General features: G+C 50.7%; 50 protein-coding genes and 1 riboswitch (1 of these 51 only partly in view). Of the genes, 20 read left to right on the top strand and 30 right to left on the bottom strand.

What is annotated here, in order from left to right; genetic code table 11:
- Positions 1-24 precede the first annotated feature (24 nt).
- Positions 25-840 (bottom strand): (Fe-S)-binding protein, encoded by an 816-nt coding sequence (locus tag PsAD26_RS07015; protein WP_063309826.1) that lies wholly within the window; start codon positions 838-840, stop codon positions 25-27.
- Between the two features lie 223 nt (positions 841-1063).
- Between PsAD26_RS07015 and nfsB the strand changes: the two genes are divergently transcribed.
- Both nfsB and PsAD26_RS07025 read left to right on the top strand, forming a co-directional pair.
- Positions 1064-1720 (top strand): oxygen-insensitive NAD(P)H nitroreductase, encoded by a 657-nt coding sequence (nfsB, locus tag PsAD26_RS07020; protein ID WP_063310071.1) that lies wholly within the window; start codon positions 1064-1066, stop codon positions 1718-1720.
- A gap of 186 nt (positions 1721-1906) precedes the next feature.
- The gene (locus tag PsAD26_RS07025) at positions 1907-2353 is read left to right on the top strand and encodes a GNAT family N-acetyltransferase (RefSeq protein ID WP_063309827.1); all 447 of its coding nucleotides are present in this window, start codon (positions 1907-1909) and stop codon (positions 2351-2353) included.
- 66 nt (positions 2354-2419) lie between these two features.
- On the opposite strand, the gene PsAD26_RS07030 is transcribed toward PsAD26_RS07025, so the two are convergent.
- On the bottom strand, positions 2420-2818 hold the full coding sequence (locus tag PsAD26_RS07030) for a cytochrome c family protein (protein ID WP_063309828.1): 399 nt from the start codon (positions 2816-2818) through the stop codon (positions 2420-2422).
- Between the two features lie 340 nt (positions 2819-3158).
- Here PsAD26_RS07030 and PsAD26_RS07035 point away from each other — a divergent pair, with 340 nt between their 5' ends.
- The 3 genes from PsAD26_RS07035 to glcF are packed head-to-tail and all read left to right on the top strand — an operon-like array spanning position 3159 to position 7204.
- Positions 3159-4655 carry an FAD-linked oxidase C-terminal domain-containing protein gene (locus tag PsAD26_RS07035; RefSeq protein WP_063309829.1) on the top strand — a complete coding sequence of 499 codons (1497 nt, stop codon included), beginning with the start codon at positions 3159-3161 and terminating at the stop codon, positions 4653-4655.
- Between the two features lie 35 nt (positions 4656-4690).
- Complete coding sequence (locus tag PsAD26_RS07040) at positions 4691-5890, top strand: FAD-binding protein (RefSeq protein ID WP_063309830.1); 1200 nt, start codon at positions 4691-4693, stop codon at positions 5888-5890.
- A 3-nt stretch (positions 5891-5893) separates the two neighbouring features.
- Positions 5894-7204, top strand: a complete 1311-nt coding sequence (gene glcF, locus PsAD26_RS07045; protein WP_063309831.1) for a glycolate oxidase subunit GlcF — start codon at positions 5894-5896, stop codon at positions 7202-7204.
- Between the two features lie 28 nt (positions 7205-7232).
- On the opposite strand, the gene PsAD26_RS07050 is transcribed toward glcF, so the two are convergent.
- Both PsAD26_RS07050 and PsAD26_RS07055 read right to left on the bottom strand, forming a co-directional pair.
- Complete coding sequence (locus PsAD26_RS07050) at positions 7233-8003, bottom strand: hypothetical protein (RefSeq protein ID WP_063309832.1); 771 nt, start codon at positions 8001-8003, stop codon at positions 7233-7235.
- A gap of 208 nt (positions 8004-8211) precedes the next feature.
- Positions 8212-8922, bottom strand: a complete 711-nt coding sequence (locus tag PsAD26_RS07055) for a L,D-transpeptidase (RefSeq protein WP_063309833.1) — start codon at positions 8920-8922, stop codon at positions 8212-8214.
- Between the two features lie 447 nt (positions 8923-9369).
- Here PsAD26_RS07055 and PsAD26_RS07060 point away from each other — a divergent pair, with 447 nt between their 5' ends.
- Positions 9370-10119, top strand: coding sequence for a protein phosphatase CheZ (locus PsAD26_RS07060; RefSeq protein ID WP_063309834.1), 750 nt, complete (start codon positions 9370-9372; stop codon positions 10117-10119).
- Between the two features lie 155 nt (positions 10120-10274).
- Positions 10275-10931 (top strand): DNA-3-methyladenine glycosylase I, encoded by a 657-nt coding sequence (locus PsAD26_RS07065; protein WP_084403616.1) that lies wholly within the window; start codon positions 10275-10277, stop codon positions 10929-10931.
- A gap of 82 nt (positions 10932-11013) precedes the next feature.
- Here PsAD26_RS07065 and PsAD26_RS07070 read toward each other — a convergent pair whose 3' ends face one another.
- The 6 genes from PsAD26_RS07070 to hisS all read right to left on the bottom strand — a co-directional run bounded on the left by PsAD26_RS07070 (position 11014) and on the right by hisS (position 22836).
- The gene (locus PsAD26_RS07070) at positions 11014-11847 is read right to left on the bottom strand and encodes a GNAT family N-acetyltransferase (protein ID WP_208985553.1); all 834 of its coding nucleotides are present in this window, start codon (positions 11845-11847) and stop codon (positions 11014-11016) included.
- Positions 11848-12056: 209 nt separating this feature from the next.
- Positions 12057-13403 (bottom strand): calcium-binding protein, encoded by a 1347-nt coding sequence (locus tag PsAD26_RS07080; protein ID WP_063309836.1) that lies wholly within the window; start codon positions 13401-13403, stop codon positions 12057-12059.
- A 311-nt stretch (positions 13404-13714) separates the two neighbouring features.
- Positions 13715-18982 (bottom strand): calcium-binding protein, encoded by a 5268-nt coding sequence (locus PsAD26_RS07085; protein ID WP_153041466.1) that lies wholly within the window; start codon positions 18980-18982, stop codon positions 13715-13717.
- Positions 18983-19239: 257 nt separating this feature from the next.
- The gene (hisG, locus tag PsAD26_RS07090) at positions 19240-20205 is read right to left on the bottom strand and encodes an ATP phosphoribosyltransferase (protein WP_063309837.1); all 966 of its coding nucleotides are present in this window, start codon (positions 20203-20205) and stop codon (positions 19240-19242) included.
- Positions 20205-21302 carry an ATP phosphoribosyltransferase regulatory subunit gene (locus tag PsAD26_RS07095; RefSeq protein WP_063310074.1) on the bottom strand — a complete coding sequence of 366 codons (1098 nt, stop codon included), beginning with the start codon at positions 21300-21302 and terminating at the stop codon, positions 20205-20207. Before PsAD26_RS07095 ends, hisG begins: the two co-directional genes overlap by 1 nt.
- A gap of 25 nt (positions 21303-21327) precedes the next feature.
- Positions 21328-22836 (bottom strand): histidine--tRNA ligase, encoded by a 1509-nt coding sequence (gene hisS / locus PsAD26_RS07100; protein ID WP_063309838.1) that lies wholly within the window; start codon positions 22834-22836, stop codon positions 21328-21330.
- 260 nt (positions 22837-23096) lie between these two features.
- Here hisS and PsAD26_RS07105 point away from each other — a divergent pair, with 260 nt between their 5' ends.
- The 7 genes from PsAD26_RS07105 (at position 23097) to PsAD26_RS07135 (ending at position 29088) form a co-directional block, all read left to right on the top strand.
- A complete protein-coding gene (locus tag PsAD26_RS07105) occupies positions 23097-24245 on the top strand; it encodes a glycosyltransferase family 2 protein (protein ID WP_063309839.1) in 1149 nt (382 codons plus the stop codon).
- 85 nt (positions 24246-24330) lie between these two features.
- Positions 24331-25836 (top strand): glycosyltransferase family 39 protein, encoded by a 1506-nt coding sequence (locus tag PsAD26_RS07110; protein ID WP_063309840.1) that lies wholly within the window; start codon positions 24331-24333, stop codon positions 25834-25836.
- A gap of 81 nt (positions 25837-25917) precedes the next feature.
- The gene (locus PsAD26_RS07115; protein WP_208981724.1) at positions 25918-26715 is read left to right on the top strand and encodes a ChbG/HpnK family deacetylase; all 798 of its coding nucleotides are present in this window, start codon (positions 25918-25920) and stop codon (positions 26713-26715) included.
- A gap of 219 nt (positions 26716-26934) precedes the next feature.
- Complete coding sequence (locus PsAD26_RS07120) at positions 26935-27624, top strand: Crp/Fnr family transcriptional regulator (RefSeq protein WP_063295455.1); 690 nt, start codon at positions 26935-26937, stop codon at positions 27622-27624.
- 80 nt (positions 27625-27704) lie between these two features.
- Positions 27705-28118 carry a group III truncated hemoglobin gene (locus PsAD26_RS07125; RefSeq protein WP_063309841.1) on the top strand — a complete coding sequence of 138 codons (414 nt, stop codon included), beginning with the start codon at positions 27705-27707 and terminating at the stop codon, positions 28116-28118.
- Between the two features lie 59 nt (positions 28119-28177).
- The gene (locus PsAD26_RS07130) at positions 28178-28606 is read left to right on the top strand and encodes an acyl-CoA thioesterase (protein WP_063299644.1); all 429 of its coding nucleotides are present in this window, start codon (positions 28178-28180) and stop codon (positions 28604-28606) included.
- A gap of 32 nt (positions 28607-28638) precedes the next feature.
- Positions 28639-29088 (top strand): group III truncated hemoglobin, encoded by a 450-nt coding sequence (locus PsAD26_RS07135; RefSeq protein WP_244278177.1) that lies wholly within the window; start codon positions 28639-28641, stop codon positions 29086-29088.
- Positions 29089-29117: 29 nt separating this feature from the next.
- Here the strand turns inward: PsAD26_RS07135 and PsAD26_RS07140 are convergent, their stop codons facing one another.
- The gene (locus PsAD26_RS07140; RefSeq protein WP_208985554.1) at positions 29118-29498 is read right to left on the bottom strand and encodes a hypothetical protein; all 381 of its coding nucleotides are present in this window, start codon (positions 29496-29498) and stop codon (positions 29118-29120) included.
- 47 nt (positions 29499-29545) lie between these two features.
- Positions 29546-29676, bottom strand: a riboswitch (SAM-I-IV-variant riboswitch).
- A 287-nt stretch (positions 29677-29963) separates the two neighbouring features.
- Here PsAD26_RS07140 and PsAD26_RS07145 point away from each other — a divergent pair.
- The gene (locus PsAD26_RS07145) at positions 29964-31205 is read left to right on the top strand and encodes a PQQ-dependent sugar dehydrogenase (RefSeq protein ID WP_063309843.1); all 1242 of its coding nucleotides are present in this window, start codon (positions 29964-29966) and stop codon (positions 31203-31205) included.
- Between the two features lie 84 nt (positions 31206-31289).
- Here the strand turns inward: PsAD26_RS07145 and msrA are convergent, their stop codons facing one another.
- Positions 31290-31919, bottom strand: coding sequence for a peptide-methionine (S)-S-oxide reductase MsrA (gene msrA, locus PsAD26_RS07150; RefSeq protein WP_063309844.1), 630 nt, complete (start codon positions 31917-31919; stop codon positions 31290-31292).
- 191 nt (positions 31920-32110) lie between these two features.
- On the opposite strand from msrA, the gene PsAD26_RS07155 reads away from it, so the two are divergent.
- Entirely contained in the window at positions 32111-33142 is a 1032-nt protein-coding gene (locus tag PsAD26_RS07155; protein ID WP_063309845.1) for a hypothetical protein, read from the top strand.
- Between the two features lie 44 nt (positions 33143-33186).
- On the opposite strand, the gene PsAD26_RS07160 is transcribed toward PsAD26_RS07155, so the two are convergent.
- Positions 33187-33654: a GNAT family N-acetyltransferase gene (locus PsAD26_RS07160; protein ID WP_063309846.1), complete on the bottom strand. Its 468-nt coding sequence runs from the start codon at positions 33652-33654 to the stop codon at positions 33187-33189.
- On the opposite strand from PsAD26_RS07160, the gene PsAD26_RS07165 reads away from it, so the two are divergent.
- Entirely contained in the window at positions 33653-35338 is a 1686-nt protein-coding gene (locus PsAD26_RS07165) for a sugar porter family MFS transporter (protein WP_208985555.1), read from the top strand. The two genes, PsAD26_RS07160 and PsAD26_RS07165, sit on opposite strands and share 2 nt — an antisense overlap.
- Positions 35339-35874: 536 nt before the next feature.
- Here the strand turns inward: PsAD26_RS07165 and PsAD26_RS07170 are convergent.
- The 7 genes from PsAD26_RS07170 to PsAD26_RS07200 all read right to left on the bottom strand — a co-directional run bounded on the left by PsAD26_RS07170 (position 35875) and on the right by PsAD26_RS07200 (position 42647).
- A complete protein-coding gene (locus PsAD26_RS07170) occupies positions 35875-36468 on the bottom strand; it encodes a hypothetical protein (RefSeq protein ID WP_063309847.1) in 594 nt (197 codons plus the stop codon).
- Positions 36469-36676: 208 nt separating this feature from the next.
- Positions 36677-37339 (bottom strand): NAD(P)H-binding protein, encoded by a 663-nt coding sequence (locus PsAD26_RS07175; protein ID WP_063309848.1) that lies wholly within the window; start codon positions 37337-37339, stop codon positions 36677-36679.
- 124 nt (positions 37340-37463) lie between these two features.
- Positions 37464-37910 carry a DUF4268 domain-containing protein gene (locus PsAD26_RS07180; RefSeq protein WP_063309849.1) on the bottom strand — a complete coding sequence of 149 codons (447 nt, stop codon included), beginning with the start codon at positions 37908-37910 and terminating at the stop codon, positions 37464-37466.
- Positions 37911-38004: 94 nt separating this feature from the next.
- Positions 38005-39657 (bottom strand): chaperonin GroEL, encoded by a 1653-nt coding sequence (gene groL / locus PsAD26_RS07185; protein WP_063309850.1) that lies wholly within the window; start codon positions 39655-39657, stop codon positions 38005-38007.
- 65 nt (positions 39658-39722) lie between these two features.
- Complete coding sequence (groES, locus tag PsAD26_RS07190; RefSeq protein ID WP_057464068.1) at positions 39723-40010, bottom strand: co-chaperone GroES; 288 nt, start codon at positions 40008-40010, stop codon at positions 39723-39725.
- A 480-nt stretch (positions 40011-40490) separates the two neighbouring features.
- A complete protein-coding gene (locus tag PsAD26_RS07195) occupies positions 40491-41066 on the bottom strand; it encodes a hypothetical protein (protein WP_063309851.1) in 576 nt (191 codons plus the stop codon).
- 174 nt (positions 41067-41240) lie between these two features.
- Positions 41241-42647: a sigma-54 dependent transcriptional regulator gene (locus tag PsAD26_RS07200; RefSeq protein WP_063310077.1), complete on the bottom strand. Its 1407-nt coding sequence runs from the start codon at positions 42645-42647 to the stop codon at positions 41241-41243.
- A 425-nt stretch (positions 42648-43072) separates the two neighbouring features.
- Between PsAD26_RS07200 and PsAD26_RS07205 the strand changes: the two genes are divergently transcribed.
- The gene (locus PsAD26_RS07205) at positions 43073-44515 is read left to right on the top strand and encodes an EAL domain-containing protein (RefSeq protein WP_063309852.1); all 1443 of its coding nucleotides are present in this window, start codon (positions 43073-43075) and stop codon (positions 44513-44515) included.
- 44 nt (positions 44516-44559) lie between these two features.
- On the opposite strand, the gene PsAD26_RS07210 is transcribed toward PsAD26_RS07205, so the two are convergent.
- From PsAD26_RS07210 to PsAD26_RS07250, 9 genes are all read right to left on the bottom strand, one after another.
- Positions 44560-45915, bottom strand: a complete 1356-nt coding sequence (locus PsAD26_RS07210; RefSeq protein WP_063309853.1) for a pitrilysin family protein — start codon at positions 45913-45915, stop codon at positions 44560-44562.
- Positions 45916-45928: 13 nt separating this feature from the next.
- Positions 45929-47338 carry a pitrilysin family protein gene (locus tag PsAD26_RS07215; protein WP_063309854.1) on the bottom strand — a complete coding sequence of 470 codons (1410 nt, stop codon included), beginning with the start codon at positions 47336-47338 and terminating at the stop codon, positions 45929-45931.
- Positions 47339-47526: 188 nt separating this feature from the next.
- Positions 47527-48264, bottom strand: coding sequence for a hypothetical protein (locus tag PsAD26_RS07220; protein ID WP_208985557.1), 738 nt, complete (start codon positions 48262-48264; stop codon positions 47527-47529).
- Between the two features lie 198 nt (positions 48265-48462).
- The gene (lspA, locus tag PsAD26_RS07225; protein ID WP_063309855.1) at positions 48463-48969 is read right to left on the bottom strand and encodes a signal peptidase II; all 507 of its coding nucleotides are present in this window, start codon (positions 48967-48969) and stop codon (positions 48463-48465) included.
- Between the two features lie 27 nt (positions 48970-48996).
- Positions 48997-51930: an isoleucine--tRNA ligase gene (gene ileS, locus PsAD26_RS07230; protein WP_063309856.1), complete on the bottom strand. Its 2934-nt coding sequence runs from the start codon at positions 51928-51930 to the stop codon at positions 48997-48999.
- 339 nt (positions 51931-52269) lie between these two features.
- On the bottom strand, positions 52270-53244 hold the full coding sequence (locus PsAD26_RS07235) for a DMT family transporter (protein ID WP_063309857.1): 975 nt from the start codon (positions 53242-53244) through the stop codon (positions 52270-52272).
- Between the two features lie 162 nt (positions 53245-53406).
- Entirely contained in the window at positions 53407-54345 is a 939-nt protein-coding gene (locus PsAD26_RS07240) for a DMT family transporter (protein ID WP_063309858.1), read from the bottom strand.
- A 24-nt stretch (positions 54346-54369) separates the two neighbouring features.
- Positions 54370-55371 carry a bifunctional riboflavin kinase/FAD synthetase gene (locus PsAD26_RS07245; RefSeq protein ID WP_063309859.1) on the bottom strand — a complete coding sequence of 334 codons (1002 nt, stop codon included), beginning with the start codon at positions 55369-55371 and terminating at the stop codon, positions 54370-54372.
- A gap of 233 nt (positions 55372-55604) precedes the next feature.
- Positions 55605-56051 carry a MaoC family dehydratase gene (locus tag PsAD26_RS07250; RefSeq protein WP_063309860.1) on the bottom strand — a complete coding sequence of 149 codons (447 nt, stop codon included), beginning with the start codon at positions 56049-56051 and terminating at the stop codon, positions 55605-55607.
- 280 nt (positions 56052-56331) lie between these two features.
- Here PsAD26_RS07250 and PsAD26_RS07255 point away from each other — a divergent pair, with 280 nt between their 5' ends.
- Complete coding sequence (locus tag PsAD26_RS07255; RefSeq protein WP_057464072.1) at positions 56332-56715, top strand: response regulator; 384 nt, start codon at positions 56332-56334, stop codon at positions 56713-56715.
- A 175-nt stretch (positions 56716-56890) separates the two neighbouring features.
- A complete protein-coding gene (locus tag PsAD26_RS07260; protein WP_063309861.1) occupies positions 56891-57565 on the top strand; it encodes a protein phosphatase CheZ in 675 nt (224 codons plus the stop codon).
- Between the two features lie 94 nt (positions 57566-57659).
- Here PsAD26_RS07260 and PsAD26_RS07265 read toward each other — a convergent pair whose 3' ends face one another.
- On the bottom strand, positions 57660-57671 hold the 3' portion of the coding sequence (locus PsAD26_RS07265; protein WP_063309862.1) for a TIGR01459 family HAD-type hydrolase. It continues 843 nt past the right edge of the window; 12 of the gene's 855 nt are visible here — the last part of the coding sequence; its start codon lies off the right edge, out of view — the gene reads right to left on this strand; its stop codon occupies positions 57660-57662.

A 57671-nucleotide genomic window follows, 5' to 3' on the forward strand; every position in this document is an offset into this window, starting at 1 on the left:
AGTTTCGGAGTCGACCTAGGGGAATCAGAGGACGGACTGACCAGCCATCACACGGGCACTCAAGCCAATCGGCATTGACTGGATATCGCCCGCCAGAACCTCTAGAACAGGTCTGAGCTCAATGGCAGACCCATAGCGGCGCAGATGGGTAGAAAGCTCCATCAGAAGCGCCAGGTCTGTCGAGACAAGCGTGCCAGCTCCGCATGAGCGCACAGCGTGCAGCAAACCACTCAGATCACCGGCCCCCAGTTCGGGAGAGATCGTTCCCTCTGGAGCGCCTTTCACTTGAGAAGCGCAAATCTGCGGCAGGTCAACAACGCTGACTTGCTCCATCTGACCCAGCAAAGTGCGGGAAGCCACCTGACTGCCAAACAGATTTGGTGCATCTGACACATCCAGAAACGCAACCTTACCTGCAAAACCCTGCAGGCTCTGCCCAAACTCAGGTGCAGCCAGCAGCAAATCAGACACCTCAAAGCATTTGCGTGTAAACTTGGTCGTGATCTTCGCCAGTTCCTCGGACTGCTCTGAGAGGAGAGGCGCATAGGCCCGCTCAAATACCTTGGCACAAAACGGCGAAAGCACCGCCACATAGTCGTAGTGGCCAAACTGCGAAATCACCTCCTTTGCCATATCCCGCGCATCTTCCAGCTCATTGGAGCGCAGCGACACAAGCCCGCAACAACTCTGAATGCTCGGTGCTTCAACCTCATAACCAGCGACGCCCAGCAGATGAACTGCAGCTTTTATCAGGGAAGGGCGAAAGAGATTGGTAGTGCAGGAAACAAACAAACCGACCCGAGCATCTTTCTTATATTTGGGGCGTCTTTGTCGGGCCATGAAAAGAAAAGTCCTGCAGATTCTGAGCAATGCATAAATGAATTCGCTCAAACCTGCCTGCCACAATTCGAAGGGGACTTCAATGATTTATAAGGCATCGGATACAGAGCCTATAGTATACATTTTGTGCCTATATGCATTTTATGTGCGTACTTGCTAAGAAAAAACTATTGATTATCTTCCGGTCAGAATATCACTTAAAACAAGAAATCGGAAAATGAACATGAACCTGAAAAACGTTGCGCTGAGCCGCTATTCCACCAAGGAATTTGATCCTGCAAAGCAGATCTCTGCAGAGCAATTTGACCATATTAAATCTCTACTTCGCTTTAGCCCATCCAGCGTCAACTCACAGCCATGGCACTTTATCATCGCAGATACACCGGCAGGGCGCGAGCGCGTTTCAAAGGGAACACAGGGCATGTTCTCCTTCAACAACGGCAAGGTGCTCAACTCCTCCCACGTCATCGTCTTCTGCGTAAGAACAGACATCTCTGATGAGTATCTGGACCGTCTACTGGAAGTGGAAGAACAAGACAAACGCTTCGCTGACCCAGCTGTAAAAGAAACAGTAAAAGCAGGCCGAGCCACCTTTGTTGGCATTCATCGTGACCAGTTGAAAGACGCTGACCATTGGATGGAAAAACAGGTCTATCTAAATATGGGAACCATCCTGCTGGGTGCAGGCGCGCTGGGCATTGATGCAGTGCCGATTGAAGGCGTAGATGCACAAGTACTGGACGAAGAGTTCGGCCTCACCGAAAAAGGCTACCGCGCAGTTGCTTTGATTGCCCTCGGCCACCGTCACGAAAGCGACTTCAACGCCGCCCTCCCAAAATCCCGCCTCCCAGAAGGTGAAATCTTCACAGAACTGGCGTAATCAGCTCTGTACTTAACGCCAAAAAAGGGGTGCTTCATGCATCCCTTTTTACATGAAATGACCGAGTTTTATTCTGCAATTGGACTGTACTACACTACAATCAAAAGCAGGCGCACAAAGTTACCTCAATTGCCTGCCATCAAAATATGAGGGAATCGAAAAACATATATACTTAGAAAGAGTTGAATGATGATCAGACCGTATCAGGAAGCGGACCTTCCAGCTGTGCTAGATATTTACGCAAAGTCCAAACTTGATGAGTTTGCCTATGAAGATAAGCAGTTTGAGTTACTCCCGCTTGAACAGGACCCCAAGCGGTACACGAGTCTAATCACGTCACAAATCTCAGTTTATGAAGAAGAGAAAATGTTGGCCTATGCAGCCCAGGATGGAGCTGATCTGAGATCATTGTTCGTCCACCCGAAAGGCAGAGGCAAGGGCATTGGCAGAACGCTCATGCAACACATGCTGGATAGGGCTGAGGGGCAGGCCACACTTTACGTCGCCAAATCCAACTACCCTGCAAAGCGGCTCTATGAGCAATTTGGTTTTGTCATTACCAGCGAGTTCATGACCGACTATAACGGCATCCCAATCCTCGCAAACAAGATGGTGCGTAAGGCAGAAGGATGAGGGCAGGCCAAATAAAAAAGGGCCGCAGAACTGCGACCCCCGATCTTTAGAATCTCTGGAATCCAATTATTTCTTGGAGCCGTCTTTATTGAACTGAGCGAGGTACGCGATAACGTCCTGACGCTGCTTTTCTTTCTTAAGACCAGCGAAAGCCATCTTACCTTTCGGGATAACTTTCTTCGGTTTTGTAAGGTATGCGTCCAGGGTAGCTGCGTCCCAAGCTTTACCTTCTTCTTTACCTGCCAGAAGAGGTTTGGAATACTTGTAGCCTTCAACTTCACCCCAACCAGCATCGATGATGCCGTTGAGTTTAGGTCCTACCTTGTTCTTGGCTTTTTCACCAACAGCATGACAAGCCTTACATTTTTTGAAAACTTTTGCGCCCTTAGCAACATCGCCTTCAGCGAATGCCGCACCGGAACTCAACAGCAATGCAAGCGCTGCAATGACGCCAAACTGCTTCATATTTTATCCTTCCCACTATATCCTAAGAGATAACCGCGAATAGAGAACAACATAGTCTAACTCATGGGGCAGTTCCCATAGATTCGACGTTACCTTCGTATATATTGTTACGGCATATTGTCGCGGACGGAATTGATCATAAGCATAAACGACTGAAAATAACTTGCTTTGAGTCAAACTCACCAAAAACTGAAGCCGTTGTTTTGTGGGCGACAATAGACTTAATGCGGCTTTTATCTTTGCATAAATTGTGAGAGTCTCAGCCATTGTATTCAGTAAGTACGGTTGGGTTGGCGGCTTGGAAATATAGTTTCAAATCACAACTCAGGAGGGAGGCCTGATGGCAGCAATCGCGATGCCAAAACCGTCACAGGAAACACTAAAAAAACGCTCTAAAATCGTCGCTGATTTGCAAAAAATCGTGCGTGGAGAAGGTGTTATCTGCGATGAAATCGAGATGCGTCCCTATGAGACGGATGCCTTGACGGCATACCGCCAACTGCCGCTTGTGGTGGTTCTGCCTGAGACAGTGGATCAGGTCTCGCGAGTGCTCAAGTACTGCTATGACAACGATGTAAAGGTGGTGCCTCGTGGCGCCGGTACCTCCCTGTCTGGCGGCGCATTGCCGTTGGAAGACGGCGTTTTGCTGTCTATGATGAAATTTAATCGGATTTTGGAAATAGATCTGGAAAACCGGGCAGTTGTGACCCAACCGGGTGTAACCAACCTGGGGATTACGACGGCTGTTCAGCAGGATGGCTTCTATTATGCTCCTGATCCATCCTCCCAAATCGCCTGTTCCATTGGCGGTAACATCGCAGAAAACTCCGGCGGTGTGCACTCCCTCAAATACGGATTGACCACCAACAACCTGTTGGGACTGGAAATCGTCCTTATCACCGGAGAGGTGATCCGCCTCGGCGGCAAACATCTGGATTCTGAGGCCTACGACTTGATGGCCCTGCTCACGGGCTCCGAAGGATTGCTCGCAGTTGTCACTGAAGTCACTGTCCGCGTTCTACAAAAACCGGAAACAGCCCGTGCAGCACTCATCGGCTTCCCAACTTCAGAGGAAGCTGGCAAGTGCGTGGCTGAAATCATCGGAGCGGGCATCATCCCCGGCGGCATGGAGCTAATGGACAAGCTCGCAATTGATGCTGCCGAGGACTTCGTACATGCCGGGTATCCGTTGGATGTTGATGCCCTCATGATCGTGGAACTGGACGGCCCTGAAGCTGAAGTCGATGATTTGCTCAAGCGCGTCAGCGCAATCGCGGAAAAGAATGGCTCATCTTACTTGCGCGTCTCTCAGTCAGAAGAAGAGCGCAATACATTTTGGGCAGGGCGCAAGGCTGCCTTCCCTGCAGTTGGTCGCATCTCGCCGGATTATTTGTGCATGGATGGCACCATCCCGCGCGCAGCTCTGCCACAAGTCCTGCAGGAAATGCAGGAGCTGAGCGAAAAACACGGGTTACGCGTCGCTAACGTGTTCCATGCAGGCGATGGAAACTTGCATCCACTCATCCTTTATGACGCCAACAAGCCGGGCGAACTGGCCGCAGCAGAAGCCTTTGGCGCAGACATCCTGCGCCTTTGTGTAAAAGTAGGCGGCGTCCTCACAGGGGAACATGGTGTCGGCATTGAGAAACGCGATCTCATGCCAGAAATGTACTCTGAGGATGACCTGAAACAGCAGCAACGCGTGAAGTGTGCGTTTGATGAAAAGCAGCTTCTCAATCCGGGCAAGGTGTTCCCGGTCCTGCACCGTTGTGCAGAACTCGGCTTCATGCACGTTCATCAGGGCCAACTGCCATTCCCGGATATTCCACGCTTTTAGAGCGTGATCCTAAGACAAGAGAACAGGACGAAACCATGGGAGAGGGTTTCCACCCAACAACAGCTGATGAGCTGGAGGCGGTCGTCAAATGGGCCGCCGCCGAGCGAACTCCGCTGGAAGTAATCGGCAGCGGCTCCAAGCGCAACTGGGGCAGGGCGGTGCAGTCCGCGCATACTTTGCGCGTTGACGGCATCACCGGCGTGATCGACTATGAGCCGGCAGAACTTGTGCTCACCGTGAAGGCAGGCACGCCACTGACGGACGTTCAGACCCTCTTGAAGGAGTACAATCAGGAACTTCCCTTTGAACCAGCAGACCTAAGTGCAGTTCTGGGTGGCCCAAATCAGGCAGGCTCCATTGGCGGTGTGCTGGCAACAAACCTGTCTGGTCCGCGCCGTCTCAAAGCGGGTGCAGCACGCGATCATGTACTTGGTCTGGAAGCTGTTTCTGGCCGTGGTGAGATCTTCAAGGCAGGCGGACGCGTGGTGAAAAACGTGACGGGTTATGATCTGTCACGTGGCTTCTGCTCCTCATGGGGCACTCTTGCCGTTGCCACAAGTTTCTCCATCAAAGTTCTCCCACGAGCAGCCAAAGAATGTACCTTTGTATTGCTGGGCCTGACCCCGCAAGAAGCATCCAGTGCCATGTCAGAAGCTATGGGGTCTTCCGCAGAGGTTTCCTCTGCAGCTCATCTGCCCAAAGGCTTCTGCCCGCTTTCACAAGAACATTCCATCACCTTACTCAGATTGGAAGGCATTCCCGTTTCCATCGACTATCGTTTGGATAAGCTTCGTAGCATCCTGAAACGCTTTCCATCGCAGGAGCTCATTGAAGGGCAGGCCTCCCGCAAAACATGGGGTGATCTGCGCGACCTCATTCCGTTTGCCGGAAGTGACAAGCCGCTATGGAAACTCTCGGTTTCCCCGACTGCAGGGCAACAAGTGATTGCTGAGTTGGAAAAACGATTTGCAATCAGATGGATGATGGATTGGGCTGGCGGTCTTGTCTGGGTAGAAATGGAAGGTGAAGGGCCTCATGATGTTCCTCTGCGCCGGATCATCACCGAGAATGGAGGTGGACACGCGACGCTCCTGCGAGGGAGTGCTGAACTCCGTGCCAGTGTTGATGTCTTCCAGCCGCAGACAGAGACGTTAATGGGTCTTTCAAAACGTCTAAAAGCGCAGTTTGATCCACATGGCATCCTTAACCCGGGCCGTATGTACGCGGGGATCTAGCTCATGCAAACCAACTTTACGCCAGAACAACTCAAAGACAGCGCCACAGCAGTATCCGAACAGATCCTGCGCAAATGCGTGCACTGCGGGTTTTGTACCGCAACCTGCCCAACATTCGCACTACTGGGCGATGAACTGGACAGCCCACGTGGTCGCATCTACCTCATCAAAGAGATGCTGGAAAACGACCGGCCCGCAGATGCCAAGACCGTCAAACATATCGACCGCTGTCTGTCATGTTTGTCTTGCATGACCACCTGTCCATCAGGTGTAAATTACATGCATCTGGTAGATCATGCCCGCATCCATATTGAGCGCACCTACAAGCGCCCATTGCAAGACCGGATACTCAGAGCTGTGCTACAGGCCGTTTTGCCAGAGCCAGGTCGCTTCCGCCTTGCCATCGCCGCTGCTTTCTATGGTCGCCCGCTCGCAGGCCTTATGAAGAGGTGTGGCGGAACACTTGCAAAACTGGGTGCTATGTTGGCATTAGCACCAACCAAATCATCAACGCCTTCTCAGTTTATCGGGCAGGAGAGCGTTGCTCCAGAAACGCAGAAAAAAGGCCGCGTCGCCATTTTGAAAGGCTGCGCCCAAAGCGTGCTTGCCCCGTCCATCAATGATGCAGCAACTCGCTTGCTTACTCGCATCGGTTACGAAGTTGTCTTCCCAAAAGGGGAAGGCTGCTGCGGCGCACTCGTGCATCACATGGGCAAGGAGGAAGCCTCCAACGAACAAGCCAAAGCCAACATTGATGCGTGGATGAGGGAGATGGAAGGTGAAGGGTTGGATGCCGTCATTATCACTGCATCTGGCTGCGGAACCACCATTAAGGACTACGGCTTCATGCTGCGAGAGGATCCGCAATACGCAGCAAAAGCTCAGAAGATCTCCGAAATGTCCAAGGACATCGTTGAGTTTCTGATTGAGCAGGATCTAGGTGAGACGCAACTGCATGAAGACCTGACCGTCGCCTATCATTCTGCATGTTCCATGCAGCACGGCCAAAAGATCACATGGCAACCCAAAAAGCTGCTGCAAAATGCTGGCTTTGTTGTCAGAGAACCTCAGGAAAGTCATCTCTGCTGCGGTTCAGCTGGCACCTATAATATCATGCAGCCCAAAATCGCCACTGCCCTGAGAGACCGCAAAGTCGGCAATCTGGAAGCCACCCATCCGGACCTTGTCGCCACTGGCAACATTGGCTGCATCACCCAAATCTCCAGCGGCACCCAGATCCCGGTCATCCATAGCATCGAGCTTCTGGACTGGGCCTATGGTGGCCCAAAGCCGCAACAACTTGCAGGCAACTAATGAATGGTTGAGGAGGAGGTAAACTCCTCTACTCAGCGTGAGTGTGTCCATCGGAGCGAATTTTGCAGCTAACTTTCCCGCCAAGTTCGCCTTCGATATGTCTTAGTTCCTCTGCAATTTCGGGTGGGAGCTGACCCTCGTCAATTGTCGTAGGTGTTGCCGCGGCGACTTGGGTATGCCAGTCTCCCGCAAAAACCAAACCAGTCTCGTGCGCAAGCAGCAAGAGGCTCAGGATACTGGCGAAACAGCCGAGCAGGATGGCTGCAAGCGTATACCGATTGAGTGATGGTCCCTGGTCTTTCAGGCAATCCTCCAAAACCTCGCGGATCTGGGTGATGTCATCAGAGTTCAATGGCTCATCCAGCAACTCAATGGGCGAGCGTTCCTCGCTTATAGGCTGTGAGGGCTCCGCACCACTCATCTCATCAGCAGCCTCAAGAGTTGGCTGTAAACTTACAAAAGTTGGTACATAACCCATATCCGGCAATCGGATCTGCATATGATGGGCATCATGATGTTCGTCGTTATATCCGCGCAGAAGAGACCGCAAACGCGAGATGTTGACCCGTACAATTGGGTTTTCACGCGGATTAAAACCTGCAGGTAAGTTGAAGACCTTCTGCCCAATAATTTGCTCTTTGAGGTCGTCTTCCTGTTTGGAGAGTTTTCGCTCGACGAGAAACGTCAGCAGAGCAGTCAGTTTCGGGCTTCGCCTGAAGTTGGGGCTGGACAAAATACTGGAAAGAGTTGCAACCACTTCGTCTTTGCTGATGACTAGTCCATTCTTCTTGGCACACATACGCGGCACTCCCAAAACACACAGATGTGGTCTGGGGGAAAAAGCCCCTCAATCAGATGGTCTGCAACGGCACATTCTCATAATAAGTCTGTTTAAAGACAGACCTTTATTTTTTGTTGCTTTGCCTTGAGCTGGGGTACGGCAAGCAACTTGAAGTTGTTGTCTTATCATAGTTTCCTGTACCCAAGATTGCAACAAACCTGCATGCCTAGCGCACATAGACCTTTGCGCCAACTGGAACCATATTATACAGCTCCGCCACATCTTCGTTTCTCATACGAATGCAACCGGAAGAAACAGCTTGGCCAATCGTCCATGGCTCATTTGATCCATGAATGCGATAGAGTGTGGAGCCAAGGTAAAGTGCCCGCGCGCCCAATGGGTTACGCGGTCCACCCGGCATGTAACGGGGTAGGCTTGGTTGTCTTTTCAGCATCTCTGCAGGTGGCCGCCAGTCTGGCCACTCCCGCTTAAGGGTAACTTTGTGGACGCCAGCCCATTCAAAACCAGGACGGCCAACACCCACGCCATAGCGGCGGGCTTTGCCGTTGCTTTGCACCAGGTAAAGATATCGTGATGTCGTATCGATCACGACAGATCCCGGTGAATAAGAGGTGTTGTAGCTGACTGTTGTCGGCAAGAACTGTTTCGGAATACGGCGATCGTACCGCTTTGATGTTGTCCGTGATCGCCTCGCTTGTTTTTTAGAGCCGCGGAGGTTCTGAACCGCCTTGGCTTGAGACCGTGGGATTTGCACAACCCACGGATTTGCAAGATCAGGGCTGAGGACAAGCGGAGGGGCAGAGGCTCGCGGCTTGTATTCTGCCTGAGCAGCAGAACCAAACGCACAGACCAAGCCACCCACGCTGAATAAAGTAACAAGCCAGTTTGATTTGCTCTTTGCCGATGCCCCAAACATTCCACACTCCTCTGGACCTTGCCAATGACCCGATGTCCCCGGAAAACTAGAAGTTGCAGCTCTAGTAACTGTTAAAATTAGCAATGTAATTTATGCTAGTTCAAACTAAGGTTAACCAATTGTTACTGAACTATGCGGCCAATTGCCGGAATTATCTTTAAAAATCAATGCTGATAAATCTAAGGTAATAATTAACACTCTAAGAAGTAAGTGAGTAGTGACCGGCGTGCAGGAGTGCGAATCGTGCCCATCTTACTTATGGGTGCATGGGCGCGTCTTGTGACCGGGATTGCTATTTAAAACCTGTAATTGAGAGCCTGTCTTCGTAAGCCTGTGCCAGTTTGCGAAGAAAGGGCGGAAAACAAAAGAGGGCGCATCGCCGGACAGGAGTAGCGACGGTGTGGTCCTCATTAGGAAGCGTATTGGCTTCATGAGTTCGGGGTTGGGATGTCAGTTGTAAGAAAAACCTTTCGTGCAGAGGCTCAGTTCGGAGTGCGTAGCACACGCACCGAAGTAAGCACTCCGATTCAGGACAATGGTGAAGAGTTGCGTCACCAGCAGATTATGGAAGAAATTGCCAGCTTGAAAGAGTTGGTAGGATCTCCGGCAACTGACCCACAAGAACTGTCCCGACGCGTCGCAGAAGAACTGCGTGAGGAAATCGGCGAGGCTGCAAAGCTCAAGGGTGAGCTGGATGCGATTTATCAAGCAATCGCTGAAACCAAGAATGAAATTGCTGCTCTTCACAACAAGGCAAGCGTTGATAATGACGAGCGTGGCCGTGTGACATTGGAGCTTGGCGCGATTGTGTCAGGAACCGAAGGCGCGACCGAGCAAATCCTGACCGCAGCTGAAGTCATCGACCAGAGTGCGGCAACCGTTATGCCAATGGTTCCAAGTGAGCACGAAGGCCTTGTAACCGACATTCATGAGCAGGTGGTGTCGATCTTTGAAGCCTGCAACTTCCAGGATCTGACCGGCCAGCGCATCAGCAAGGTGGTGAACACCTTGTCATTCGTTGAAGAGCGCATCATCCGTATGATTGAGATTTGGGGCGGTATTGAAAGCTTCAAGGAGATCAGTGATCGCATTTCCTCTGAGAAAGAAGGCGACGATTCTGCACTGCTTCATGGTCCGGCTTTGGATGTGGAAGCTGGTACCGTGACACAGGATGACATTGACGCATTGTTCGACTGATCTTTTCTAAAAGAGACGTGCAGATGGCTTGCTATTTTGGCAAGCCAATGCTTTATAGGAGAACATAACATAAACATTTTGAGTGGGTTATTGAGGGTGACTGATGGTTGCCCAACAAGAACCCGCAGAGACAATTGACCATGAAGGGCAAGGCAATGGACCAGAATTCAACACCGATTGCTGAAGGACTGATCCGCGGAGAAGACGGCAAGGACCGTTGCTGGTGGCATGGTGGAGACCCGTTCTATCAGGCCTATCATGATAACGAGTGGGGGCATCCGGTCACCAACGATATCCGCCTCTTTGAAAAGATCTGCCTCGAAGGTTTTCAGTCCGGCCTGTCTTGGATCACTATTCTGCGTAAACGCGAGAACTTCCGCGCCGGTTTTGCAGGTTTCGACTTTGAGAAGGTCGCAAAGTTTACACAAAATGACATTGAACGCCTTGTTCAGGATGCCGGCATCATCCGCCACCGCGGCAAAATTACTTCCACCATCAACAACGCCAATCGTGCACTGGAAATGCGCGAGGAATTTGGTTCACTCGCAGCTTATTTCTGGAAGTGGGAACCAACCGAGGACCAACGCCCCGAGGTCTGTGACTACGCCAACCTCAAGACGCTCGGTAAAACCGAAATCTCCACGGCCATCTCCAAAGATCTCAAAAAACGCGGCTGGTCTTTCGTAGGTCCAACCACCGTCTACGCCTTCATGCAAGCCATGGGCATGGTCAACGACCACCTGGAAGGCTGTTGCTGCCGGGACATTGTTGAAGCCAAACGTGAGGCTATCGTGCGTCCTGTGACAGCCTAGCAAGAGTATTGGTGATGAGGTCTATGAGGTGAGGGGACCACTCACCTCAAACTACTGTTGAAGCTATTCCGTTAAGTCTCAATCATGCAGTGTCAGCGGGGCGCTCAAAGGTGCCTTGAGGCGGAAGGATCGCAAGAACGAGAGTTTCGCGATGCTCGAAGCCGCAACGCCGATAGATCCGCCCTGCAGGACCGTCACTGTGAGCTTGTAAAACAGGTATTGTTTCAGGTGCCTGCGCCTTAGCCCAATCTACCCCAACTGTGACGAGTGCCGCGCATATGCCGTGCTTACGATGGCTGGGGCGTGTCTCAACTTCCTGAAAGCGCGAAACAGCTGCGTCGGCATAGATACCCAGATCAGCAACCAAGAGATCCCCATCAAAGGCGCCAAACCAGTTCGCCAGTCCTGCCTTAATCTGTCTGCGACGGCTCTCAAAACGTTTAGACACGTAAACCCCGAAGCTATCGCGGTCATAACCTTGCTCAACAGCAGTATCGATCTGAAGCGCGATGACTTGCTTCCAGTCCTCTTCGGCCTCAATCGGGCGTATGTTGATCCCATCGGGCGTAGGAGCACGGTTGAGAGGTTGGGTCAGGCTCAGGACATCGATCTGTTCCAGCTCGTATCCAAGCTTGGAGAAGGGAGCGTGCTCTGGCCCGATCTTCATGTCAGGCGTATCCCACCCAAACATCGTATGCGCCGCCTCTGGAAGGTCCTTACGAAACTGCGCGATCTGCTGTTCAGGATCGACCTTATCGCCGCGAAAGAACACCATATTGCCAGCCCAGTAATGAGGCTCATCCGGGATGCGCAGAACAATCCGGTCTGGATGCACTACAACTTCGCTAACGCTCCGTTCCACAAGGAGATCACTGCGTACCCCCAGCGTTTGCGCCAAATCCTGTCCGTTTCCCACGTCGCGGTCCTTAAAATAACTTTTCTATCAATCAGCGCATTGCTATTGAAGAAACCCACCGCACGCAAGGGAAAGCCAACCTACGTTAAGTGTGCGGTAGCACCTGTCACCCATTCGCCACTTATCAAAATGAGCTCTGTGATTTGCGCTATAAAAGAAGCCCCGGCAAGCAATTGCCGGGGCTTCATAGTTGTCTAATTTCCTATCACTTAGACAAATGCAAAGTCATCTGCATGAAGGTCAGCTACAGAAACATTCTGAAGGGTGATTGAAGTGTCATCATCGAATTGGATGATGGTGTCGGCCCCGGCAGCTGTTGCTGCGGCAATGACATCCTCAAAGCTCTCAAAACTGCCATCTGTGAAACGAATAGTGTCTTCGGAATTGGCACCCGCAGTGAAGTCTATGATGGTGTCATGTTCAAAATTCTTTTCAAACAAGAAAGTATCGTCGCCGTCTCCTCCTGTGAGGGTGTCATCGCCACCATAGCCCCAGAGATTATTGTTGCCAGCGTCACCAACAATAATGTCGCCGAACTCATCGCTTCCCATGACGTTTTCAATGGAGACGTAGGTATCTCCAGCTGCATCACCTGCATTGTTAGCCTGGTCAGTAAGATCTACCGTGACAGCTGACTCTGACCAGCGATATCGCACGGTATCATTGCCGGTGCCGCCATCAAGGTAATCAGAACCAGAGCCATAGGCATTTAGCCAGTCATCACCGCCACCACCTTCCAAGTGGTCATCTCCATCAAGGCCAAAAAGACCGTTGTTGTTGTCATCTCCAATGATCACATCGTCATAACTTGAGCCGAAAACCTGACTTATGTTCGTGAGCTGATCACCTTCAGCATCGCCACCGGATATCTCACCGGTCGCCAGATTGACTGATACCGCTTCAGCAGAGTTGTTGTATCTGATGGCATTGCGACCACCACCACCATCAATGATATCGATGCCAGCGCTTCCGTAAATCTCTTCGTCTGCATCAGACCCGACGAAAGTGTCGTCTTCATCAGTACCAAAGTATCTGAGACTTCCATCTTCATGGACTTCGAATTTTGGCAATGTCGAACCATCAGCAAACACAAACTGGTCTGCCAAGATTTGATCGCCCACACCGTTTTCGATTGTCAGAACATCTGTAATCTCATCGAGAGGCTGCTCTGGGTTTGCTTGATCAATAAGGTAAATCTTCAGATCTTTGTTGTCAGGTCCGCCGGCAGTAATCCTGATGCTATCCATCGTTATGCCGGCACCAAACTTCACGACATCACTGCCCAAAGCATCCTTAATAACGTCTTTGTCATAGCCTCTGTCGAAGAAGTAAGTATTGTGCCCAGCACCACCAGATAAAATGTCATTCCCAGTGCCACCATCCAGGTAATCATCACCTTCTCCACCACTTAGGCTGTCATTCCCAACTTCCCCGTAGAGCCGATCATCGCCTGCGGCAGTTCTGATCGTGTCATTGCCTGCACCGGCTAAAACAAGGTGGTCTTCAGAACTAGAAGTAGAATAGTTCTCATTGCCACTTCCGAGTTGGATTTTCATGGCTACGATCCTCGATTTTCATAAATTTTTATAAATGTGCAGATTGCACGTAATATTTATGCAGCTAATGGTTGCGTATGGCTGACCCAGAGTGAATTGAAAATACAAATTCTCGATCTTATATGCTTAAAAATGTTAAAAATAACAATAGTTTATAGATATTTTCCTTTTACAAGCCGCATCGGAACCTAGGATGTAAAGTGTATTCCAAACGGCTAAAGAAGTTTTCGTCATAACTTCCAAGATGTGGTTACGACAAAGCCTCGGCACGGTAGTGCCGAGGCTTCGAAGTTGAGTGCTATATGTAAAAGTTAAGAGACAAATGCAAAGTCATCAGCATGTAAATGCGAAACATCGACATGCTGGAGAGTGATTGAGTTGTCTTCATCAAGTTGAATGACTGTATTAAAGCCTTCCTGACGAGCAGCAGACATCACATCCTCAAAGCTTTCAAACACACCATCTGTGAACTGTATGGTGTCACGAGAGCCTTCGCCGAAATGAAAATCGATGAGTGTGTCATTTCCGAAGTTCTCTCCGAATATGATTGTGTCATCTCCAAAACCGCTGGTGATAATGTCGTTTCCAGTTCCACCATTAATCTGGTTATCACCTTCTACACTATCAATTACATCATCTCCGCCAAGACCGTTAATGACGTCATCACCATTCGTACCCCAAAGGATTTCACCTTCATCACTTGCGGTTTCCAGAAGCTTCCGATGGATGTCTTCCCAGTTCCAGACAGTGCCGTCTGCAAACTGAATCTCACCAAACTGCAGTTCGCCTGGAGTGTCGGTGAATGCAGTCGTGATGACTATGCTACCACCATCCTTGAAGGTGTATTGGAGGCCAGACCAGCTGCTTTCGATATTACCCTGTCGCTCAATCATGACTTCATCCGGTGAAACACCTTCACCAAAGACAATCTTGCTGTGTGGGTTCAGCACGCTAGCTGTACGGATAGTGTCATTTCCATCTCCAAGGTCATAATGGAATGAAACTTCGCCGCCGATATACTCAAGGATGTCATCCCCGGTTCCACCTTCAACTTTTACAAAGTTAGACAGCGTTGGTGATGGAAGCGTGTAGAACTTATCGTTTCCAGCTCCGCCGATAAGCGAGCTATTCCCGTCATGGTAGGCTGAAATGACATCATCACCATCACCTCCATCAAGGGTGTCATTACCAATGCCGCCGCTGAGCTGGTCGTTCCCGGCGCCACCTTTGACGATATCATCTCCCTCTCCACCGGAGAGGTGGTCGTTGCCTTCGCCACCGAAGATTTGATCATCTCCTGCACCACCGTTGATGTTATCATCATCAGCGCCACCAGAAATGTGATCGTCTCCATCGCCACCACTAAGTATATCCTTGTCATCTCCTCCTTTGACGGTGTCGTTGCCGTCTCCTGCAAAAATGAAGTCTCTTCCTGCACCGCCATCAATTACATCATCGCCTGCAAGGCTTTTGATAATATCACCGTCAACTGTACCGTTGATGGTGTCATCACCTCCGGTCACTCCGTGATCTGCAGCGTGGGCTGCTGCACTGTCGATGAGCTTTTGGTTGACGTCGTCCCAGGTCCAGACTGTTCCATCAAGAAACTGAATTTCGCTGAACAGCAGTTTTTCAGATGATTGGAAATAGCCGTTTTCAAGAAGCAATGTACCACCATCGCTGAAAGTAAACTCAATTGAGTCGCTTCCCGCATACCTCAAAAGGACTTCATTCGGCTTTGCTCCCACAAGCATGAGCTTGTTGTTGGGGCCCGCAAGCCCACCTGCGCGAATGATGTCATCACCATCGCCGACTCCATACTGAACTGTGATATCACCCCCAAAATAATGGATGGTGTCATCACCATTTCCGCCATTTAAGATTGATGAGCCCTGTATGTGATAGAGGGTATCATCGCCATTACCGCCATGAAGTTGGGCAGTTCCTATACCGTTGGCTGCGAGGACATCGTCACCATCACCACCGTCAAGGTAGTCATCTCCCTTGCCGGAGCTGAGTTGATCATTCCCTGCGCCACCTTTTAGGTCGTCGTTTCCATCTCCTCCTGAGAGGACATCATCACCTGCTTCACCGTAAATGGTGTCATCTCCGCCCATGCCATCAATGATGTCATTACCGGAGGTTCCTCCAACAACGTCGTTCCCGTCGCTGATGTGCTCTTGAAGTTTCTGGTTGATGTTCTCCCAGTTCCAGACAGTACCATCAGCAAACTCGATCTCACCGAAATCAGAGCGCAAAGTATACCGATCCATGACCTGACCTAGAAGCAAAGTTCCGCCATCTTTAAAGGTCAGTAGAAGACTGGTTGAAGTGGCTGATGTCCGCGTGACCACAACCTCATCTGGCAATATACCTTCGCCAAGAACCAACTTATGATTTTCATTCTTCAGTTTGTCTGGGTACCAAAAATCAACGACGTCACTCCCATCCCCAAGGTTGTAGTGAAGAGTGACATCTGCCAACGAGATTTTAAGTGTATCATCGCCCGCACCAGCAGTTACAACCGCAGACCCATACCTGACAAAGATTGTATCATCACCACTTCCTCCGAAGATCTGGTCTACCCCATCAGTGGTACTGAAAATTGTATCGTCTCCATCTCCTCCATCAAGGATTGAGTTGCCTAACCAACCCTCTAGTTTATCGTCGCCAGCACCGCCCTCTAGATGATCGTTCCCTTCTGCGCCGAAGAGATCGTCATTTCCTTCACCGCCGATGAGGTGGTCATCCCCAGAAAGGCCAATAATTACATCATCTCCGCCGAGGCCGTAGATTGTGTCATCACCTAAAGTTCCTAAGAAGCGTTCGTCCGCGTCACTTGCATTTTCGTAGAGCATCTTGTTGAAGTCTTCCCAGTTCCAAACTGTGCCGTCCGAAAACTGGAACTCGCTAAAGTTGAGATGACTTGCCCCAAAATAGAAAGCGTTCTTGATAAGTAGGGTACCACCGTCTTTAAAGGTCAGCAGAAGGTCAAGATCATCACGGCTCTTCCCAAATGCATCCGTGCCTTCTCCAACTCGCGTTACGGTAATTTCATCTGGTGAGATACCTGAACCAAAAACTACCTTTTGATTTTTATGAATTGGTTTTTCTGGGTACCATAAGTCAACGATGTCGTTGCCATCACCGAGATCATAATGGACAGTAACTTCAGCAGAGGAGACATTGATTGTATCATCACCTGTTCCTCCGGTGATAACGGAAGTACCAGTTACCGCATATATGGTATCATCTCCGCTTCCGCCAATGATCTGATCTTCACCATAAGAGATGCTGAAGAAGGTGTCGTTGCCGTCTCCCCCATCAAGGATGTTGTTGCCAGCGGAACTGCTCAGCTTATCGTTGCCGGCCCCACCTTCAAGATGATCGTCCCCGTCGTGTCCTTGGAGAGTATCGTTTCCAGCACCGCCAATGAGGTGGTCGTCGCCAGTGTAACCGTCGATTTTATCGTCACCGCCTCGGCCATCAATCACGTCATCGCCTAGGGTGCCAGCGAGCTCTTCACCTTCATCCCCTGCGTTCTCAAAACGCATTTTGTTGAAGGTCTCCCAGTTCCAGACAGTGCCATCTGCAAAGTGGAGCTCACCTAAGATAAAACCGTTAGGTCCGTAAAAGAAAGCGTTCTTGATGAGTAACGTTCCGCCGTCCTTAAAGGTCAATAGAAGGTCAAGATCATCACGGTTCTTCCCATACGCATCCGTGCCTTCTCCGACACGCCTGACAGTAACTTCATCGGGTGAGATGCTAGAGCCAAAAATTACCTCATGATTTTTATGAATTGGTTTTTCTGGATACCATAAGTCAACGATGTCGTTGCCATCACCGAGATCATAATGGACGGTAACTTCTGCAGAGGAGACATTTATTATATCATCACCTGTTCCTCCGGTGATAACGGAAGTGCCAGTTACTGCATAAATGGTGTCGTCTCCGCTTCCGCCAAGGATCTGATCTTCACCATAAGTGATGCTGAAGAAGGTGTCGTTGCCGTCTCCCCCATCAAGGATGTTGTTACCAGCGGAACTGCTCAGCTTATCGTTGCCGGCCCCACCTTCAAGATGATCGTCCCCGTCGTGTCCTTGGAGAGTATCGTTTCCAGCACCGCCAATGAGGTGGTCGTCGCCAGTGTAACCGTCGATTTTATCGTCACCGCCTCGGCCATCAATCACGTCATCGCCTAGGGTGCCAGCGAGCTCTTCACCTTCGTCACCAGCGTTTTCAAAGCGCATCTTGTTGAAGCTTTCCCAGTTCCAGACAGTACCATCTGCGAACTGAAGTTCTCCGAAGGCAAAGCCATTCGGTCCATAATAAAAAGCTTCTTTGACGAGCAAGGTGCTGCCATCCTTGAATGTCAGCAGGAGGTCAAGATCATCTCGTTCGGTGCCATATTTATCTGTGCCTTCTCCCTGGCGAGTTACTGTGATCTCGTCAGGTGAGATGCCTGGACCAAAGACGATTTTGTCATTGTAGGAAGAATCTACGTCGTGATTGACATGAATGGTGTCGTCGCCATCACCAAGGTCATAGCGGAAGGTGGTGACGCCTTCACCATAATGGAACTCATCGTCTCCGGCTCCACCGTCGAGATAATCATCACCATTACCGGCTTTCAGGATGTCGTTGCCATTTCCGCCAAGGAGGGTGTCATTCCCATCGCCGCCTTCAAGCGTGTCATTGCCTCCGTAGCCCCAGATCTTGTTGTCACCAGCATCGCCTGTGATGTGGTCACCGTAGCTGTTGCTGCCCATCACGTTTTCGATGGAAACGTAGACGTCACCAGCAGCATCACCAGCATTGTTTGCCTGATTTGTCAGGTCCACGGTAACCGCAGATCCTGACCAGCGATAGCGTACAGTGTCGTTTCCGGAACCGCCATCAAGATAGTCTGCTCCAGAGCCATAAGCATTGAGCCAATCATCACCGGCTCCACCTTCCAGGTGATCATTACCGTTCTGAGCAAACAGGTTGTTGTTGCCATCATCACCAATCAGGACATCGTCATGATAAGAACCAATGATGGACTCGACATTTGAGATCTGATCGCCTTCAGCATGGCCACCAGAGCCTTCACCTGTCGCAAGATTAACAGTCACGCCAGCATTAGATAGAAGATAGTTGACGATGTCGGTACCGCCTTTACCATCAATAGTGTCCGCACCAGCACTGCCGTAAATCTCATCTCTATCGGCAGTACCGATAAAGGCATCGTCACCATCAGTTCCATAGAGCTTTAGGCGTCCGTTACTTTGTACGGCAATTTTCGACAGTGATGTCCCATCAGCAAACTCAAACCGTTCAATACCGTGATCACCAGCAATCCAGTTATCGACGTAAAAAACATCAGCAATCTCATTAAGCGGCTGATTTGGATTGGCCGGATCGATAAGATAAAAAACCAGATCGCCACCTTCCAGGCGGATCTTAAAATCACTTAGTGTGAGGTCACCATCAAAACGAATGGTGGTGATACCAGGCGCTCCTCCAAAATAGTCTTTGCCTATTCCACGCTTGAAACCGTAGCTGTTGTCACCTTCAAGAGGCATTTTATCTGCAGCCATCTGTTTTCCTCGAATTTCATAAATATTTAAATATGTGCATAGAGCACATATAAGAAATGCACCTCAAGGTTGTGTCTAGGTGACTCAGGGAAAGAGCCAAATTTACATAAATTGGATGGATGAGTATTTTGATGTTACTGTAGATGGTCTGCAGATACACAAAAACGCAGATTTACCGGAAGTAACGCAAATCAACGCAATAAAAAACGCACCCCGGTCAGAGGTGCGTTCGAAAATTTTTCTCAGTGGTTTAGGTCTTAGCCTGCGACTTTTTGTGCCAGAGGCTCAAAAAGCGGGTTCGCCGTGTGGAACACATATTCCAGCGGCGTCACTGTAACCATTTGAGCCCCTTCTTCGCGCAACTTATCTGCACATTCAGGAACTCTGGAAGCAGGACAGTGCAGGATCAGCGAAGAGCCTTCGATACCAAATGGAGCCACACAGCCAAGTGAAGCGACCTTTTCCAGCACACTTGCGGGATTAGCAACAACAGTGCGCATCTCCTTGAAGTTGTGAGCGTTATCCTGTGCTGTAATCCGGTCCAGCATAAGGCGCGCAGCCTGAAGGGCTTTCTCATCCCAGTTAGCCGTTCTGGATGCCACAAGGTGCGCCTGAGACTTGGCAATTACACCATCCTCGGGGATCTTCAGGTTGTTGGCTTTCAGCGTAGAACCGGTCGAGGTGATATCTACCACTAACTCAGCTGAACCCGCAGCAGGTGCTCCTTCAGTCGCTCCGGCACTCTCCACAATCCGGTAATCTGCAATGCCCTTTTCCGCAAAGAACTGCCGTGTATGATTCACATACTTGGTCGCAATCCGCAGACGACGACCATGCCGCGCCCGAAAATCTGAAGCAACATCAGCAAGATCGGACATGGTAGACACGTCAATCCATGCCGTCGGAACAGCGATTACAACGTCTGCATGGCCGAAGCCAAGGGCCATGATGATATGCGTCTTTTCCTCAGGACGGTCGATGTTCTCGTTGACCAGATCGGTTCCGGTAATCCCGAAGTGAACCGTACCGGCAGCAATCTCACGCGCAATCTCGGAGGCTGAAAGGAATGCGATCTCAACACCGTCCACGCCCTTCAAGGTACCGCGGTAATTGCGATCACCGCCCGGACGTTTCATTTTCAGACCAGCACGTGCGAAGAATGCATGGGTCATTTCCTGAAGACGACCCTTGGAAGGAATAGCAAGAATAAGATTAGAGCTCATCAGCTTGCTCCCTCAAAAGCGCGGTCCAGCCAGATTGTAAAGCCAACAGCGGGAACAGTGCTTGGCGCACCAAGGCGTTCCACCAGCTTGTTATAGCGCCCACCACCGATCACTTGTCCAAGATGTTCACTGGATTCATGATGAATTTCGAAGACAAAGTCGGTGTAGTAATCGAGGCGACGACCGAAATCACCAGAGTACTCCAGCTTTGAAATATCAATGCCACGCGATGCCATCAGGTCGGTACGCTTAGCCAAGCGTTCGATGGAAGTATCCAGATTAAGCCCGGTCTCTTTGGCAAACCCATGCAAGGTCTCAACCGCTTTCGCAGGAGGAGGACCAGAGACATTGAGATACTCGCTCAGACGTAAAATCGCATCCTTGTCCACGCCAGAGCCTGCTGACAATGCAGCTTGTTCCATGAAACGCTCAGCAATTTCGTGAGCTGTACGTCCACCAACTGCAGAAATACCCGCAAGCGAAAGTACATCTTCAACAACCGCGACTGCAGCTTCTGGGTCACGTCCTTCAAGAGCCGCAAGGAAGCCCAGCTTAGCATCCGGTTTGGCTTCAACTCCGCTCATTCGGGTGATAACCTGATCCAGCCGATCACGTTCACCAAATACGTCACGTAGACGACGCTGCCAGACCTTTGGAATTTCAAGCGCTTGCAGCACAGCTGTGAAAAGGCCTTCATCGCCCACGCGAATGCGAGGGAAGGACAGGCCCAGCTTATCCGCAGCCTCTAGAGCAAGGCTAAGCATGTCGGCATCAGCCTGTTCTTCATCCGCGCGGCCAATGGATTCAACGCCAGCCTGCATAGTTTCACCCAGTTGCCCAGGTCGATGTCGGAAAACTTGACCAACATAGGAGAACGCCGCAGTACGACCCGCTTCACCTGTTTCCAGATAATGTCGGGCAATCGAAATGGTAAAGTCAGGACGCAAGCAAAGCTCTTGTCCGTCTTCTCCTGTGGTCAGAAACAGGCGCCGCCGTAAGTCTTCACCAGCCAGATCCAGAAAGATATCGGCTGGCTGCAAGATTGGCGGGGTCGCCTCTTCATAACCTGCATCCCGAAAAAGCTGGCTCAAAGCCATACTGCGGTTATCCCCCAATGTCATATTAGTTCTCGCGATCTTCTTCCTGAGCGCTCAGAAGTTTTTTCACTTCTGCAACAAGATCATCCCGCTTCACAGCAAACTGTGCAGGACGGCTTTCGCGCCAGGTTTTGTTATCTTCAATCTCAGCAGAAAGGCGTTTACCTTCAATGAGATCTTTGATTTGAACTTCGCCTTCTTCACGCTCCTGAGAGCCCTGAATGATGGCGCAAGGTGAGTTGCGGCGGTCAGCGTACTGAAGCTGCTTGCCAAACTGCTTTGGATTACCCTGATACATTTCTGCACGGATACCCGCAGTGCGTAGTTCCTGAACCATGGCTTGATAATGGGCAAGTGAATCGATGTCCTTGTCCATCACGCAAACAACCACGGGACCAGCAATCTCTTCCTGACCAAGCTTGCCAAGCGTGGTAAGCGCTGCCATCAGACGGGAAACACCAACGGAGAAGCCGGTAGAAGGTACAGGCTGGCTCATGAAGCGGGAAACGAGACCGTCATAACGGCCACCACCACCAACAGAGCCAAAGCGTACAGGACGACCTTTTTCGTCTTTCACTTCAAAGGTCAGTTCAGCTTCATAAACAGGACCGGTGTAGTACTCCAGACCACGCACAACGGATGGATCGATCAGAACACGACCATCGGTATAGCCAGCTGCATCAAACAGTTTGCCCATGGTCGCCAGTTCTTCAACGCCTTCAGCGCCGGTTTTACTGTCTGCGATCAAACCGCGCAGGTTCTCGATGGTCTGGTCGGTAGTCTCGCCTCCAGCTTCCACAAAGGCCAGCACCTTTTCTGCTTCTGCATCACCAAGGCCAGCACCCTTAGTAAAGTCACCGGAAGCATCCTTACGGCCTTCACCTAAAAGCAGCTTCACGCCTTCAACACCAAGACGATCCAGTTTATCGACAGCACGTAGAACGGTCAGACGGGTATCAGCGTGTTCGTCCCCGGAAAGGCCGATCACCTCCATCACACCGTCCAGAACCTTGCGGTTGTTCACGCGGATCACATAGTCACCGCGAGCAATGCCGAGGCGTTCCATGGTGTCAGAAGCCATCATGCAGATTTCTGCATCAGCAGAGACAGAAGGCGCACCAATCGTATCCGCATCAAACTGCATGAACTGACGGAAACGACCCGGCCCTGGCTTTTCGTTACGGAACACATAACCAGCGCGATAGCTGCGGTAAGGCTTTGGCAGGCTTTCGAAATTCTCGGCCACGTGACGGGCGAGGGGCGCGGTCAGATCATACCGCAGGCTCATCCATTGCTCGTCATCATCTTGCAGCGAAAACACACCAGCGTTCGGACGGTCCTGATCTGGCAAAAACTTGCCAAGAGCATCAGTGTACTCAAACATTGGAGTTTCCACGGGCTCAAAGCCGTAAAGCTCATAAGTCTGCTTGATAATGGAGAGCATCTGCTCCATTGCCTGCAGTTCAGCTGGACCGCGATCTACAAATCCGCGCGGTAAACGAGCTTTGAGCTTGGCACTTTTCTTTTTTGCCATGAGGCCGTCTCATCCATGAAATAAAAGGGTTGTTGCAAACGCTTCCCACAATAAGTCCCCGGAACGCACTAAGGGAAGCATGCTGTTGTCAGTCTCCTAGCCCATTGAGCAGGGGAGAGCAAGGCGCGAAGGGGATGCAATCCGGCGCAAATTTCCCAATCAATACTTGCAATAGCGTCTAGAGAAGCTAAGGTCGCCCCAAAAAATGGAAGGACCATTCCCTTACGAATGCATAGGAAGGTCTGCACACTGGAGAAATCATGGTGTCAAACACCAATTACGAACCAACTGAAATCAGCAAATTCGAAGGTCGCCTCACCGGACCGACAGAGCTAACCGTTGTGTTGCCGACATATAACGAAAGCAAAAACGTGCCCATCGTGGTTGAGCTGCTGGATAAAGCGCTCGCTGGCGTAGCTTGGGAAGTTATTGTTGTTGATGATAATTCTCCAGATGGTACCTCTAAAGTCACTGCAGAAATTGCGCAGCAAGATCCGCGCGTTCGCATTGTTCAGCGTATTGGACGCCGTGGTTTGTCCGGCGCATGTATCGAAGGCATGCTGGCATCCAGCTCCAAATTTGTAGCTGTGATGGATGCTGACCTTCAGCATGATGAGAGCCTGTTGCCCAAGATGCTCGATGCCCTTCGTTCTGAAAGCTACGACATCTGCGTTGCTTCCCGCCATGTGGAAGGTGGAGATGTTGGGACAGGTCTTTCTTCAATCCGTGCATGGGGCTCCAACCTCGCCAACAATCTGGCCCGGAAGTTCCTTAAAGTAGAGCTATCTGATCCAATGAGCGGTTTCTTTATGCTGCGCCGTGACAGGTTCGTTGAGCTCGCTCCACGTTTGTCTTCTCAAGGCTTCAAGATCATGCTTGATATTGTCGCCAGCGGAAAAGGCGCTCTGCGTGTGAAAGAACTGCCTTTCGTTTTTCGTGAGCGTCAACACGGTGAAAGCAAGCTCGATACATTGGTGACTATGGATTACCTCGGCTTGCTGGTCTCCAAAATCTTCGATGACAAGATTTCAGTTCGCTTTCTTATGTATTCCATGGTCGGTGGAACAGGTGTCGTTGTTCACCTCATCGCACTGAAGATCTTCCTTGCTGTCTTCGGCATGACATTTGGCCTCTCACAGTTGATTGCGACCTTTGTGGCCATGTCTTCGAACTTCTTCCTCAACAACCGTCTGACCTATCGCGACCGTCGTTTGACAGGGCTTGCGTGGGTCAAAGGTCTGCTCACATTCTATGTGATATGTAGCTTTGGAATTTTGGCAAACGTTGGTGTGGCAGAGTTGATCTACACGAACAAACCAATCTGGTGGTTTGCTGGTGCTGCTGGCGCTGTTATGGGCGCGGTTTGGAATTACGTTGTTTCCAACGCTCTGACATGGCGCAAAGGCTAAAGCGTTTCTCCGGATAGTGAGAGCCGCTTTTCAGAAGAAGAAACGCAGGAAACCAAGGTTAAAGCACTTAGAGGAAAGCATTTAAATGCAGGACAATCCCGCAGGAAAGCCGCTGAGCTTTTGGTTGCGCCCGACCAATCTGATTCTGATTGTCGCCGTGCTATCGTTGGCGCGGCTGGCGACTGGCATGAATGTCGATCTGGTTGAGGATGAAGCCTACTACCGTTTATGGGGGCTTTATCCGGCATTGGGCTACTATGACCACCCGCCAATGGTTGCCTATTGGATCTGGCTTGGCCAGTCCTTGTTCGGTGATACAGCACTTGGTGTTCGCTTTATCAGTATCCTGTCTGCTGCAATCGGTTCCCTTGCGCTCTGGCGAACTGCAAAAATCCTATATGATACCCACGTCGCAGGCTGGACAGTCCTGTTTTTCAACGCAAGTTTGCTGATTGATGTCGGCTCTCTATTAGCTACGCCTGACGCACCCTCTGTTTTCTTCTGGGGACTGGCTTTGTGGGCCATGGCAGAGCTGACGGTTTCGAAAAACGCTAACTGGTGGATTCTGGCTGGCATCTTCGCGGGATTCGGCCTTCTTTCAAAATACTCTGTGTTGTTCTTGGGGGTGGGGATTATTCTGTGGTTGGTCTGGGTGTCGGAGAACCGCAGATACTTCCTATCTTGGCAGTTGTGGCTCGGCGGAGCACTGGCAATCGCGATCTTCTCTCCTGTACTCTACTGGAACTCACAGCATGAGTGGATTTCTTTCGTAAAACAGTTTGGGCGTTCTGTACCAGAAGGGTATTCCGTCAAATACATTGGCGAGTTCATTGGCGCCGTTGCAGGCCTGCTGAACCCACTCGTCTTCATTATTGCGATGGTTGGTGCATGGCGCCTCATCCGCAAAATGATAAGGCAAGACAACACGGCCAGTCTGCTGGTTTTGACTGTCCTGCCGTTCCTGGTCTATTTGACCTTCCATTCACTCCATTCGCGTGTTCAGGGCAACTGGCCAGCTCCAATGTACCCGACACTGGCTCTGTTCGCTGGTATTGCAGCAGCTTATCCGCCTGCTAATGTTGGCCGCTGGTTCAAAGTGCTTGCTCCGACTGCGGTCGGCCTGGGTGTCGTTGTCGCTGGCTTGGTTTATATCCACGCCTACACCCCGCTCAGCACATCTTTGGGCCGCAAAGATCCAACGCACCAAATGCGTGGTTGGCAAGAAATTGGCGATGAACTGACCGAGTTGGCAGACGCAAATGACATCAATTGGATTGGCACAACCAGCTATGGTTTGACCGGCCAAATGTCGAATGCGCTCAAGAAGACAGACCTCAAAGTCTATGGAATTCCTGAGCGAATGCGCTACGCAATGATTCCCGATAATCTCCAAAATCCCGAAAATAGTGACATGCTGTACGTCACCGAGGAAAGAAGAGACCGCTCTCAAAAGCTGAAAGCCAACTTCAATCAGGTTGAGCTGCTAAAGACCATCCCCCGAGAGAATAAGGGATTATTCGGAAAAACAGCTATTGAAAATGTACGGGTCTACCGATTATCAGACCCCAAACAGCCCCTGAAATCCAACTGAAACAGCTGAGATTCCGTTGCGTTAAATTTGCAGGCTTTGTTAAATGTACTCCTGAACCTTTTGGATTGGGAGATCCGCGCGATGAAGCGCATCCTCTTGACGAGTCTCGAATTTGGGCAAAGCTACGGTGTTGACCGAGCGATCTGCGATCTTATCATCGCAGGTCGGCTTTCTGCCGTAGGCTGTGTTGTCACTGGCAAGATGTGGTCGAGGGAGTTCTACCAGCTTCGTGACGTGGTTGCCTGGGCCGAACATGAAACCATGGTCGGCCTGACAGTCACACTGACAAAACCCGCCGGACCACTCACTGATTTTGGTCGGACGGTATTCGGAGAGACGTTCCCCGCGCCGTGGTGGTACGCAATGCGCAGCCCGATGAAGATGCTGCCGGAAGAGGCGATCGCCGCTGAGATCGCCGCTCAGGTGGACCTGTTCGAAGAAGTCTATGCTCGTCCGCCAGCCTTTGTTGCCATTCAGGGAAACCTCGCAAAGCATCCTGCTGTGCATTCAGCGCTCATCACGGTGCTTAGCATGATGACAGGACGAGAGCCTGCACTGGTATTGCCTGCTGGTGTTAGTCGATCGAGCAATTCCATTTCCAAGCGCGCAACCAAAGCCGGATTAGAAACTATATTCTCAGGTCCAGATCTGCCAATGGCTGATGAGGACACGGATCTGCGAGATTTCTTCTGGCACGGAATCAATGAGGCGCAGGATTCGGCGATGGTCCTATGTCGGCCATCCTATCCTGAAGAGCAGGCCCAACCCGTCAAAAAGAAAAACGTGCGCCAGAGCTCATCCCGTGAGAACCAGCTGAAGTTCCTGATAAGTGAGGAATTTCCGTTTCTTTTGATGGAAAAAGATATCTTCTTGTTCTAAGAACGATCTCTTCCTGCGGTTGAAGAGATCGTTCCTTTTGAATTTGCCATAAACGTTGGGGTATTTATGAACACCCCTAATTTGCCTAAAACTAAAGAATATCTCTGTGACTCCGGTCACAAAATGGCCGCATGATAGACCTAATTAAAATCATCAATTATATTGATGCAGCTTAAACTAAAAAACTGAATCTACGGCGCGTCAGGATCTTGTGGCAAGATGACAAAGTTCAAAGAACTCCTTCAAAACAGCTTTTCACTGTCGGGTTTGGCCGAGGAACACGCACATGGTCTCTCTGAGATAGCTCAGCCTATGTCATTGAAATCCGGCGCAGTTCTCTTCAAGGCTGGGGATCCTGGTAATGGTTGTTATGCAATCATCGAAGGCAGCATGAAAGTCTCCGTTGTCTCGTTGGATGGCAGTGAGCAACTGCTTGCAGTTCTCGGACAGGGCTCTCTGGTAGGTGAAATTGCTTTGCTTGATGGCAGTGAACGATCTGCTACCGTAACGGCACTTAAGCCGAGCCAGCTTGCATTTATCTCCAAAGCTGCATTTTATCGTTATGCTGATGAGAACCCCGCCGTTTACCGTCACATGCTGCAGATCGTAGCCACGCGCCTGCGTCGTTCAAACGATGCTCTCGCCGCACGATCGTTCTTGCCACTCAATGGGCGCGTTGCGCAGACATTGCTGCAACTCTCTGAAACGTTTGGCAAAAAAGTCGATAGCAGTAAAATCCTCGTTCACTATAAGATCTCTCAGGCTGAAATCGCCAATATGGCTGGTGGTGCCCGTGAGAACGTCAGTCGCGTACTCAATGTCTGGAAGAGAGAAGGCGTTATCAGTCGCCTCTCTGGATATTACTGCCTCGAAAAGCCAGAGGTGCTACGAGCTGCCGCAGAGCTTTAAACTCGGTATTTGAGTAAAAGTGACCCGAACTAACAAAAAGGGCATGGGCCTTGTCCCAACAAGGCTCCTGAAACATCGAGATGACCTATCAGCATTTTGACATTCGCCCACAGGACGAGTGCACACCAATTCACCCTGACCTGACGCATTCTCAAGTGCGTGCTTTGGTTGCCAGACATTCAGAAAAGCTCCGCCATAATGGCGAGCTGGCATCGGTCTACCAGAGTAGCATGAAATGCGACTGGGAGGATTACGAAGCTCAGGCCGTGCGTTTCTGGTGCTCCGCTCTCATGAAAGACAGAAGCTATTCTGGCCGTCCTCTTGGCAAGTATCGTGGTGCCGCAAAGCAGGTATGCAGCGATGATATTGCCAGCTGGTTGAAATTATTCGAGAATGCAGTAGATGAATGCGTTGCTGAAACCGCTCGGGCCAACACCAAGAAATGTGCGACCCAGGTTGTTGATTGCTTCCATATGGCGATGATCCCTGCTTGAGTAGTTGAGCTTCGCCATGCATAGCATTTCGCTTGATGGATCTACGGAGCTTTAGAACTATGAATGATACAAGAGACGCTGTCGAAGAAGAGCAGCCGATTGGGGAGCTGACCACGCGCACAATGGCGATGCCGGCAGACACCAATGCTTCTGGCGATATCTTCGGCGGTTGGGTCGTCTCTCAAATGGATATTGCCGCCGGTATTGCAGCAAGCCAGTGCGCCATGGAGCGCGTTGTGACTGTTGCGATCGACAGCATGACCTTTATCCGCCCTGTTAAAGTGGGCGATGTAATGTGTGTCTACTCCAATGTGCTCCGTGTTGGCAGAACCTCTGTAACGCTTGCCATCGAGGCTTGGGCTTTGCGTCACCGCTTTGGCTATCGCGAGAAGGTTACGAATGCTCAGTTCACCTTTGTTGCTGTTGACGATAACGGCAAGCCGATTGTGATCTCTGAAGAGCAACGTGCTAAGTACAACAAAGCTTAAGCGGATCGCGGATTAGGAATAGGAAACAAGCTGTGTCATCAAAAATTCCCGTTATGTCAGCGCGTGAACGGACACCGCTTGATCCTTCCATAACACCTGCCCAGATCAATCATCTGGTTGAGAGTTTTTATGGCAAGGTCCGCCAGCATGAAACCCTTGGTCCCATTTTCCTGAGGGAGATGGGGGAGGACTGGGGGCCGCATCTGAACAAGATGAAGCACTTTTGGGCATCAGTTCTGCTAAAAACTGGGTCGTATAAAGGCAAGCCGGTTCCGGCTCACGCTAGAATTCAAGGGGTCTCCACTGAGAATTTCCATGAGTGGATGGACCTGTTTGAAGAGGAGGTCTACGCGATCTTCTCACCAGAAGCGGCTCCGCTTCTTCTGGCAACTGCACAACGCATTGCACAGAGCCTGTGGCTTGCAATGTTCGCAGACCCGTTTGCTACGCCTCCTGCAAAATTCGGCAGCCGCGCAGCTTAAAAATCAGTTTGTATTGTAGTGCAGCTTACTTAGCTCGGGAATTTCTTTCTCGAGCGCAATGCGTTTTGCCTGAAGTACTCGCGTAATGCATCCAGTTCTTCAGGGCGACGGCGTGCGGTATCTGCAAACAGGCGCTCGTCAACAACGGTATGGCATCCTTCTGCCCATAGGCGAAGCAACATAGCAAACCGGTCAGAGCGTTCGTCGGTGGTCAGCGGCGTGTTTGGCTGTCGTGTTGAGTTGGAGAGCAGCCGACTGCGCAGCCCTTTTTCCAGAATCAGACAATCCAGCAAATAGGCAGCAGTAAACTCGTCGGCAAGGTGTGCGACGGCTTCCCTCAAAGATTGAGGCACATATTCAGATACATACGATTGCCATGCAGACTGTGGCTGACCAGCAATATCAAACATTAAATCCTCCATCGGTTTCCCGAGGAGGACTGGCGCAAAATCCATTGAAACTACCGCTTGGTTGTTACGAATGATGAAGACAGCGTCCTCACTTCGAAACCACATCCCTTTTGGCGGAGACCACCTTGCCCGGTTAGGCAGGTTGGCGAGGGCGCCAGCCCTTCTCTTGATGATGCGTAGGATTTGGCACGAAAATGAGGCAATTGCAAGTGGGCACCTTTCCTTTGTTCTTTGTCCACACTTTCAAATTTACGTCATGTCGTATTCTAGCACCACAAAACGCAACTTCCGCTAAGTGAATATCTTCAATTTTTGTGGTTCTATAAACCGAATTCCCGTCATATCTGAGTATTCTCCTCAGACTTTGAGTGAGCGCATAGTGGCAGCTCAAAAAGGCAGAGCATTCCAAATATTCCGATCAATTTTCTCAGTCAAATTTCTAGGCCCTTCAGGAAGGAAAAAACGATGTGCACCACAAAGCCCGTTCTCTTTGGAGTCCTGACAGGGTGCGCCTACGCCTTGCTGCTAACCACATCTCTGTCAGCAACGACCACCAAAATGGTTGATGGTGTCAAAACGGAGTTTGTGGTGCAGGTCTCTGAAGAGCAGAAAACTCTGGCTCGCAACACTGAAGTTGTAGTCATGCCCAAAGGTTTCCATATCGAACCTTACGCTGCCGTTCCTGACGCCCGCCATATGGCAGTCGCGCCTGATGGCAAAACTGTCTTTGTAGGGACGACTACCGACAGAGTCTGGGTCGTTACTCCGGATGAAGAGGGCAAGAAAGCTGCAGAAGTTCGCCAATTCGCTCCAGATCAGTCCTTCATCATCCCCAATGGTGTGTGCTTCACCAAAGATGGCTCATTGGTCCTCGCAGAGCAAAATCGTGTCCTGAGTTTTCCGAAGGCATTGGAAAACAAAGAGCAGGGCAAGCCTGCGGTGAAGGTGCTGGTCGGCAAGGGTATGCTTATCCCTCCCTCTGAAGAAAGTTATAATCACTCCTCCCGCGTGTGTGATCAGGGCCCGGATGGCCGCATCTATATCTCGCTCGGACAGCCTTACAATGTCCCACCCAAGATGAAGCTGAAACTCTATGACAGCCTCGGCATAGGCGGCATTATCTCCATCACCGCAGATGGTATGGACCGTCAGGTCTACGCGACCGGGATCAGAAACTCCGTAGGATTGGAGTTTCATCCAAACTCCGGCAATCTCTGGTTTACCGACAATCAAGTGGACGGCATGGGAGATGACATTCCGCCTGAAGAGCTGAACAAAGGCACCGAGCCGGGCAAGAACTACGGCTTCCCGTGGTATGGCGGTGGAACGGTCCGTACTCCTCACTATATTGATGAGCCTGTCCCAAGTGGTGTGGTGAACCCGGAAGTTGAGCTAGACGCCCATGCCGCAAGTTTGGGCATGACGTTCTATCAAGGCGATATGTTCCCTGAAGAGTACAAGGGCGGCGTCTTCATCGCACAGCACGGCTCATGGGACCGCTCAGTGCCAATTGGCGCACGCGTGGTGTTTGTGCCCATCAACGAGAAAGAGGAAGCTGGAGCACCAAGCATTGTCGCCACGGGCTGGATTGATGCCAGCGGCGATTATCTGGGCCGCCCGGTTGATGTGGTTGAACTTGGCGACGGGTCATTATTGATCTCAGATGACTCTGCCGGCGGTATCTATCGCATGTACTACGAAGAGTAGGGAGCTTTCCCGACGTGCAGCAATACACCTAAAAGAAAAGACCAGAGCAATGCCTCTGGTCTTCTTAAGTTCCATACTAAGCCCTTAGTGCTCTCCGGGGATACCTTTGTAAGCATTTGGACCCCAAACCTGTTTGACGCGCTGATCACGGCCACAGCGGTAGCGGTAGAACTTGTAGCGGATCGGGTTCTTCTCGTAGTAGTTCTGATGATAATCTTCAGCATCATAAAACGGCGCTGTAGTGCGGATTGGTGTTACAATCGGGCGGTTGACCTCACCTGATTTTCCAAGCGCTTTCTTAGAGGCCTTTGCCGCTTTCAGCTGCGCAGGGGAGGTTGCAAAGATGGTTGTCTGATAGCTCTCACCACGATCACAAAACTGACCACCGGCATCTGTTGGATCAACAGAATGCCAGAAGGCTGTCAGCAGCTCTTCATAAGACACCTTAGCCGGATCAAACTTTACTTCCAACGCTTCAATATGACCTGTGCCACCAGCGGAAACCTGCTTGTAGGTCGGGTTTGCACTGCGACCACCTGTATAGCCGGATGTGGTCTCAAGAACGCCTTCGATCTTGTCAAAGTCAGACTCGATACACCAGAAGCAACCACCAGCAAAAATCGCGGTTTCGGTCTCAGCAGCTTGCGCAGGCTGGCTCACAGCATAAAGCAAAGGAAGAACGGCAAGGGCTTTTGCAGCTTTGCGTGCAATCATCTCAGATCCTTAAATCAGGTCTTAATCCGGTATTTTCCAAAACTTATCAGAAAGACCATACATTTTTGAAATGAAGTCACTTCAACATTTCGTCAAGTAGGCTGAACTGCTATCTCTCACATTCTCTCAGATTACGCGTCTCCGAAATAAGTGGCTTTGCCACATTAATCTTACTTATCTTGGAGAATTTTATGGTAGCGCAGACTAATCTCACTCTTGTTCAGATGAGTGCCGGTGACATCGCTTTTGGGACACTGAATGCCGACAATGGCGTAGTCGCTGAAGTTCAGCTACCATCAACTTACTTTGGGAGTGTTTTTTCTCCTAAAACGGTGCGTTTGAGGCCGTTTCATCGTGATGGTTTTGCTATCGTCCCGGCACAGACCCGGATCTATGCAATGGTTTCAGGTCCAATAGACGCAAACGGTAATCTTCCTTTGGGGCGAACAAGTGTGCCATTAAATGAGCATTCTGTGAATGGTATGAGTAATCTACTGCACCGTTCTGATGATTGGCTAATGGTGCCGCTGGGTGTCTCTCTTCAGCAAATAACTTTACAGTTGGAGCAGCTGATTGATAGATCAGTCAAGATGACAACTCAGGAATTTCTCCCCAATATGACCGTAAATGCAGCTCCACATTCAAGAGTTATCTACATCACCAATGGAAGCTTGGCCGGAACTTTTTGGGGGCTCAAGTTTGGTGGTTGGACTAATGGTCAGCAATTCCGATATCATCCTTTCGAAGTAAGAGATTATCCCTTCAATTCTGCCCGAATTAGCAACTTTGATAATAACGGTAATATTAATCAAAACGAGCTATACAATGAGTTCATGCAGGGACGGGCAACCGTCCAAAATGCGCAATATCATTCAGGACATGCATTGATAACAAAAAGTGGGCTAAAACAATATTATGATTCTCATGTCGTAGATGTCCAATCTATTTATGGTTTCAACCCACCAGTGCTGCCAATAGCGACTCGAAGATTGCTGCCTCATTTGCTGGGCTTGGGAGAAATCCAACAACACGTAAACTTCCCAGCCTTAAATTATAATAACCGTTTGATTTTGCCTGGCGAAAGTCTATTCCCTATCAACGATGTCCAAAATCAACCAGTTGCTTTTGGTTTGCCACCTGGACCAATTCAGCCAACTGTTGCTGAGCTCCAAGCAGCGCAATTTCGTGCAGTGGTAGATATGATTGCTAACTTCGAAATCTAGTTAATCGTGTGTCTGGCAACCGAAAACTACTGCCTAATTTGTGCTCAAACCTCGCAGGACATATTCCATCCGGTCACGTTAAAACCAGCCTTGTAATAGGTCCGTATAGCGCCGTGATTGTCAGGGGCGACACGAAGTCCAATGCGCGTCAGGCCATCTTTCTTGAACGTCGCCTTCAACGCCTCAAGAGCTTTGGAGGCGTACCCCTTGCCACGGTGCTCTGAGTAAACCAGAAAATCCATGATGAAGGCAGATGCATCATCATGAAGGGAGTACCAGAGAAAACCAACTTCCACTTCGCCAGCCTTCGTTTTGTTGACGATGCTCAGCAGCTTATTGAGTTTGTTGCTTTTTCCCTCTGGAAAGGCCTTTGACAAACCTTCCTCGGCTTTCTTCAGCGCGGCCTGTTCTTCCATACAGCGATTATCCATCAGATCCTGGGCGTATTCAGAGACGGAAATGATCTGAAACTCATCAAAACGAGCTGCGGGGAAATCCTGAAGAACAATCATGGTAAATCCTGGTTGGCAAAGGTTGAAGCACTTCGGAAGGTCTTGCGCTGATCATGCGACGGGAAGCTTAATTGAAGACAAAGGCCGCGAAAAGCTCAAGGCCGATTCAACTCGCCAGTGCAACTTTGCTCGCGGTACATTGCGTGAGGCAGCGAAACTATCCATGTTGTCTTTCCTGCATATGATCAAACATTATTGGGGTCTTGCGATAAACCACACAATTCAGGGCTGTGTGTCCTCCGGATGGTTAGAGACCTCCGCCTATACTTTCCCTTGGTCTTTAAAGGGATTGCGCATGATTATCCTCCTGGCATGTATCGCCGTACTTTGTGGTTTGCTCTATGGCTACAACGAAGGCGTCATCGCTGGCGCTTATGAGCCCATCAAAGCAGAGTTTGAATTCTCTGCGTATTGGGGAGGTCTTCTGGTCGCGTCCTTGTCCATCGGCGGTTTGATTGGAGCCTACCTGAGCGCCTATCTCAGCGATAAATTTGGCAGACGATCAACGGTCATCATTGCAGCCCTGTTCTTTATCACCGGGGCTGTCTTATCCAGTGTTGCGCAAGACCTTTTCATCCTCACATTTGCCCGCTCACTCATCGGAATGGGAATTGGCCTGTCCTCAATGGCTGGCCCCCAATATGTCTCCGAAATTGCACCGCGCAAGATCAGAGGCCGTATGCTCGGCGCGTTCCAGTTTATGATCTCCTTTGGTGTCTTGATTGGTTACCTCTCCAACCTGATCACGCTTGATCTCGGCTACAGCGCAGAAGCCATCAATCGCTGGCAGTTCATGTTCCTCCTTTCCGCGATCCCTGCAGCGTTTCTACTCTTTGGCATCTGGAGTGCCCCCGAAAGCCCGCGCTGGCTCGTCATGGCAAAGCGCTCGGCAGAGGCAGAGGCCGTCTTTGAAAAGATTGAGCCAACCCGATCTGTGGCGTGGGTCAAAGGCAATGTGAAGCGGATTGAGGAAGACCTCGCCGAAGTGGCAGACCAAAAGGGGGGATGGCTGGACCTCATCAATCCACGAAACCGGCCTATCACCAGTTTCTGCGTCTTCACCTTCCTGTTCCAGCAGCTCAGCGGCATCAATGCGGTCATCCTCTATGCGCCGGAACTTTTCGGCGACCTGGGCTTTTCTGAGGAAGCCAGCCGCCTGTCTGCAACGGTCGGTCTTGGTGCAGCCCTCGCTCTCGCTGCCGCTGCCAGCTTGCTCCTCATTGATCGTGTTGGCCGAAGACCCCTTATGGTCTATGGACTGCCAGCCTGCGCACTCTCCCAGTTCTTGATCGTGGGAGGTTTTCTCATGGGGGACGGGATTGGCACAGCTTTGTCCGTCTCAGGTCTTTGCCTCTACGTGATCTCCTATTCCCTCTCCATGGGGCCGCTGCCATGGGTCTACATGTCAGAGGTGTTCCCAAATTATCTGAGGGCCAAAGGAATGGTCGTGGCGGTAACCGTCAACTGGGTCTTCACATTCCTTGTGGTGTTTGGGTTCCCCAAATTGAACCAGCTCTTCACGATCACCGAGATCTTTCTGTTCTTCGCCATATGCTGTTGCATCGGAACCGTCTACGCCATCCGCCGCGCACCAGAGACCAAAGGAGTGTCTTTGGAAGATATCTACGAGCTGTTCCACAAAGGTGGTAGCAAGACGGCTGAAGGGCCCGTCGCTGGCGAATAGGGCCTGCAAACATCAATGGCACCACATGGATTCCCATGCAGTGGTGGAGCTTAGGTTCCCAGGATGCGGGATGAGCAAGGCGAGCAGGCAATACCTGCGCATTGTAAGTAAATTAGTTTCTTCGGCATTGGCTGCTCGCCTCGCCCGGGCGTTTTTGTATGAAACAAGGTCTCCACCGAAAGGCATTGGGAGCAGGTGCCTACCCATCACTATGAGCCCTCACAAAACACAAGGCTTTGCTTCAGGTCTCACAGTCAGGGCAGTTGCTGTAAAGGACAGTTTGACTTGTCCCTGACAGCTGCAGCTGCCAGTGTAGACGCCCATCGGGTGACCAGCTTCCGCTTGGTCCCTGCACTAAAGACTTTCAAGGGGTGTTTCAACGGACCCGCCGGAGGATGCGTTATGTCTCCCGGTAGCCCCGCCCAGCCCACGCCACACTGACGGTCGCTCCGCCAGCTGCCCGTGTACGTGGACATGAGATTAGTATGGAGTGTGTTAGGGAGAGGGGGATAAGATCTTACAAGAAGAAAGCCAGCTTAATTTCCGCTCTGTTTGTAGAGCTTCTCGAAATGCGCCTTAAACTGCTGGTCAATTTGCCTTTGACGATAGATTTCTGCGTTGTTGCCGGTGCGTGCCGCCTTTGCTCGCACTTCGTGCCAGCGGTTAGCTTCCTGTGTGTACTGATAAAGCGTGAAACCATATGACTGCAAAACGGGATGGATATCTTCGCCAATCGTAGAGGCAACGCTCAAATGTGATTCAATGCGTGAAAAGTCACTATAACTCTTCAATGCTTCGTGAGGTTCTGGTTGAGCTTCTATTTTCTGAAAACGGCCAACTGCTGGACTAGTGAATACAGCGCCATAGTGTTCAACCAGTTTATAACCAGGTGTCGTCGCGAGTGCGGTTTCAAACGCTGTGTTGACCTCAGCCCAGTCCTTTCTGCTCAATTCTAAGATACCAAGAATTTCTTCCAGTGGTTGTTGATTAGCCAGACGTGCATTAGCGGCAGTCCATTCATCAAAGCTAACCGCGTGTACAGGTGCGGGTATGTATTGCTGTGCGAGCGTACCAGCTGGTGTAAACAGAATACCAAATAGAAACAAATGTATTAAAAATCTAACATGCATAGTTGTTAACACCTTGAAATACAAAGTTATGTCTAATGATATGTCGATTATCACTCAATCGGTAACAGGGCGAGTTAGACAAAAGGCCGGAGCCCAAAACGCTGACTTAGAGCACCACAGCTAGGCAAAAAACACCTCAAGAGGTGCCCGTTTACATGGACATAGGATTCGTATGGGTTGGATTGAGGAAGGGGGATAAAATTTTCGCTCAGACAGCCTTCGCAGCAATCTCGTCGCCTTCCAGAACGCGAAACCCATTCCCACCTTCAAGGGCCCCGGCAACCAATGCATGTGCAACTGCTGTGCTCTCGATTGGACGATACTTCCGTAAAGGGCCTTGGAAGAGAAACGAGAGGTATGGCAGTACCGATCCAGCTAGTCCTTCCGCAAAGCGTTGTTCCTGACGCTCACCAAGCAACAAAGACGGTCGGAACACTTTTGTGCAAGGATAAGACAACCCACGAACGGCCTCTTCAAGCTCCCCTTTGACCCTCAGATAGTAGTTGGAACTGGCTGCCGCAGCACCAATCGAAGAAACCATGAGAAACTGCTCAGCACCAGCTTCACGTGCCAACCGCGTAAGGTCGTAGGCAAGCTGGAAGTCAATTGCGTAAAACGCTTCTTTTGAGCCGGCTTTCTTCAGCGTGGTCCCCAGACAGCAGAACACATCCGTCACGTTCATTGGCAGTTGAAGGCTGGAAAGATCGCTGAAATCGGTCAGATGCAAACGAAGCTTATCATCTTTAATCTCTGGATCTTTGCGCACAACTGCATGAACCTCGTCATACGCCTCACTGGCAAGCAGCAGCCGAACCACCTCAGAACCAATCAGCCCAGTTGCACCAAAGACCATCGCTACACGATTTTTCATAGGAAATTCCTCCGATTATCAGCCAAAGCAGATTGGTAGATCAGGGTGAGAGTTTAAAACTCGAGCAAATTGAAGCGTAATACAAAAAATAAGAGCACCATTTCAGGTGCTTTCATTTCGATTGCTACTTGGGAATGGCAGAGAGCAGCGGGAAGAGTGCCATGTGGAAGTTTCCGAGCCAGGTTACATACCAGTCTGCAAGCTCAGGCATTGTCGTGTTGGTGCCAAGATCAACATCTCTCTTCCATAACACGATGCTGCAATATCGGGCATGTTCAGCAGGGTCCCAATCAAGGGACGCGCCGATCGCTGTCTCTACATGTTCTTTTTGGTTTAGCAGTTCTTTGAAGTAGGCCTCGCCGGGCTCATTCCGAAAGTTGATCATAACTTTCGCGCAGTTTTCTTCATCCAGATAATGGAGACTTAGATAAGCGTTCGGTATGCCAAACTTGATGTCGTAGTAACTTCCGTCGGGAACATTATTTCTCAGTTTAATCGGCAGTTTAGTGTCAGACATCTGGTCTTTGACTGCTTGCCAAATATCATGATGTTTTTGTTTTAGTTCACTCATGAGTTGTTATTTCCTAGCTGAAGCTGTTTGTGACAATGCAAAAAAGGGCACCCCGAAGGATGCCCTAATTCGTTTAAGCGTTGGTTGGCTTGGCTTAGAAGCCCATGCCGCCCATGCCGCCCATGCCGCCGTCCATTGGAGGCATTGCTGGGCCGGAGTCTTTCTTAGGCAGTTCAGCAACCATTGCCTCAGTAGTGATCAGCAGACCAGCTACAGATGCAGCATCCTGAAGTGCAGTACGAACAACCTTAGTTGGATCGATGATGCCAGCTTCAATCATGTTGACGTATTCTTCGGTCTGAGCATTGAAGCCGAAGGTCTCATCCGCAATGTTGTCCTGGATTTTGCCAACAACGATAGAACCTTCAACACCAGAGTTTTCAGAGATCTGGCGAAGCGGAGCTTCAAGAGCGCGCAGAACGATCTTGATACCAGCTTCAATGTCAACGTTCTCGGAAGATACTTTCTCAACAGCAGCTTTTGCACGAAGAAGAGCACAACCACCACCTGGTACGATACCTTCTTCAACAGCAGCGCGTGTTGCGTTCAGGGCATCGTCGATGCGGTCTTTTTTCTCTTTTACTTCTACTTCGGTTGCACCACCAACGCGGATAACTGCAACACCACCAGCAAGTTTAGCAAGACGTTCCTGCAGCTTCTCGCGGTCGTAGTCAGAAGAAGTTTCTTCGATCTGAGCTTTGATCTGGGAAACGCGTGCTTCGATGTCAGCTTTTTCGCCAGCACCATCAACAATGGTAGTGGTTTCCTTGGTGATGTTCACCTTGTCAGCAGTGCCGAGCATGTCGATGGTTACGTTTTCCAGCTTGATGCCGAGATCGTCAGAGATCACGGTACCACCAGTCAGGATAGCGATGTCTTCGAGCATTGCTTTACGACGGTCGCCGAAGCCAGGAGCCTTAACAGCAGCAATCTTCAGGCCGCCACGCAGTTTGTTAACTACGAGAGTCGCCAGTGCTTCACCTTCAACATCTTCAGCGATGATGATGAGTGGGCGGGAAGACTGAACAGCGCTTTCAAGGATTGGAAGCATTGGCTGCAGGTTGGAAAGCTTCTTCTCGTGAAGGAGAATGAGTGGCTTTTCCAGGTCAGCAATCATCTTTTCAGCGTTGGTGACGAAGTATGGAGAAAGGTAACCGCGGTCGAACTGCATACCTTCAACAACTTCAAGCTCGGTCTCAAGAGACTTAGCTTCTTCAACGGTGATAACACCTTCGTTGCCAACGCGCTGCATTGCTTCAGCAATGTCTTCACCGATCTGGGTGTCGCCGTTAGCAGAGATAGTGCCAACCTGTGCAACTTCGTCAGTAGAAGAGATAGACTTGGAACGGGAAGTTAGGTCTGCAACAGCAGCAGCAGTTGCCATGTCAACGCCGCGCTTCAGGTCCATTGGGTTCATGCCAGCAGCAACGAACTTTGCACCTTCTTTAACGATAGCCTGCGCCAGAACAGTCGCAGTTGTTGTACCGTCACCAGCAATGTCGTTGGTTTTGGAAGCAACTTCACGCACCATCTGTGCGCCCATGTTTTCGAACTTGTCTTCAAGTTCGATTTCCTTCGCAACAGAAACACCATCTTTGGTGATACGTGGTGCGCCGAATGCTTTATCCAGAACAACGTTACGACCTTTAGGGCCGAGGGTAACTTTTACAGCGTTTGCAAGGATGTCGACGCCTTTAAGCATCTTGTCGCGGGCATCAGAGCCGAATTTGACTTCTTTAGCAGCCATGGTTTTGTCTCACTTAAATTCTTGAATAACAGAAGGGATCGTAGGGTCTCAACAATGGCCTGGAATTAAGCCAGGATACCCATGATGTCGGATTCCTTCATGATCAGCAGGTCTTCACCGTCGATCTTAACTTCAGTACCGGACCATTTGCCGAACAGAACGCGGTCACCAGCTTTAACGTCGATAGCGATCAGCTCACCGTTGTCCTTACGTGCGCCAGCGCCAACAGCGATAACTTCGCCTTCCTGTGGCTTTTCTTTTGCAGTGTCAGGAATGATGATGCCACCAGCTGTTTTTTCTTCAGACTCAATGCGGCGAACGACAACACGGTCGTGTAGCGGACGAAACTTCATAATTGGCTCTTCCTCTCATACGCGAGCGCCCCTTTTAGGCAGCGCCCGGACGCGAAGGTTAAAAACTTTGAGAGTGGGTGAAACTTTGCAGCCCCACAGTCATTAGCACTCCCAAAGGCAGAGTGCTAACAACCACAAAATGATGTAGTTTCACCACCCCTTATAGTCAAGAAGAGAGCTGTAAAAAAATAATCCGAGGCGCAACAAATATAGGAATACTGCGAGAAATTGGGGGCAATCTGGGTGCAGTTTCAACTCAGCCTAGACGAATGGACTGTCTGTGCTGCCTGCACGGGAATTTCCGGAATCAGCGCAAAAGAAAAGCTGGCTTTAAGATCAAAGCCAGCTTTTGAACTTTAACAGGAAGCTTTCAGGTCTTAGAGCGTGTTCCCGAAAAGTGGTTCCGGTTTTTTGATAAGAATACGCGCAAAATTAAAGAGTTAGAGCTTGGTGCGTGAATGCATATGAACGCAACATGCTCTAATTCTGAAGAGGCGCGTCCTTCATGGAAAACGGAAGCTCAAAGCTGCCGGACTTTTCCGAGTTCTCGTCGTTAAACTGTACCTTCAGCACATAGTCTCCAGCTTGCAGCCCTTTAAGGTTGAAGCTCAATGATGTCTGATACTCGCGGATTTGGTTGAAGCTTGCGGAGTGCAAGGCGGTAAACCCGTCCTGAGAGGCAAGCACCTGACCAGTAGTGTTGCGCAGTTCAAAGTCAACGCTCAAATCAATCGCATATGTGCCGCCCATCTCTTTATAGGAGAAGCCAACAGGCTCAGCGTACACGGTCAATGGATCACCGCTCTGGAACTCTGCAGTCTCCAAAGCTTTATAAGCACCGTAACCTTCAGCTGGTAATGCGATGAATTTTGCTGCCGTAAAAGCGAGTGGCTGCTGCTGCCAGGCAATGGTGTAGGCGTCCTGAGCAGCTTTAAAGTCAGCGCTCGGCGCACTCTTGTCTTCAGCAGATGCAGCGCTACCCAACAAAGCAACCGCAAAAATAGAACAGGCTGCAGCTTTTGCGTAAGCTGACATCCCTCTCACTGTAAATGGCATTGTTAGCCCCCTAGAGCCAGCAGAACACAATATCTGCGGCACTCACCTGATTCTTGGCGGTGGTATAGCTCTTAAATCTAAGGGAGACAATACTGCCCCATTTGTTGAGGCAGCTTAGATATGCGTCACGAAGACATTCCACATGCGATGGTTAAGCAATTACAACGCAATTGATCAGGCACTGGCCCGTTCAGCCCAGGATTGCTTCTTCCGGTAGATGGTCGAGGGGCTGATTTCCAAAGCGGCAGCTGCAAGGGCAATGTTGCCGTCAAAAGTTTCAAGCGTGGTCTCGATAATCTGCTTTTCCTGAAACCAGAGCGGTTCGATCGACCGCCCCATGGAAGGCATCGGTTCGCTTGTGCTGAAGGCAATGTCAGAAAGGACCGGAACAGCCTGTTCACGCAGCAAAGGAGAGAGCATGAGTTCAGTGACTTTATCACCGTCATTCATGACCACAAGCTGGCGAATGACATTCTCCAGTTCGCGCACATTACCCGGCCAGCTGTGCTGCAGCAAAAGAGCCTCTGCATAGGTCGAAAAACGCTGAAATCTGCGGGTTTCTTCTGCTGCGTACTTCTTCAGGAATGTTTGAGCAAGGGACGGGATGTCTTCGCGGCGCTCCCGAAGAGCAGGCAGACGGATCGGCAGGACGTGGAGGCGATAGAACAGATCTTCACGAAAGCGACCTGCAGTGATCTCTGTTTTGGGATCTCTGTTGGTTGCGCAGATAACGCGCAGATCCAGCGAGCGCGGTTTATGCTCTCCAACGCGCTGAATAGAGCCGGTCTGAAGAAAGCGCAACAGCTTACTCTGCAGGCAGAGTTCCATCTCGCCAATTTCATCAAGGAACAGAGTTCCCCCATCGGCAAGCTCTGCTGCCCCGGCTCTGGCTTCATCTGCTCCGGTAAAGGCACCGCGTGCATGACCGAAGATCTCAGACTCCATCAGATTGGCCGGAATCGCTCCACAGTTGATTGCGACAAAAGGCCCGCCTTTGCGTGCAGATCTGGCGTGCAGCGCCTGTGCACACAATTCCTTGCCTGTACCTGATTCCCCGGTAATGAAGGCTGGTGCACTGGATGTGGCCATCCGGTTGATCTGCGCATAAACGCTTTGCATACGGTTGGAGGCGCCCACAAACCCTTCAAACTGAGCAGTTGTTCCAGACGTGTCACTGGAGACAATTGCCTCTGGGCTAGCTGAGACTGGAAGTGAAGGGGAAGGTGCCGCTCTCTTGAACACACCCAGATGTGCTTCAAGTTTCTCCAAAAGCATTTCGCTTGTGTAAGGCTTGGTCAAAAAGTCATGGGCACCATTGCGCATGGCATTCATGGCACGGCTCACAGACCCCTTGGCGCTGACTGCAATCATAACCGCGCGTGGAGCAGCAGCGACAATCTCAGAAAGCTCGGCTTCTCCGCCAATGCATTCAAGATCGACAATAACGATATTGATTGGGGTATGTCGCAAAAAGGCGACGGCATGTTCCTTACTGGCAAGAACATGCGCAGGTTGTCCGCTGGTAACATGCTTCGACAATGCACTACTGGTTTTACGAGCCTCTGCACGATTAGTGTCCACGACACAGGCGTTCAAAAACCTATTGGTAGCTTTGGGGGATCCCATTGGCAGGCAACCTCAAAAATCAATACATCATGCCGACAATCATTCGACACCCTGAGTTTGTGCAAACAGGGTAAACAAACCCTTTTCGTTTTCGAGGTTGATTGCATTATGCAGTTAATTTCTTTCACGCAGAACGCTTCGAGCAACTTTCTTACCCGATAAATATCGCCGTTCGCCAGAATCGCGCGCCTAAGTTCAGCTCGGGATTGTGACGAAAATCGTATGCGCTGATGATATATGTAGCTCTATTGTCATTCTTGCGGGGACAACACGGGTTTTCCCTAGAAATATAATGGGTATAGGGTTCGAACGACCTCGGTAAATGCGGCAAAATTCAGGTATGTATTTTGTGATTCGGACCAACAGGTACTCTTGAGGATATGACGCGCTTGGCGAACATTTCCATTTTGTTTTCTATTTCAGCCATTGCGGCCTCTTGTGGCACTGTGATGGTCTACCTTTTTGCGCGTCCGGTTGGCGAGGCCATCACCGTTGCCTTCACGGCGATGTGCACCATGATCTTCATCCATTTCATGTTGACCCGCTCTCAGGAAAAATCCGCGGTATCTGACGCCGTCAATCGCTTGGAAGAGCGGATTGCAGCCATCGATGATGATGTCGGAAACCTCGAAGGCCGCCTTACTGGTGTCGAGCACAACATTCCACGCCGCACCCGGGAAGAGATTGACCCGCTATTTGCTGAAGTGGAGGTTATCGGTTCTCTGGTGAAGCAGATGGCCGAAGCCATGGCCGACATGGAAACCCGGATCGAGGATCAGGGCATTGCCATCGAGGACCAGCGCACCAAGCAGGCGCAGCTTCAGCCTCAACCAGCTCAGCGCCTGGCCGCTCCGCAGGCAGCGATGAAGGAACCATCTGGTGATCTGGCCAGTCAGGCAGCTGCTGCATTTGCGAGCGCGGCAGGCCAGCCGATGGCAGCAAGTCAACCAATGGCGGCTGTGCAGGAACCTTTTGCAGAAACACGCGCACCTGAGATGAAACGCCCGGCCGCACCGCGCATGCACCATCCCAATGCCGCTCTGGCCGAAGAAATTCGCGCAAGCATCGAAGCGGGTAGGGTGGACCTCTACCTACAGCCAATCGTGACATTGCCGCAGCGTCGTGTTCGCTATTACGAGGCCCTGACGCGTCTGCGCAAGGCCAATGGCGACACGCTTGAGCCAATCGAGTTCCTTCAGGAAGCAGACCGCACCGGCCAAATGCCAGCGATCGACAATATTTTGTTGTTCCGATCTCTCCAGATCCTGAAGCGTCTGGCAACCCGCAACAGAGAAGCAGGCTTGTTCTGTAACCTGTCTCCAAGCACGCTCATGGATGAAAACTTCTTCCCGGGCTTTTTGGAGTTCGTGCGCGCCAACGACACCTACTCAGATTTGCTGATCTTCGAATTCTCGCAGGCTGATGTTGCTGTCATGAGTGCGATTGAGTACGAAAGCCTCGCTGCTCTGGCTGAGCTGGGCTTCCGTTTCTCTGTAGATCGCATCACTGACCTACGCATGGATTTCCGTGCTTTGGCTGATCGCGGCTTCCGGTTCGCAAAGCTGCATGCATCACGTTTGTTGTTGCATGAAGATGATCTGGCCAAGAGCAACATCCACCCGGCAGACTTCGGTAGCCTGCTACAACGCTATGGCATCGAGCTGATCGTGGATCATGTGGAGAGCGAAGGCGCTGTACTGGAGCTTCTGGAAATGGACATCCGCTGTGCACAGGGCTTCCTGTTCTCACCGCCACGTCCAGTCCGTGCAGACGTTCTGCAAGGCGCGCCAAACCCACGCTCGCTAAAGAAAGAGGCGAGCTGATTTTCATCAACTCGCCTGCTTGTTTTTCATGCTTTGAGTAAGAGTTAGTTCAGCGGTTTGCCAACCGTAATAAAGGTTGGCTCAATGCCATCAAACATGTCCTGAGCAACCTCGCGAACACCTTCCAGTGTTACTGCTTCGACCATCTCATTGCGCTTGTCGATGTAATCAATGCCCAGCTCTTGGGTCTGAATGCCTGTCAGCTGACGGGCAATGCTGCTGGAGCTGTCAAAGTTGAGAGCGTAATTGCCAGTCAGATAGGACTTCGCTTCTTCAAGTTCTGCCGGAGTAGGCCCAGTCTGCGCCATCCGCACCATCTGCTTCTTGATGATATCAATCGCTTCTCCAGCTTTGTCCGAGCGTGTACCCGTGGACCCCATCAACAGCGCTGCGTGCTTGTAAGGAACCAGATAAGAACCAACGGAGTAAGCCAGACCACGCTGCTCACGGATTTCGTCATAGAGCCATGAGGAGAAGGAGCCACCACCCAGAATGTGGTTCATCACGAAGGCAGACATGAACTTCGGATCATGACGCTCATAACCTGGCAAAGCGAACTGAATGGAAGTCTGTGGGCTCTCAAAGTCAACGTGAACAGCCTTATCTGTCACAGGCTCCACATTGGGAATAGCAACCAGATCACCGTTTTCAGGCAGATTAGCAAAGACTTTGTCCAGAACGCTGGCCAGCTCATCAGCACTAATGGCTCCCACAACACCAATCTTCAAAGAGCCTTTTGCAAAGATCTTTGCACGCTGTGTTTTCAGATCATCAGAAGTCAGCTTGGCAACCGTATCCTCTGTTCCTCGGCTTGGGCGGCCATAAGGGTGATCCGGGAAGATGGTCTTGGACAAATTCAGACCAGCCAAAGCATCTGGGCGCTTTAGGCTGCGACGAATGCCAGAGATCGTCTGTGCTTTCATCCGCTCAAGAGGATCATTGTCAAAACGTGGCTCGTTCACAGCCAGACGAAGCATCTCGAAGGTGTGATCCTTATTCGCCTGCAAGCTCTGGAAAGACCCATAGAAGAAATCGCGGCCAGAACTGAAGGACAGACTCATAGTCAGATCTTCAATACGTCCCTGAAAGGCTTGGGAATCGAGATCTCCAGCCCCTTCATCAAGCATGGTGCTCAAGAGGTTGGTCACACCCAACTTGGCATCTGAATCTTGAGAACTACCACCTGCAAACGCAAAGTTCAGTGCGATGATCGGAACAGTGTAGTCTTCTACCAACCATGCTGTGATCCCTCCGGGGCTTTTAACCTCTTGGATCTCAATGGCCTGGCTGTTCTGCACAAAGGTAGCGACGAACAGGAATGACAAGGCCAGCAACGCAAACAAACTTGCCGTCATGCGGTAAGCGGAGGCAGAAGCCGCCATAAGAACTTTAGCTTTCATCGAGCGTCCCCTCTCACTCTGCATTTTCAGGTTTTGCAGCAGGCATCAGATAGCTCGCCACACTGGTTTCACTAAGGTACTTCTGCGCAACTGCCTGAACCTGTTCAGGTGTCACCTTGGCAATGCGAGCAGGCCAGGTCTGAACCTTCTCAACAGAACCACCAGTGGTCAGAGCTGTCCCAAAGATGCGAGCCAGAACGTCTTGCTTGTCTTGTGCGTAAATGGCAGAGGCCAGCATAGAGCGTTTAGAACGTTCCACTTCTTCAGCCGTCACACCGTTCTCAAGAACATCATTCACGATTGCCAGAGCACGCTTTTCCAGTTCTTCCAGCTCAACACCATCTTTGGGAGAGGTGTAAAGAATGAAGCGGGTGTCATCCAAAGCGGTAGACTGGTACCAGGCTCCAGCACTGGTCGCGACTTCGCCTTCAATCACCAGCGCTTTGTAAAGCCGGCTGTTAGCGCCGCCACCTAAAATGTCTGAAAGCACTTCAAGAGCTTCAGAGTCACTCGGCTCTGCTGTGGTCGAGCTTGGTACGATCCAGCCATGTTGCAGGCTTGGCTGCGCAACCTGATCACTCTGCAGGCTGACTTCGCGATTACCTGGCACGATCTGGACATGCGGACGATCACGTGGACCCGGGTCCGCACGTTGCTCAACCTTGCCATAGGTCTTCTTGGCAAGGGCCAGAACGTCTTCCGAAGTCACATCACCGGCGACAATCAGGATTGCGTTGTTTGGTGTGTAGTACTTGTCGTAAAAGGCGATAGCATCGTCTTTGTTCAGCGCCTGAATTTCGTCTTTCCAGCCAATCACCGGAATACCGTAGGGGCTGTTCGGAAACAAGACCTGATCGAATGTCTCAGATAGTCTGGCAGCAGGGCTGCGGTCCACACGCTGGGAACGCTCTTCCAGCACCACATCCCGTTCCGGATCAACCTGCTTTTCAGTCAGGATCAGGTTGGACATGCGATCAGCCTCATAGCCCATCACCATTTCCAGATACTCTTTGGCAACCTGCTGATAATAGGCCGTGTAGTCTTGAGAAGTGAAGGCGTTTTCCTGACCACCTACCTGAGCAACCTTTTTGGAGAACTCACCCTCTGGTGTATTCTTGGTTCCTTTGAACATGAGATGTTCAAGAAAATGCGCGATGCCGGATTTACCGGGTTTTTCATCTGCTCCACCAACGCGGTACCACACCATGTGGGTCACAATCGGCGCGCGTCGGTCAGGGATGACAACCACCTGAAGGCCGTTGTCGAGAGTGGTTTGGGAAACATCGGTTCCGCCGATGTGTATTTTTGAAAAGTCTTCGATTGAAGCTTTCCCTGTTGTATCCGCAACCACGGGCAATACTGGGCTTGCGAAAACAACCAGACTCAAAGCGAGGGCTTTAAGCGCGAGAGATCGACCAGTCACGTAGGGGGCTCCCTTTAAAATGAGCAGGACACAGCTGCCCTACCTATACCGTGATTGTGGTTAATCTCCTCGTGAATTATTCGTAATCTATTGCAGCTATAATGAAAAAAGCGCGAACATCGTCGCGCTTGCTTCATAGTTTATTCAGGCTTTCAGTAAGACTTGAACTCTCTGTTAGAGAAAAGTTCTTACTGCTTGCTCATGTCGATACGAGCGCCGTCTTCAATTGCTGCTGCTTCACGCTTTTTGCGAACTTCTTCGCTTTCGTCCACTTCCGGGGTCGCAAAAGCAACGCCTGCAACAGGAGTGGAGTAAGCCACTGGAGGCTCGGTCAGGTATTTGCGTGTCGGCGTACAACTTGGATCGCCAGGTGCGCAAATTGGTGCTTCCACATCCTTGCCACCAAGCTGTTTTTTGGCAGCCTGATATTGTTTGCCAAGAGCTGCAAGTTCAGTCGGGCTCAGCTTGTCACCATCAAGAAGCTGCTGCTGACGTTTCTCAGCTGCGAAATCGCGAGGACGGGCAGCGGCTTTTTCCAGTGCAGGGTGGCCGCGCATTTGCTCAATGCTCAAAGGTTCACCTGGTTCCACTTTGTAGAACGCACGGATCTCTTCAAGTTCTTCCTTAGAACGGTCAACCGGCCAGTTGCTAGCGACTTCAGAGAGCTTGCGAGAATCTGGCTGCGGAAGGTTGCCAGCCTGTGTCGGCATAACAAGCGGAGCACGTTCTTTGTACTTGATGTCAGTGTTCTTCTGAGACTCAAGACCAACCGCGCTCAACACACCAGTCATCAAACTTAAATCGGTGGTTTCAGTACCATCATCGAAGTCACCATTACCTGTCATGCAGGCAGATAGTGCGAGAGAGAGCCCGCAAACAAAAGTGGCCCGAACAACGAATTTTTTGCTACGGCTTTGCAATTTCATTACCCTTGTTTCCCGATCACCATCAAAACGGCGTTTGACAGGCATCACGGGTCAAATGACAGCCTGCGAAATCTGTAGTCCTCATAATCCAGTGATGCCACCTTAAAACAGGAATCACGAAACCATGAAGGCCCTAAGTGTGTAGTTATGCCCAGAAGCACCCGATATTCCCCACATATAATTGAGAATTAGGCAGTTTTAGGGCCGGCTATCCTTATTTTTGCCAATAAATAAGGTGTCGAGCAGTAAACCAGCGGCGCCAATAACAATCCATGCATCTGCCAGATTGAAGACGTACCAGGAAAATTCCCCAACATGGAAATAGAGGTAATCGACGACTTGGCCATAATAGAGGCGGTCAAAACCATTGCTCAGGGCGCCAGATAGCACCAGCCCAAGGCAAAAGCCTTCCAACCGATTACTCGCACGCGCACTCCAGAACCAGATGAAAACTGAAGCAACAACGGTAAAGGCTGCTAGTCCCCAGCGGCCCAACTCAGTCGTTTGCTGGAAAAATCCGTAGGATACGCCTTTGTTCCAGACCAGAACCAGATCCAGAAAAGGGCCGACCGGAATTGTAGGAATGCCACCGCCTGAGAAATGAGCAACAGCCCAGAACTTGGCAATCTGATCAACGACCAGACCAGCAACGGCAAGGAGGAGGACGAGGGAACTGTGACGTCCCCAAAACTTCAGTTTCTTCAAAACAAATTCCCTCGTCACATCTTTCGCTTAAACAGTCGCGCCATCCAGCTCGCGCATTGCATCCGCATCGCGCAGTGTCAGCTCAGGATACTCAGCGTCTGCGCCAACTTCTGGCAGGATCTTCCAGGAGCGGGCACACTTGTTACCCTCAGCAAGACCCGGCACAACGCCAACACCAGCAACGTCTTCCAGAGTGAATGCACCTTCCGGAGCATTGTCAGAAGACAGGTTCAGCTGGGATGTGATCGCAATTTCTGCAGCGTCCAGACCATCCAGAGCAGCCATCAGGTCCGCATCTGAGATATAAACGGTTGGATGTGCTTCCAAAGAAGAACCGATCCGCTTTTCACGGCGCTCAATTTCCAATGCACCAGTGATCACACGGCGCACCGCACGAACCTTCTCCCATTTCGCGGCCAGTTCATCATTTCTCCACGCAGAAGAAACAACAGGGAACTGCTGCAGGTGAACAGAAGTGGTCGCCTCACCGTACCGGTAGCTCCAGCTCTCTTCCATGGTGAACGGCAGGATTGGTGCCAGCCACATGGTCAGGTGACGGAACAGCTGCTCAATCACATAAAGAGAAGCTTTGCGCTTCGTGGAAGACGGAGCATCGCAATACAGCGCATCCTTGCGGATATCGAAGTAGAACGCGGACAGCTCAACAGTCATGAAGTTGAACAGAGCAGAGAACACGCGCTTGCTGTCGAACGCCTGATAGGCATCACGAACCAGCACATCCAGCTCGGCCAGACGGTGCAGCATCAAAAGCTCAAGTTCATTCATGTCAGCAAGAGCAATCTCTTCGCCGTCATAGTGACCAAGAGAGCCAAGCATGAAGCGTAGAGTATTACGCATCTTGCGGTAAGCATCAACGTTGGTCTTGATGATCTCAGGGCCGATACGCTGGTCTTCAGCATAATCGACAGAACCAACCCACAAACGCAGGATGTCCGCGCCGTACTGCTTGATGACGTCCTGAGGTGCAACCGTATTGCCCAAAGACTTGGACATCTTGCGGCCCTGCTCATCCATGGTGAAACCGTGGGTAAGAACAGCATCATATGGTGCATGACCGCGAGTACCACAGCTTTCCAGCAGGGAAGAGTGGAACCAGCCGCGGTGCTGATCGGTACCTTCAAGGTACAACACGTAGTCGTCACCACCCAAACCTTTACGGTTCGGGTTCAGGTCTTCACGGCGTTCCATGCAGAAGGCGTGTGTTGAGCCGGAATCGAACCACACGTCGAGGATGTCCTCGACTTTTTCGAAGTTCTCAGCATCATATGCATCGCCAAGGAAGCGCTGTGTTGCGCCTTCTTCAAACCATGCATCCGCACCTTCATTCTGGAAGGCTTCGAAGATACGCGCGTTAACCGCTTCGTCCTTCAAAACTTCACGGGTTTCCTTGTTCACAAGCACGGTGATCGGCACACCCCATGCACGTTGACGGGAAAGAACCCAGTCAGGACGCGCTTCGATCATGGCGTTCAGACGGTTCTGGCCAGTTGCTGGCACAAAACGTGTCTCGGAGATCGCCTTCAGCGCGCGGGCACGCAGTGTGTCACCTTTGGCTTCCTCGGAAAGCTCCTTGTCCATGTAAACAAACCACTGCGGCGTGTTACGGAAGATCAGCGGTGCTTTAGAGCGCCAGGAATGCGGATAGGAGTGCTTCACACGGCCACGAGCCATCAGTCCACCAACTTCAGTCAGCTTTTCGATAACAGCTTTGTTGGTGGAGCCTTCTTTGCCCTTACGGTCAAGAATGTACTTGCCTTCAAACAGCGGCACATGCGGATAGTAGGAACCATCCGGCTGAACGGTCATCGGAACCTGCTCAGTACCAGCTCTTGCAAAGGCTTCCCGGTTGTCCAGGAACATCTGGAAATCTTCCTGACCATGACCAGGAGCGGTGTGCACGAAGCCAGTACCAGCATCATCGGTGACGTGCTCACCGGCAAGCATCGGCACGTTGAAGTCGAAGTAGTCGCCAGCGCTTTCAGCACCACGCAGCGGATGCGCGCAGTATTCGATTGTGCTCACATCAACATCGGAAACACGCTCATAGGCATCAACGCGGGAGGCTTCAAAAACAGACTCAGCAAGCTTGTCAGCAAGGATGTATTCTTCGCCAACCTTCGCCCAGTTGTCTTCAGCAGCCTCGCTCACCTTGTAGATGCCATAGCTGATGTCGTTAGAGAAAGAGATCGCGCGGTTCGCTGGAATGGTCCAAGGAGTGGTTGTCCAGATGACCACCTTCTTGCCAATCAGTGCTTCATTGCCAGACACAACCGGGAAAGTTACCCAGATGGTGTGGGAGATATGGTCTTCATACTCCACTTCCGCTTCAGCAAGAGCGGTTTTTTCAACGATAGACCACATCACAGGCTTGGAACCACGGTACAGCTGGCCGGATGTCGCGAACTTCATCAGTTCTTTTGCGATCACAGCTTCACTGTCGTAGCGCATGGTCAGATATGGGTTGTCCCAGTCTGCTTCAATACCAAGGCGCTTGAATTCTTCGCGCTGAACGTCAATCCACTTGTCCGCAAATTCACGGCATTCCTTACGAAATTCGTTGATCGGCACAGCGTCTTTGTTTTTGCCTTTTTTGCGATACTGCTCTTCGATCTTCCATTCGATTGGCAGACCATGGCAATCCCAGCCAGGAACGTAGTTCGCATCAAAGCCCTGCATCTGCATGGAGCGGTTGATGATGTCCTTCAGGGTCTTGTTCAGCGCATGACCAATATGGATGTTGCCGTTCGCATAAGGAGGGCCATCATGCAGGATGAACTTAGGGCGACCTGCGGATTGATCGCGCATCACCTTGTAAAGGTCCTTGTCCAACCACTTGGAAAGGATCTTAGGTTCATTCTTTGGAAGGCCTGCCCGCATTGGGAAATCAGTTTTAGGCAGGTTGAGCGTGTCCGAATAATCGCGGCTCGGTGTATCGGTCATTTGGCAGTCCGCTTATGTGGGCATTTGTTTGCCCATAGGCATTTGGTAAAGCGCAGGAATTTGCGCAAGTTTGAAAATCCCGCCGTCTCTGTGACGGTTGGAGGTCTCCCGGTACTTCAGGGCGCCAGCGGGCGTCTCAACTGAAGGCCGGGCCAATAATTCGAAATTGGCACACCTTGAGTAAGGTCAAAGGAGCAGTCCTGTTATCTTCAAACTCGGCTAACATAATGAGTGCTTTTAGCAGCGCTTATCCTAGGAATAAAGAGCCTCTAACAACAAAGCTCAATATTCTCAAGACCAAGCGCAATTTTCCTGAAGACGGAACCCACGACCCAATCGTCAGTAATGGCGCTTGGGTGAGCTGTCGACAAGCTCTTCACTTTCCGCCTGACGCTTCGCAGCGGTCCGTTCACGGTGCGCAATGTAAAGCCCGCCACCTGCAATCAAAGCCACACCCAGCCAGACAAACATGTCCGGAATGTCCCCAAACAGCACAAAGCCTACAATCGTTGCACTGATAATCTCGGTGTAGCTGAGCGGTGCAAGAACGGACGCAGGGGCTCGGTCAAATGCAAGCACGATACAGCCGTGAGAAGCAAACGATATAATGCCCATCAACACGAACAATGGCAGATGAGTAAGATCCGGTGTTGTCCAGGCGGCAGCTTCAAGCCCAAGCAGGCTTGCGATGACAACAAGCGGTGTAAGCGTCAAAACACCAGCAATACCAGTCGCGAACTGAATGCCAAGCAAAGAGGCACTCCCTGCCAGTTTGCGCGTCAGAACAAGATAAACTGCAAAAGAGGTGGCCGCAGCCAACGGCAAGAGGGAGGGCCAACCCAAAGCACTGGATCCTGGGCGGATAATGATCAGAGCCCCGATCATGCCAACCACAACGGCTGCCCAACGGCGCACGCCCACTTTTTCCTTCAAAACAACAGCAGAAAGTACAGTCAGGATCATCGGCTGCACAAAGAAGATCGCAATCGCATCCGCCAAAGGCATGTACTTAAGAGAGGTGAAGAAGAAGATTGAGCAAATCGCGAGACAAGCACCGCGCACCAGCTGAATACGGTTGACCTCTTTCATCAAAGAGCCGAACGAACGGCCCATGAAACCCGCAATCACGAGAACAATAATCGCCTGACACAGGAAGCGGCCAAGCGACACCTCAACTGGCGAAATGAACGCACTAAGATACTTGGCTGTGCCATCCATCAAGGGGGCCAGAGACATTCCGGCGACCATAAACAGAATGCCATGCAGCCCGGCATTAGAGGTATGACTATCTGTCGAGGCGGTTGTTGTTGTCATGTTGCTCTCGGATAATGGGGATACGCTGACATATCAAAGCCAGCGCAGAGGGTAAGGGCCTATATTGACGCACCAGCTATTCCTTCGCGCAACCAAAAGAAAGTACCGGTAACAGGCTATTCAGTGCAGTTATCTAAAGAGTATCTGTTCCGCCCCTCAATATTATGAGGGGGAGGGTTTTCTCTCTGCATTCGCAAGTATCAGTCCGCTGCAGATAAGCATACCAACGCCAATCCAGACAAACTCGTCAGGGATTTCATTGAAGACCAAGTAACCAATTGTAGTTGCCGAGAAAATTTCAACGTAGTTGATTGGAGCCAACACGGATGCTGGTGCTCTCTCAAAGGCTTTGACCAGCAAAACATGTGCGATCAGGCCAGTTGCACCAAGACAGCACAACAGAATTGTTGGCAGAGTAAAGTTGGCCTCCTGATTGGCAATCACCAGATCTCCACCAAAGCCAGTCAGCCATGCATAAATGATGATTGGCAGAATAAAGAGACTGCCAGCAAAGCCGGTCGCGAACTGTATGGCCAGCTGAGAGGCCTGCCCGGAGAGCTTGCGTGTCAGCATCAGATAGCAAGCAAATGTAAAGGCAGCCGCTAAAACGAGAAGGCTCGCCGGTTGGAAAACGCCGGTGCCGGGGCGCATTATCACAAGCACACCAGCAAACCCAATCAACACCGCCAGCCATCGTTTTGGCCCAACTCTTTCCTTCAGGAATACAGAGGACAGAACAACAAGAATAACAGGCTGCACAAAGAAAATTGCTGTCGCATCTGTCAATGGCAGGTACTTCAACCCAAACACAATGAACACCGAGCCCACCGCAAGCAGCAAGCCACGGCAGAACAAGGGCAGGGTGGTCTCTTTCAAAAGACTAAGCCAGCTTCGTTTCTGAAAAGAAGCAATCGCCAGAATAATGACAAGCTGCACGGCAAAGCGGAAGAAAGCGACCGTCAAAGGAGAGAAAAACTCTGAGAGGTATTTCACCACGCCATCGGTGCTCGAAAGAATGAGCAACCCGCACATCATCAGCAGCACGCCATGCAACACATTATCAGAGCTGGCAGTGCCAGCTCGCGTAGCCGCTGATGTCATGAGGTATCTTTCTAAAGACTGGGATTACCCATCGGTATTGAGCATTTGGTCCAGATGAGAGAGCGGACGCATCGAGGCAATCATTGCCCGTGCTTCAGCACTATCCTGATCCATCTGGCTAATTAAGGCTTCAATGCCGTCAAATTTAAGTTCGGCACGGATAAATCCGATGAAGCAGACTGTGACTGGCTTTTCATATAAGTCACCAGTGAAGTCAAACACATGCACTTCAAGCAGCGGTGCGCCATCATCAAATGTTGGACGACGACCAAAACTGGCCACACCATCATGCATCACGCCGTCAATTTTGATCTGAACGGCATAAACGCCTTCTTTCAGCTCGCAATTATCAGCAAGCTTCAGGTTCGCAGTTGGGTATCCCAGCTCGCGGCCACGCTTCTCACCGTGTTGAACGGTTGCTTCAACAAAATAACGATATCCAAGCAAGCTGTTCGCGACAGCCAATTCACCTTCAGCAAGAGCGGCTCGAATACGGCTGGAGGAGATGATTTCTCCTCCTTCATCACCCTCTGCTCCAACGATGGTCACGGCAAATCCATGGGTTTCACCAGCTTGCTCAAGAAACTCAGGTGTTCCTTGCCGCCCCTTCCCAAAGTGGAAGTCATAGCCAGTAATGCTCTGGGAAATGCCAAGGCGCCCAACTAGAATGTCCTTCACAAAATCCTCAGCAGCCATACCGGCAAACTCTTTTGTAAAGGGCAGTTCGATCACCCCGTCCAGATGTTCCGCTTCAAAAATCTCAGCTTTGACATGTGAAGGCGTCAAACGAAACACAGGTTGATCAGGCCGGAAAAAGGTGCGTGGGTGTGGTTCAAAAGTCATGGCAAGGGCCGGAACACCACGCTTTGCAGCTTCATCTCGCGCCAAATCAAGAACAGCCCGATGTCCGCGATGAACGCCATCAAAATTCCCAATAGCAACAACACCGCCGCGCAGTTTTTCAGGAAACTGCGCAAGGTCGGTAATATGCTGAAAAGAATGCGCCTGCTTGGTCGGCTCACCCATGAATTGACTTCCCGCTAAAGCGTATTTCCGAAAAGTGGCTCCGGTTTTCGGATTAAAATACGCGTGAATAGACAGATTTAGAGTCTGATGCACGAATGCATAGAGCGCAACACACTCTAAATATCTAGAATTTTGCGAGACGGTGCCGTGAGAAATCCGCCCCGTCAAGCTCTTGAGATGGAGTTTGCCGGGCCGGACACAAGAAACTTTAAGTTCTGTGCAGGAATTTTAGCTTAGAGGGGAATATCCATGTCGACACGGGCAGGGACTTTGACCATCGCTTCCCCCTCCAAAACCACCTTGCCTTCGACCAAACATTGGCAATCCAACCGGGCGCGATTGCCCTTGCCGATCAGCTCTGCAACGCTCACGCGCACCTCAATATCGTCGCCGATATACACAGGCGCGCGAAAATTTAAAGATTGAGACAAATAAACTGCACCTGGGCCCGGTAATCGCGTTCCAAGTACGGCTGAGATAAGGCTCGCGGTGTAAAGACCGTGCGCAATACGAGTTTTAAAAGGGGTCTTAGCTGCAAAATGCTCCGACAAATGGATTGGATTTCTGTCACCGGAAACCTCTGCGAATCCTACGATGTCTTGAGAGCTGACATGCTTTACGAAAACTTCGGTCATACCGACTGAAAGGTCTTCATAAGCGAGCGGACGAAGGCTGAGCATAGTGTTTCCTCGAATTAACCACAGGCAAAATTGCCGGTAAAACGCGCGGAAACGCTAGTAAGCGGATCTCTAAAAAACAATTAGGCTTTTAGCATTATTGAAATCGTATTGGATAAATTAACCTAACTATAACGTAGGGCGGTTAATTTCGCGAAGTTGAATTGGTGGGGACCCCTTTTATTTGGAAGGACACCTGCGTCCAGTGTGACCGAACAATGTCGTGGTCGCCGTGAGTATAGCAGAGAGGCAACGACAGCCTCTTGAGAATATGGAGTTGTACATGGCCCTTGATCTTCAGATGCCAATTTTGGTTGTCGATGATTATAAGACCATGATTCGAATCATTCGGAACTTGTTAAAGCAACTTGGCTTTGCGGACATCGATGATGCGGCTGATGGCACTGAGGCCTACGAGAAAATGAAGCAGCGTCGTTACGGCCTGGTGATCTCGGATTGGAACATGGAACCTATGACTGGCTATGAACTGCTCAAGCAGGTCAGGCAGGATGCTGCTCTTAGTAAGACGCCATTCATTATGGTGACGGCTGAGTCTAAAACGGAAAACGTGATCGCTGCTAAAAAGGCAGGGGTTAACAACTACATCGTTAAGCCGTTTAACGCGCAAACTCTTAAAGGCAAAATCGAAGCGGTTTTCGCCGAGTAAATTGTTTTGCGCACAACTGAAGAATATGGGCTGGGGTGAGGACGCGATAACGATAGCGCCCCAACCCTTCTGTGCACCCAACTGACCGGTTACAAGGTCGGGTAGAGCTCTGTCCCGGCAGGCGATTTTGCCTGCTGGAGGAGACGTTCCCTACTCAGGCAAAGGGAAGAGTGTTTTGACCAAAATTGATATTCAGCAACTCATCGATTTTCTGGAAGAAAGCCGTGAGAAATCTAGCGAAGTCACACTAACTGATGTGATGGATCTTGCAGAGGTTATGACGGGTTCAATGGGGGACATCATTGAACACATCCAACCTGCAGTGACCATGGAACTGGCCGAAATCGGCGCGGAAATTGCGCGGATGAAAGCCGAAATCAGTAAGCTTCGTGTCGCAGATATGAGAGACAATCATATTCCTGATGCTGGTCGGGAGCTGGACGCTATTGTTTCTTCAACAGAGGAAGCAACACATTCAATCATGGAAGCAGCTGAGGCTATTATGGCCGCTGATCCTGATGACGCTCAGGCCTACCAGGACACAGTCAACAATCAGGTTATGGAGATTTTTCAGGCCTGCGCATTTCAGGATATTACCGGACAACGCATTTCTAAGGTTGTCAGCACCCTGAACACGATTGATGAGCGTGTGTCCAACTTCGTCGAGCGTTTACGTCTTGAGCAAGAAGCTCAAAGCGAGAGCAATGGCGAAGAAACTGAGGAAGAGCGCCGCAAGCGTGAACTGATCCTCCATGGCCCGCAACACAAAGGTGAAGGTGTCTCTCAGGATGAGATTGATGCTATGCTCGGTGATGTGCAGCAGGACGATATCGACAAGCTGTTCGCCTGATTTTACTTGCGACCAACTTGCTAGTGGGCGCTGCCCACCAACAAGAAATTCAAAAGCAGTTTGTTGACCTGAAATGGTGCAAACTGCTTTAGTTTTACCAGCTCAG

It is taken from the genome of Pseudovibrio sp. Ad26 (assembly GCF_001623285.1).
GTDB lineage: Bacteria > Pseudomonadota > Alphaproteobacteria > Rhizobiales > Stappiaceae > Pseudovibrio > Pseudovibrio ascidiaceicola.

What these genes read in the sequence shown, in the direction of transcription:
- hisS (WP_063309838.1), bottom strand. Translation starts at nt 22,836, where the DNA reads ATGGCAAAAAAGAAAAGTGCCAAGCTCAAAGCTCGTTTACCGCGCGGA.
- PsAD26_RS07050 (WP_063309832.1), bottom strand. Translation starts at nt 8,003, where the DNA reads ATGTGTGCCAAGAAGAATGGACTAGTCATCAGCAAAGACGAAGTGGTT.
- PsAD26_RS07095 (WP_063310074.1), bottom strand. Translation starts at nt 21,302, where the DNA reads ATGGCTTTGAGCCAGCTTTTTCGGGATGCAGGTTATGAAGAGGCGACC.
- nfsB (WP_063310071.1), top strand. Translation starts at nt 1,064, where the DNA reads ATGAACCTGAAAAACGTTGCGCTGAGCCGCTATTCCACCAAGGAATTT.
- PsAD26_RS07170 (WP_063309847.1), bottom strand. Translation starts at nt 36,468, where the DNA reads ATGCATGTTAGATTTTTAATACATTTGTTTCTATTTGGTATTCTGTTT.
- PsAD26_RS07245 (WP_063309859.1), bottom strand. Translation starts at nt 55,371, where the DNA reads ATGGGTGAGCCGACCAAGCAGGCGCATTCTTTTCAGCATATTACCGAC.
- PsAD26_RS07250 (WP_063309860.1), bottom strand. Translation starts at nt 56,051, where the DNA reads ATGCTCAGCCTTCGTCCGCTCGCTTATGAAGACCTTTCAGTCGGTATG.
- PsAD26_RS07175 (WP_063309848.1), bottom strand. Translation starts at nt 37,339, where the DNA reads ATGAAAAATCGTGTAGCGATGGTCTTTGGTGCAACTGGGCTGATTGGT.
- PsAD26_RS07255 (WP_057464072.1), top strand. Translation starts at nt 56,332, where the DNA reads ATGGCCCTTGATCTTCAGATGCCAATTTTGGTTGTCGATGATTATAAG.
- PsAD26_RS07180 (WP_063309849.1), bottom strand. Translation starts at nt 37,910, where the DNA reads ATGAGTGAACTAAAACAAAAACATCATGATATTTGGCAAGCAGTCAAA.
- PsAD26_RS07130 (WP_063299644.1), top strand. Translation starts at nt 28,178, where the DNA reads ATGAATGATACAAGAGACGCTGTCGAAGAAGAGCAGCCGATTGGGGAG.
- PsAD26_RS07140 (WP_208985554.1), bottom strand. Translation starts at nt 29,498, where the DNA reads ATGTTTGATATTGCTGGTCAGCCACAGTCTGCATGGCAATCGTATGTA.
- PsAD26_RS07165 (WP_208985555.1), top strand. Translation starts at nt 33,653, where the DNA reads ATGGTAAATCCTGGTTGGCAAAGGTTGAAGCACTTCGGAAGGTCTTGC.
- PsAD26_RS07060 (WP_063309834.1), top strand. Translation starts at nt 9,370, where the DNA reads ATGTCAGTTGTAAGAAAAACCTTTCGTGCAGAGGCTCAGTTCGGAGTG.
- groL (WP_063309850.1), bottom strand. Translation starts at nt 39,657, where the DNA reads ATGGCTGCTAAAGAAGTCAAATTCGGCTCTGATGCCCGCGACAAGATG.
- PsAD26_RS07120 (WP_063295455.1), top strand. Translation starts at nt 26,935, where the DNA reads ATGACAAAGTTCAAAGAACTCCTTCAAAACAGCTTTTCACTGTCGGGT.
- PsAD26_RS07040 (WP_063309830.1), top strand. Translation starts at nt 4,691, where the DNA reads ATGGGAGAGGGTTTCCACCCAACAACAGCTGATGAGCTGGAGGCGGTC.
- PsAD26_RS07015 (WP_063309826.1), bottom strand. Translation starts at nt 840, where the DNA reads ATGGCCCGACAAAGACGCCCCAAATATAAGAAAGATGCTCGGGTCGGT.
- PsAD26_RS07085 (WP_153041466.1), bottom strand. Translation starts at nt 18,982, where the DNA reads ATGGCTGCAGATAAAATGCCTCTTGAAGGTGACAACAGCTACGGTTTC.
- PsAD26_RS07065 (WP_084403616.1), top strand. Translation starts at nt 10,275, where the DNA reads ATGGACCAGAATTCAACACCGATTGCTGAAGGACTGATCCGCGGAGAA.
- PsAD26_RS07205 (WP_063309852.1), top strand. Translation starts at nt 43,073, where the DNA reads ATGACGCGCTTGGCGAACATTTCCATTTTGTTTTCTATTTCAGCCATT.
- PsAD26_RS07235 (WP_063309857.1), bottom strand. Translation starts at nt 53,244, where the DNA reads ATGACAACAACAACCGCCTCGACAGATAGTCATACCTCTAATGCCGGG.
- PsAD26_RS07145 (WP_063309843.1), top strand. Translation starts at nt 29,964, where the DNA reads ATGTGCACCACAAAGCCCGTTCTCTTTGGAGTCCTGACAGGGTGCGCC.
- PsAD26_RS07125 (WP_063309841.1), top strand. Translation starts at nt 27,705, where the DNA reads ATGACCTATCAGCATTTTGACATTCGCCCACAGGACGAGTGCACACCA.
- PsAD26_RS07195 (WP_063309851.1), bottom strand. Translation starts at nt 41,066, where the DNA reads ATGCCATTTACAGTGAGAGGGATGTCAGCTTACGCAAAAGCTGCAGCC.
- PsAD26_RS07035 (WP_063309829.1), top strand. Translation starts at nt 3,159, where the DNA reads ATGGCAGCAATCGCGATGCCAAAACCGTCACAGGAAACACTAAAAAAA.
- PsAD26_RS07055 (WP_063309833.1), bottom strand. Translation starts at nt 8,922, where the DNA reads ATGTTTGGGGCATCGGCAAAGAGCAAATCAAACTGGCTTGTTACTTTA.
- PsAD26_RS07110 (WP_063309840.1), top strand. Translation starts at nt 24,331, where the DNA reads ATGCAGGACAATCCCGCAGGAAAGCCGCTGAGCTTTTGGTTGCGCCCG.
- PsAD26_RS07030 (WP_063309828.1), bottom strand. Translation starts at nt 2,818, where the DNA reads ATGAAGCAGTTTGGCGTCATTGCAGCGCTTGCATTGCTGTTGAGTTCC.
- glcF (WP_063309831.1), top strand. Translation starts at nt 5,894, where the DNA reads ATGCAAACCAACTTTACGCCAGAACAACTCAAAGACAGCGCCACAGCA.
- msrA (WP_063309844.1), bottom strand. Translation starts at nt 31,919, where the DNA reads ATGATTGCACGCAAAGCTGCAAAAGCCCTTGCCGTTCTTCCTTTGCTT.
- ileS (WP_063309856.1), bottom strand. Translation starts at nt 51,930, where the DNA reads ATGACCGATACACCGAGCCGCGATTATTCGGACACGCTCAACCTGCCT.
- PsAD26_RS07160 (WP_063309846.1), bottom strand. Translation starts at nt 33,654, where the DNA reads ATGATTGTTCTTCAGGATTTCCCCGCAGCTCGTTTTGATGAGTTTCAG.
- PsAD26_RS07155 (WP_063309845.1), top strand. Translation starts at nt 32,111, where the DNA reads ATGGTAGCGCAGACTAATCTCACTCTTGTTCAGATGAGTGCCGGTGAC.
- PsAD26_RS07220 (WP_208985557.1), bottom strand. Translation starts at nt 48,264, where the DNA reads ATGAAATTGCAAAGCCGTAGCAAAAAATTCGTTGTTCGGGCCACTTTT.
- PsAD26_RS07115 (WP_208981724.1), top strand. Translation starts at nt 25,918, where the DNA reads ATGAAGCGCATCCTCTTGACGAGTCTCGAATTTGGGCAAAGCTACGGT.
- PsAD26_RS07105 (WP_063309839.1), top strand. Translation starts at nt 23,097, where the DNA reads ATGGTGTCAAACACCAATTACGAACCAACTGAAATCAGCAAATTCGAA.
- PsAD26_RS07080 (WP_063309836.1), bottom strand. Translation starts at nt 13,403, where the DNA reads ATGAAAATCCAACTCGGAAGTGGCAATGAGAACTATTCTACTTCTAGT.
- hisG (WP_063309837.1), bottom strand. Translation starts at nt 20,205, where the DNA reads ATGAGCTCTAATCTTATTCTTGCTATTCCTTCCAAGGGTCGTCTTCAG.
- PsAD26_RS07240 (WP_063309858.1), bottom strand. Translation starts at nt 54,345, where the DNA reads ATGACATCAGCGGCTACGCGAGCTGGCACTGCCAGCTCTGATAATGTG.
- PsAD26_RS07025 (WP_063309827.1), top strand. Translation starts at nt 1,907, where the DNA reads ATGATGATCAGACCGTATCAGGAAGCGGACCTTCCAGCTGTGCTAGAT.
- groES (WP_057464068.1), bottom strand. Translation starts at nt 40,010, where the DNA reads ATGAAGTTTCGTCCGCTACACGACCGTGTTGTCGTTCGCCGCATTGAG.
- PsAD26_RS07210 (WP_063309853.1), bottom strand. Translation starts at nt 45,915, where the DNA reads ATGAAAGCTAAAGTTCTTATGGCGGCTTCTGCCTCCGCTTACCGCATG.